Raw genomic sequence first — 51690 nt, 5'->3', positions numbered from 1 at the left:
CTTTCAGGGTGCGCGGGGAACTGCGCGATCAGCCCCCACCGGGCCGCACCCACAGGAACACCTTCATGAACGGCCCATGAGAACCCTCCTCGACCTGCGAGAAGGTTCCTTATATCGGGCAAACGAGCTTCTCGCGGCGTTCTCAGCGGGCACTCAGGCAGCTCTCATGGTCGCGGGACAAGCTTCTTGTCATGACCGAGAGCTTCCGCCGCAGCGGCGAGTACGAGAACCCGCAGGGTCCCCAGGGTGACGCCTACCAGGGCGCGTACCCCCAGCAGCAGCACGCCTCCGCTCCCACTCCCGTGAACCCGGAGTGGCCGCCCCCGCCCACCCACCAGCCGGCCCAGCCCGCGGAGCCGGTCACCGCGGAGCCGGTCACCGCGGCGTTCCCGGCGCAGCCGGACGGCGGCGAGCACTCGGTCCACGCCAAGAAGAAGCGCGCCCGGGGCCCGATGGCCCTGCTCGCCGCGGTCGCGATCGTCGCGGCGGCGGTCGGCGGCGCCACGGCGTACGGTTTCCAGGAGCTGACCGGCAAGAACGAGGTCGTCTCCAGCAGCACCACCACCAACGTGGTCCCCTCCAGCAAGAAGGGCGACGTCGCCGCGATCGCCGCCGCCGTCAGCCCGAGCGTCGTGGAGATCACCGCGACCCTCAGCAACGGCACCTCCACCGGCTCCGGTGTGATCATCACCAGTGGCGGTGAGATCGTCACCAACAACCACGTGATCTCCGGCGCCCAGTCCATAAAGGTGACGACCAGCACCGGCAAGTCGTACACCGCGCAGGTGGTCGGCACCGACAGCGCCAAGGACCTCGCGCTCATCAAGGTGCAGGGCGCCTCCGGCCTCAGCCCCGCCACGCTCGGCAACTCCGACGGCGTCCAGGTCGGTGACACGGTGGTCGCGATCGGTTCCCCCGAGGGCCTCAGCGGCACGGTCACCAGCGGTATCGTCTCCGCGCTCGACCGGGACGTCACCGTCTCCACCGACGAGGGACAGGACCAGCAGAGCCAGGGCGGCGGCGACGGCCAGTGGCCGTTCTCCTTCGGCGGCCGCCAGTTCAACGGCGACACCGGTTCGTCCACCACGACCTACAAGGCCATCCAGACCGACGCGTCCCTCAACCCGGGCAACTCCGGCGGCGCGCTGATCGACGCCGGCGGCAACATCATCGGCATCAACTCGGCCATGTACTCGGCCAGTTCGGACTCCTCCTCGTCCTCCTCGGACGCGGGCAGCGTCGGCCTCGGCTTCGCCATCCCGATCAACACGGTGAAGTCCGACCTGGCCAAGCTGCGGGCCGGTTCCACCAGCTGAACCACCAGTACCAGCACGAGCACGAGCACGTAGGGAGTACGTCATGATCAAGCAGGTTTCGCACCAGGTGACCGGCGGCAACGACCCGGCCGGTATCGGTCTGGCCCTCGCGGTGGCGTACGAACTCCACGCCCCCACCGAGGCGACGGCGGCCCCGGCCCCGCGCGCCCCGGAGCTCGTGCCGGCCCCCCAGCTGATGGGGCTGCGCACCTCCGCCGCCCGGCCGCACCAGCGCAAGGTGCCGCTGAGCCGCATGACCCTGGTCCGCGGCTGAGCTGCCGCGCACCGGCGCGCATACCCGACAGCCCGGAAACATGCGAGGCTGAGAGGCGTCCCACCGCGAACCACCGCATCCCGAACCATCACACCCCGAGGAAACGCGAGCGATGAGCCCCGCCGAAGGCGACCGTGACCCCCAGCGCATCCTGATCGTCGACGACGAGCCGGCCGTACGCGAAGCGCTCCAGCGCAGCCTCGCCTTCGAGGGGTACGAGACCGAGGTCGCGGTCGACGGCGCGGACGCCCTGGAGAAGGCCACGGCCTACAAGCCGGACCTGATCGTCCTCGACATCCAGATGCCGCGGATGGACGGCATGACCGCGGCCCGCCGGATCCGCGGGGCGGGCGACACCACCCCGATCCTGATGCTGACGGCCCGCGACACGGTCGGCGACCGGGTCACCGGGCTCGACGCGGGGGCCGACGACTACCTGGTCAAGCCGTTCGAACTCGACGAGCTCTTCGCCCGCATCCGGGCGCTCCTGCGCCGCAGCTCCTACGCGGCGTCCCTGGTCGAAGGAGCCGACGAGGACGAGGCGCTCACCTTCGGCGACCTGCGCATGGACCTCGCCACCCGGGAGGTGACACGGGGCGGGCGCCAGGTGGAGCTGACCCGGACCGAGTTCACCCTCCTGGAGATGTTCATGGCACACCCGCGCCAGGTCCTCACCCGTGAGCAGATCCTCAAGGCCGTCTGGGGCTTCGACTTCGAGCCGTCGTCGAACTCGCTGGACGTCTACGTGATGTACCTCCGCCGCAAGACCGAGGCGGGCAGCGAACCGCGCCTCGTCCACACCGTGCGTGGCGTCGGGTACGTCCTGCGCCAGGGCGGCGCCGAGTGACCAGGCTCGCCCGCCGCTTCCGCACCCTCCCGATCCGCGCCCGCCTGTCGATGCTGGTCGCGGCGGCGGTCGCGTTCGCGGTGGCAGCGGTCTCGGTGACGTGCTGGTTCATCGTGCAGGGGAAGCTGTACGACCAGCTTCGGAACGACCTCCAGCGGGAACAGCGCGGTCCGGCGATCTACGGGATCATCAGCGGCGCCATCGCCGACTGCTCCGAGACGCCCCAGGACGCCAACAGCTACCGGACCAACTACGGCCAGGCTGTCACGCTGGACAACAGGATCTGTCTGCTGCCCGGCTCCACGGGCGAGGTCAAGATCACCCAGGACGACAAGAACAAGATCAAGGCCGGGAACACCGACACCCTCTACTTCCGCAACGGCACCGACAAGGACGGCAACGCGCTGCGCGTGATGACCCAGGTGTTCCCCACCGACACCGGCTCCTACGTCGGGCTGGTCACCGCCGTCCCCCTGAAGAACACCCAGGACACCCTCAAGGACCTCGCCCTGATCCTCCTGCTCGTCTCGGGCGTCGGGGTCCTCGGTGCCGGGGCCGCCGGGCTCGCCGTCGCGCGGGCCGGGCTGCGGCCCGTCGACAAGCTCACCGAAGCCGTCGAGCACGTCGCGCGGACCGAGGATCTGAGTGTGCGGATCCCGGTGGAGGAGGAGTCCGACGACGAGATCGCGCGGTTGTCCCGCTCCTTCAACAGCATGACCACCTCCCTGGCCAGCTCCCGTGAGCTCCAGCAGCAGCTGATCGCGGACGCCGGCCACGAACTGCGCACCCCCCTCACCTCGCTCCGCACGAACGTCGAACTCCTCACCCGCAGCGAGGAGACCGGCCGCCCCATCCCCGCCGCCGACCGCAAGGCGCTGCTCACCTCGGTGAAGGCGCAGATGACGGAGCTGGCGACGCTGATCGGCGATCTCCAGGAGCTGTCCCGGTCGGAGGGCCAGCGCGGTGAGCGGGTCCAGGTGGTGGCGCTCCAGGACACGGTCGAGGCGGCGCTGAGCCGCGCCCGGCTGCGCGGCCCGGAGCTGAAGATCACGGCGGACGTCCGGCCGTGGTTCGTCCGCGCGGAGCCCTCCGCGCTGGAGCGGGCGATCGTCAACATCCTCGACAACGCGGTGAAGTTCAGCCCCGAGGGCGGCACGATCGACGTGGCCCTGGACCACGGCGTCCTCACGGTCCGCGACCACGGCCCCGGCATCCCGGAGGACGAACTCCCGCACGTCTTCGACCGCTTCTGGCGCTCCCCGTCGGCCCGCGCCCTCCCCGGCTCCGGCCTCGGCCTCTCCATCGTGGCCCGCACGGTCCAGCAGGCGGGCGGCGAGGTCACCCTGACCCGCGCACCCGGCGGCGGCACCGTGGCGACGGTCCGCCTGCCGGGAGCCGCCACCCCTCCCCCGGACGCCCAGTGAACCCGCTGCCGTAGAGGAGGCGGGACTACGCTCTCCTCAGTCGCGCACCCGTTCGGTGCGTCTGGGGGAGGGCGTGGGGTGTGGGCGACGACGGCGTGGAGCGGGTGTACCGGAAGCGGCGGAGGGTGCCGCGGGCGTATCTCGGACTGCTGGGGCTGGTGTTGGGGAACGCCTTCGTCCAGCTCGTCCGGTTCTCCGGTGAGCGTCCCGGCGACGGGGCCGGGCCCCGGTGGGGGGCGCCGGTCTTCGCCGTGCTGATACTCGTGACGCTGGTGCGGGTCGCCCTGGAGCAGTACCGGGCGTACACCAGGGTCACGTCCGCCGGGATCACCGCGCGGGGACCGCTGCGGGCCCGTACCTGGGCCTGGCCTGACGTGTACGACATCCGGGTCGAGCAGGCCCCGCGCGGCTCCGGCCGGGCGGCGCCCCAGTGGCTCACCTACCTGTACGACCACCGGGGCCGCCGCTTCCTGCTCCCCCACCTCAACGACTGGCAGCTGGACGACCCGTACGCGGAGGTCGCGGAGCTGTGTCTGGCCGCCGCCCCGCACCGCAGCCTCACCTGGGAACGGCGCCCGGACGTGGAGGAACGGATCCGCCGGGGCGCCGTGCGCCGCAAGGCGTGGCTGTGGGGAGTGCACGGCGCCGTGGCGACGCTCGTCGTGATGATCGTGGTCGCCGTCGCGCTGGTGATCGCGGAACGGGGGGACCACCCGTTCCTGCTGATCGTGTGCGTGCCGCCGGCCGCGGGCGTCGTCCTGGCCGCCGTACTCCAGTGGTACTGGGGGGTCCGGCCGCCGCGCTCCCTGGCCCGGCAGCCGTAGCCCACGCACATCCCCACCCCAGCTCTCTCACAGGCCCTCGTCACACTTTTGTCAGATGGCGAGTCAGATGGCGCGGAGGATTTTGCTGGCCGACGACGACGCGGCCGTGCGGGACGGCATCGGCCGGCTGCTCAGGTTCGAGGGGTACGAGACGCTGCTCGCCGGGGACGGCAGAGTGGCCCTCGATCTCGTCGGGGCTCCGGAGAGCGAGCCGGACCTGGTGCTGATGGACGTCGAGATGCCGGGCCTCGACGGCCTGGCGGCCACCCGGCGGATCCGGGCGTCCGGGTCCACCGTGCCGATTCTCATGATCACCGGCCGGAATGCCGTGGGGGACCGCATCGTCGCCCTCGACAACGGCGCCGACGGGTACCTGGCGAAGCCCTTCGCCACCGAGGAACTGCTCGCCCGGGTGCGGGCGTTGCTGCGGCGCAGCCCGCGGCCCGAGCCGGCGGCGGAGCGCCCCGGGGAACGGTGCCTCGTCTTCGACGACATCGCGATGGACCCGCGGACCCGGGCCGTGCACCGGGCCGGCCGGGCCCTGGACCTGACCAAGACCGAGTACGCGCTGCTGGAGTTCCTGCTGCGGAACCCTGGGCGGGTGCTCGGCCGGGAGCGGATCCTGCGGGACGTGTGGGGGTTCGAGTTCGCGCCCGCGTCCAACACGCTGGACGTCTACATCATGTACCTGCGGCGGAAACTGGAGAGCCGCGGCGAACCGCGGCTCATCCACACCGTGCGCGGGCTGGGGTACACGCTCAGGAGCGGTGCTACCACCTGAGGATCATCGTCTCGTCCGGGGCCGGTGCCGCCGACTCCGCCGCGATCGTCTCCGGGAGGGGGTGGGCGAGGCCGGCGTACGCGCCGTCGCGGGCGAGGAGTTCGGCGTGGGTACCCGCCTCCACCAGGCGGCCGCGGTCGACGACCAGGATGCGGTCGGCGTCGGGGGCGAGGGTCAGGTCGTGCGTGATCATGATGGTCGTACGGCCCGCCATGAGCCTGCGCAGCGGGGCCACCACCTGGCGGGCGGCGATCGCGTCCAGGCCCGCCGTGGGCTCGTCGAGGACGAGGACCGGGGCGGCGCGGAGCATCGCGCGGGCGATGGCGACGCGCTGGAGCTGACCGCCGGAGAGCGCGGCCGTGCCGGGGGCGATGTGGGTGTCGTAGCCCTGGGGCAGGGCGGTGATGAAGTCGTGGGCCGCCGCGTCCCGTGCCGCCTGCTCGATCTCGGTGTCCGTCGCGCCCGGGCGGCCGCAGCCGATGTTCTCGCGGACCGTGCCGTTGAGGATCAGCGTCTGCTGCGGGAGCAGCGCGACGTTCTCCCGGAGGAACTCCAGGGGTACGTCGGTGAGCGGGACGCCGTCCAGGCAGATCACGCCGGCCGAGGGGTCGTAGAAGCGGGTGAGGAGCTTGGAGAGGGTGGACTTGCCCGCGCCGCTCTTGCCGGTGACCAGGACCAGTTCGCCGGGGCCCGCGGTGAGGTCGACGTCGCGGAGGGAGGCGCGGGGGGACTCCGGGTAGCGGAAGGAGACGTTGTGGAAGCTGACCCAGCCTCGGACCGGCCAGGGGCCGACCGGCCGGGCGGGGTCGGTGACGGCGGGTTCGGCGTCCAGGATCTCGCCGATGCGCTCGGCGCCCGCGGTGGCCGCGGTGAGGGTGAGGCCGAGCTGGCCGAGGTTGCGGACCGGCGGGTAGAGGTAGCCGAGGAAGGCGGCGAAGGCGAGCAGCTGACCGAGGGTCATCCGGTCGGCGGAGATCTCCCAGACGCCCAGGCCGATGACGGCGAGGACGCAGAGGGTCTCGACGACCTCGACGAACTGGGCGTACATCTCGCTGAGGCGGGCGCCCCGCACGCTCGCCCGCATCCAGGCGCGGGCCTCGGCGTCGAGGCGCTTCTCCTCGTCCCGGCGGCGGTTGTACGCCTGGGTGAGGACGACGTTGCCGAGGGACTCCTCGACCACGGAGGTGATCGCGCCGTCGGCGACCCGCTCGTCCTGGGAGGCGGTCCGGATCCGGCCGGAGAAGCGGCGGGCGGCGAACAGGAACAGGGGAGCGAGGACGAAGGTGGCCAGCGCCAGGTCCCAGCGCAGCCAGAAGGCGGCGGCCGCGTAGAAGACGGCGGAGAAGGCCGCGGCGACGGTGCCGACGACACCGGAGACGACCATCTGCTCGATGGCCTCGACGTCACCGGTGAGGCGTTCCACCAGGTCGCCCTGGCGGTGCCGCTGGAAGAAGTGCGGGGGCAGGTCCTGGACGTGCCGGAAGACCTTGGCGCGCAGGCGCAGGACGAATCTCTCGGCGGTCCAGGTGGCCAGTGAGTTGCCGAGGTACCCGACGAACGCGCCCACCGCGGCGACCAGCAGCCAGGCGCCGGCCGGGCCCCAGAAGGCGGACAGCGAACCGGCCTCCAGGGCGTTGTCGGTGAGGTTCGCGAAGAGCAGGATCGCGGCGGTCTCGGCGAGCGCGGACACCACCACGCACGCGATGATCACCCACAGCCACTTGCGGTCGCCGCGGGTCAGCGGCCAGAAGCGGCGGAAGGCGGCACGGGCTTCTCTCATGGTCGACAACTCCCTTCAGAGGCATCGGTGGGGCGGGCAGGGCTGCCCATGGGCGGACATGGCCGAGGCGGGGCCACCGGTCGCGACCACGCTTAACCGGTGACCCCGCCTCGCTGTGTGCGTCAGCCGTTGTCGACGGGACGGCGCTTCGGGGCCGGCTTCTTCGCGACCGGCTTCTTCGGGGCCGGAGCGGGCTTGTGGTGCTTCTTGACCGGGGCGATCTTGCGGAAGCTCATGGTGACGTACCTCTCTGTCGTGGGGTCTGTCGTGATCCTGCAACAGCTTTTCTACCGTTCTGCTGCAACGACCTGTGAATAGATTTGAATTACTTCTGTGAATTCTTTGTCAGCGCTCGTCGCCGACGGGGCGACGCTTCGCGGCCGGCTTCTTCGCGACCGGCTTCTTCGGGGCCGGAGCGGGCTTGTGGTGCTTCTTGACCGGGGCGATCTTGCGGAAGCTCATGGTCTTCTCCTTCGATTCGTTTGTTCTGTCGTCCGCGCCGTTCGCTTTCGACATGGAAAACATTACGTGATCCGCGAGCCGAGAAAAGCCATTTCCGCTAAGACATCGATGAATTACAGCTGAGACATATTTTCAGGAGCAACTGGGAACCAGAGGCCATCTCACACAGGTTTTACAGGGCAGGACGGCCAAGCAGAACGGGCCCGGTGCGCGCTGTCGCGCGCACCGGGCCCGTGGGGCGGGACGGGGGTGAGGAGGGGTGAGGAGGGGTTACTGCACGATCGCGATCCGGTTCGCGGCCGGCGGGGTGAGCGGGCTCGCCGCCGAGGAGTTGGCCGTCAGGTACTGGGCCAGGGCCGCGAGGTCGTCGGTGCCGACCAGGTCGTCCGTGCCGAGGCCTAGGGTGGTGAAGCCGTCGCCGCCGCCCGCGAGGAAGGAGTTGGTGGCGACGCGGTAGGTGGCGGCCGGGTCGACGGCCTTGCCGTCCAGACGGATCGAGTCGGTGACGACCCGGTCCGCGCCCGTCTTCGTGAGGTCCAGGGTGTACGTCAGGTTCGCCGACGGCTGGAGGATCTTCGGGGCCGCCGCGTTGCTGCCGCTCACCTGCTCCTTGAGCACCTGGACCAGCTGGGCGCCGGTGAAGTTCTGGAGGTTGACCGTGTTGGCGAACGGCTGGACGGTGAAGCCCTCCGCGTAGGTGACGACCCCGTCGCCCTCACCGGCCTTGGCCGCGTAGGTCAGCCCCGCCCGGACACCGCCCGGGTTCATCAGCGCGAGGTCGGTCTCCGGGTCCAGCTCCTTGCCGTAGGCGAACTGGGCGTCGGCGATCAGGTCACCCATCGGGGACTCGGTGCCGGTGCTGCTGACGTCGGCGGAGATCCAGCCGACGGGACGGTTGCCGATCGGGGCGGCGAGGGTGTTCCACTCGCTGATCAGCCGGGTCATGTCGGGCGCCTTGGCGACGTCCCGGGTGACCACGTGGTTCGCGGACTTCACGGCCGTACGCGCGATGTCACCGGTACGGCGGTCGTAGGTCAGCGTGGTGTCCGTGTACAGGCGGCCGAAGGAGGCGGCCGAGGTGACCATGCGCGGGTTGCCCGCCGGGTCGTCGACCGTGCAGACGTACGCGGTGTGGGTGTGGCCGGTGACGAGGGCGTCCACCGCCGGGGTCACGTTCTTCGCGATGTCGACGATCGGCCCGGAGATGCCGTCACCGGCGCCCGGGGAGTCGCAGTCGTAGTTGTACGACGACGAACTCGGGAAGCCGCCCTCGTGGACCAGCGCCACGATCGACTGGACGCCCTGGCGCTGGAGCACCTTGGCGTACTTGTTGATCGTCTCGACCTCGTCCTTGAAGGCGAGGCCCTTGACGCCGTCGGCGGAGACGATGCCCGGTGTGCCCTCCAGGGTGACGCCGATGAACCCGATCCTCACGTCCTTCTTCTGCCAGACCCAGTACGGCTTCAGGATCGGCTTCCCCGTCTTATCGTCGAGGACGTTCGCGGCGAGGTAGGGGAAGTCGGCGCCCTTGAACCTCTTGTCCGTGTAGCAGCCGTCGGTGGGGTGGCAGCCGCCGTTCTGAAGGCGCGCGAGTTCCTTCGCGCCCTCGTCGAACTCGTGGTTGCCGACCGTCGTCACGTCCAGGTCGAGCTTGTTCAGCGCCTCGACGGTCGGCTCGTCGTGGAAGAGCCCGGAGATCAGCGGGGAGGCGCCGACCATGTCACCGCCGGCCGCCGTGACGGAGTACGGGTGGCCCTCGCGGGCCTCGCGCAGATGCGTGGCGAGGTACTCGACACCGCCCGCGTCGATCGTCCTCGTCGTCCCGTCGGCCTCGGTCTCGGTGACCCGGCCGGAGGAGCCCGACGGCGGTTCGAGGTTGCCGTGCAGGTCGTTGAAGGAGAGCAGCTGGACGTCCTGGAAGCGGCTCGGGTGCTGGTGCCCGTGCCCGCTGCCGGAGTGCGCGTCGGCGGGCAGCGCGCTCGCGAGCGCGGCGGCGGTGGCGAGTCCGGCGGCGGACGCGAGCAGTGCGAAGGTACGGCGTCCGGACGGGCGGGACGTGGCCGGCATGGAACCCCCCTGTGGGTCTGCTGAGAAGTGGCCCGGTCCGGCGCAGCCTAGGGTCAACGCGCGTAGCGCAACAGGGGGTTCATGGTTACATCCTGGTTGCCTTTTGCCCTGCCCTTTACCTTCGCCCGTGCCCCCACTTTGTCCGTCCGGCCCCGTACCCTCGTACGCATGACCAGCGACGACACCGCACGGCCGCCCCTGTACTCCCGCTCCATCGATACCTACTCCGCGCTCGCCCCGGACCAGGCCGAGGCCGTACTGGGACTGCTCGCGGAGGCCGCCCGCGCGGACGGCCAGCAGCCGGTGTCCGAGCAGGGCCGCCTCCAGATCGGCGGCGGCGCCCGGGACGGCGTCTCCCACCTGCTCCTCACCGCCGGCGGCGAACTCGTGGGCTACGCCCAGCTGGAGGACACCGACCCGGTGGAGGCGCCGGCCGCCGAACTGGTCGTCCACCCCTCCCACCGGGGCCACGGCCACGGCCGCGCCCTGGGCAGCGCGCTGCTGGCCGCGACCGGCAAGCGGCTGCGGGTGTGGGCGCACGGCGGGCACCCGGCGGCCCGTCACCTCGCGCAGGTCCTCGGCCTCACGCTGTTCCGCGAACTGCGCCAGCTGCGCCGTCCGTTGACGGACCTGGACCTGCCCGACCCGAAGCTCCCGGAGGGCGTGACGGTCCGCGCCTTCGTGCCCGGCAAGGACGACGCGGCCTGGCTCGCGCTGAACGCGGCCGCCTTCGCCCACCACCCCGAACAGGGCTCGCTCACCCAGCGCGACCTCGACGACCGCAAGGCGCAGCCCTGGTTCGACCCGGCCGGCTTCTTCCTGGCGGAGCGCGGGGTCGAACTGCTCGGCTTCCACTGGACGAAGGTGCATGAGGAGGAGCGCCTCGGCGAGGTGTACGTCCTCGGTGTCTCCCCGGCCGCCCAGGGCGGCGGCCTCGGCAAGTCCCTGACCACCGTGGGCCTGCGCCACCTGGCGGACCGGGGGCTGCCGACGGCGATGCTGTACGTCGACGCGGACAACAAGTCGGCGGTGGCGGTCTACGAACGCCTGGGCTTCACGACCCACGAGACGGACCTGATGTACCGCACGGAGACCTGAGGACGGGAGCTCGGCCGCCGGCAGGTCTCCCGCGCGGCCGTCACCCGGCAGGTCTGCCGCGCGGCCGTCACCCGGCAGGTCTGCCGCGCGGCCCTCACCCGGCAGGTCTGCCGCGCGGCCCTCACCCGCTCGCGCAGTCGTCCGCGCCCTTCGGCACCTTCACCCCGAGGAGCCGGGCCGCCTCGGCCGTCGTGGTGCCGGGCGACGTGAGGTCCGCCCAGCCGGCCCTGACCCGGGACGTGATCACGGCACGCGGGGCGTGCAGGAGTTCGCGTACGACCTGGGTCTGCTGGGCCGTGACGCCCATGCTGCCGCCGTCCGGGGTGAGGACGGCGGCGCCGCCGCTGAGGCTGTCGTCGATACGCAGGTGGCGGAAGGTGTCCTCGGGGGCCGGATCGGTGGCCAGGGCCAGCCAGAGCGTCGTGATCGTCCGGGCGTCGCACATGCTCTCCGCGGTGCGTTCGCTGCCCGCCACCAGGACCCTGGCGACGCCGACCGCGAACTCGGGGACCCGGTTGCCGCCCCACTGGGTGCCGACGGTGACGGTGCCGTGGACGGGACTGGTGGGGAGGGTGGCGTCCGTGGTGAGGTCGGTGACCGCCTCGATGCGCTGGCGGACGGTCAGCCGGGCGGTGGCCGCCTCGCCGCCCGCCCCGGCGCGCACCCGGCGCACCACCCTCGCCCAGTCGGCCGTCCAGCCCGTCCAGTCGGGGTACGCGCAGTAGCGGGAACCGTCCCGGTCCACGCAGGTCTGGAACCGCTGCGGGTGCTCCGCCTCCGCCTTCCGCGCGGCCTGGAGCGCGGCCGACGGGCCCGGTGTCTGACCGGCCACCCCGGCGACCGTCGCGGCCAGCGCCACGGCCGTCACCGCCTTCAGCGCCCGGGTCCGGCCGCCGGCCACCAGCACCGCGACGCCCGCCACCAGCACGGTCAGCCCGGTCAGGTACAGCGCGTGCCAGGCCGCGGGGCGGCCCAGCAGGTCGCCCGGGACGGGGGTGCCGCCGTTCTCCTGCACCGTCGGCCAGAGCCACTCGACACCGTGCGCGCCGCCGGTGACACCACCGAGGAGGGTGACGACGACGGCCAGGGCGATCACGAAGAGCACCGGCGTCGCCGCGTGCGGCAGGGCCCGGGCCAGCAGGACGCCGACCGCCCCGGAGAGCAGGACCGTCAGCGGGGCGACCGCGAGTTCGGCGAGCGATCCGTGCCCGACCGCGCCCGGCCGCGACGCCGCCCAGCCGAACTGGACGCCCACCACCAGGCCCACACCGACGGCGAACGGCACCACCGACAGGGCGTGCGCCAGGGTGCGCCGCGGCGCCGACATGACCAGCACCGAGAACTGCTCCTCGACGCCGCGCCGCCGGTTCAGCAGGGCGGCCCGGTGCACGCACGCCAGCAGGGCGACGCAGAGCAGCATCGGACCGCCCTGGGTGGCCCGGTCGGTGTCGTGCAGGACCGGGTAGGCGGCCATCCCCTCGTCCCGTCCGGCCAGCTGGTAGCCGACATAGGCGAGATAGAGCAGGCCGAGCACCACCATCGGTATCTGCAAGGCCAGTTGGCGCGCCTCGAACGCCGCGAGGGCCAGCACGGACGCGGTACGCCGGCCGGAGTCGGGTGTCACCTGTGTCTCCGGCGTCTCGAGTGCCGTCGTCATGCCGCAGCCTCCGCGGTCTCCTCGTCGAGGACCAGCAGGTAGCCGTCCTCCAGGGTCGGTTCGAGCAGGTCGGCGCCGGGCGGCGGGTCGCCGACGTTGCGGAAGGCGCCGGTGCCGGTGCGCCAGCCCGCGCGGGCGCCCGGGGCGCGTTCCGCACTGCTCCACACCCGGCCCGCGGCCCGCGCGGTCAGCTCGGCCGGTGTGCCGTCGAAGCGGACCCGGCCGCCCGCCAGCACGATCACGTGGTGGCAGAGCATCGCCACGTCCTCGGTCTGGTGGGTGGAGAGCAGGACCGTCCGGCTCTCCCCCGCCTGTGCGATCAACTCGCGGAACCGCATCCGCTGTTCGGGGTCCAGGTGGACGGTCGGCTCGTCCAGGACCAGGAAGGCGGGGTCGCCGACCAGGGCCGCCGCGAGGGCGACCCGCTGGCGCATCCCGCCGGACAGCCGCTTGAGGCGCCGGCCGCGGACGTCCGCGAGACCGACCTGGTCCAGCACGCGCCGAACCTCGCGGTGCCGCTCGGCACGGCCGGTCAGCTCCTTGAGGACGGCCACGTAGTCGACGAACTCGAAGGCCGTGAAGTCCGGGTGGAAACCGGGGGTCTGCGGGAGGTAGCCGAGTGTCCGCCGCAGGGCCAGCCGGCCGGCTGGGGTCGCGGGGTCCTCGCCGTGCGCCGTGAAGCTTCCGCTGTCCGGCGGTACGGCCGTGGCCAGCACCTTCAACAGGGTGGTCTTCCCGGCGCCGTTCGGGCCGAGCAGGCCGGTCACGCCGTCCGTCAGCCGCAGGGCGACCCCGTCCAGGGCCCGGGTGGAGCCGTGGCGCACGGTGAGACCGGCGGCGGCGACAGTGGTGGTCAACTCGATCTCCAGAAAAGGTCGGTGAAGGTCAGAAGGGCTCGGTGTCGAAGCGGTCGCGGGCCTGGTGCAGCAGGAAGGTCGCCAGCGCGGCCAGCGCCGCGGCCACCGACTGCCCGGCCGCCGTGAAGGCCGCGGGGGTGCCGGCGGGGTGCGTGGCGGCCACCGCCATCAGCAGCGTCCAGGCGCCGCCCACCAGGCCGGGGCCGAGCAGCGGGCCCAGCCGGGCGGCGAGCGCGAGCCCGGCCGCGGTGAGCGCGAGGGCGGGCAGCAGCCAGCCGAAGGCCAGCAGGCCGTAGCCCGGAAGGGCCAGCGCGGCGAGGGTGTTGAGAACCAGGGAGGCGGTCAGCGCGGCCACCGTGCGGATCATCAGCAGCCGGAACCCGTGGGTCGGGGCGACCGCGGCGATCTCGTGGGTGGGGTCGAGCGCCGGTCCGTACGACAGTGCCACCGCGGCGAGCGGGAGGAGCGGGGCGAGCGCCAGGAACAGGGCCGGGGCGTCCACCGCGTGCACCACCAGGACGGTCGCCGCCAGCACGCAGGCCACCGACGCCAGCCAGGAGCGGCGCAGTACCGGGGTCGCGGTGAGCAGCCGCGCGGTGTGCTCGGCGACGCCGGCGCGGATCAGCAGCCGCTCCCCGAGCCGGGGCCGGGGTGCGTCCAGCTCGGCGTCCAGGCGGTCCCAGCCCGCGTCCAGCGCGGTCTGGTCGGACACCGCGGCGAGCACCGCACGGCACCGCGCGCAGGAGCCGACGTGGGTGTCGGCCGACCACAGCAGCGGCGGCGCCAGCTCGCCGAGCGCGTAGGCCCGCAGATCCTCCTCCGTGACGTGCCAGCCGCTCTTCGGAGCTCCGGTGTCCGTCATGCCAACTCCTCCCGCAGCTGCTTGCGCGCCCGCATCGCCCGTGTCTTGACCGTGCCCGGCGGTATGCCGAGCAGGACCGCCGCCTCCCGGGTGGTCAGCCCGTCGATCACCGTCGCCTGGAGGACCGCCCGCAGTTCGGGCGAGAGCCGGACCAGGGCCCCGGCGAGGTCCCCGTGCTCCACCCCCGCGAGCACGCGTTCCTCCGCCGAGGCCTCGTCCCGGTGACGCAGCCGGGCCAGCGCCTGCCGCAGCCGGCCCCTGGCCCCGTCGCCGCGCAACGCGTCGACCAGCCGCCGCGACCCGATCCGCCACAGCCATCCGGCCGCGTCGCCTTCCTCGTGGTAGCGGGCGGACCCCCGCCACACCGCGAGGAAGGTCTCCTGCACCACGTCGTCGACGACCGACGGATCCGCGCACCGGCCGCGCAGCCGCGCGGTCAGCCACGGCGCGTACCGCCGGTACAGCTCCTCGAAGGCGCGCCGGTCGGCGTCGGCCGCGATCGCCCGCAGCAGCTCCCCGTCGCTTCTCGTTCCGCTCACGTCTCCTCATCGCACGAGCCCTGCCGACCGGTTCACGGATTCCGCCTTGACTTTCCGGGCGGCCTTCCACCACCCTTTCACTACTCAATTAGTGAAAGGGTGGTTGTACGAGTGGTCGAGTACCGCATCGACCGGCGCTCCGGCGTCGCCACCTACGTCCAGATCGTCCAGCAGACCAAGCAGGCCCTGCGCCTGGGGCAGCTACGGCCGGGAGACAAGCTGCCCACCGCCCGCGAGGTGGTCGAGGCCACCGCCATCAACCCCAACACCGTGCTCAAGGCCTACCGGGAGCTGGAACGCGAGGGGCTGGTGGAGGCCCGGCGCGGCCTCGGCACGTTCGTGAAACGCGCTCTCGGCACCGCCCCGGCCGCCGAGTCACCCCTGCACGGGGAGCTGGCCGACTGGGCCGCCCGGGCCCGCGAGGCCGGCCTGGACCGCGACGACGTGGCCGCACTCTTCACCGCCGTACTGGAAAAGCACTTTCAGGGAGACAACTGATGACCGACACCGCGATAGCGGCCTCGGCGCTGGGCAAGCGGTTCGGCCGGCGCGGGGGATGGGCACTGCGGGACTGCACGGTCCGGCTGCCCGCCGGGCGCGTCTGCGCCGTCGTCGGCCCCAACGGAGCGGGCAAGTCCACGCTCCTCGCCCTCGCCGCCGGCCTGCTGGGCGCCACCGAGGGCGAGCTGACCGTCCTCGGCACCACCCCGGCCGAGGCCCGCACCCGGATCGGCTACGTCGCCCAGGACAAGCCGCTGTACCCGCAGCTCACGGTCGCCGAGACGCTCCGGATGGGCGCCGACCTCAACCCCGGACGCTGGGACGCGGCCGCCGCCGAGCGGATCGTCTCCGCCGGCGACCTGAACCCCGGGTCCCGGGTCCGCGCCCTCTCCGGCGGCCAGCGCACCCGTGTCGCGCTCGCCCTCGCCCTCGGCAAGCGGCCCGAACTGCTCCTCCTCGACGAGCCGATGGCCGACCTCGACCCGCTGGCCCGGCACGAGCTGATGGGCGTGCTGATGGTGCAGGCCGCCCAGCACGGCACCACCATCGCGATGTCCTCGCACGTGGTCGCCGAACTGGAGGACTCCTGCGACCACCTGCTGCTGATCGGCGGCGGGCGGGTCCGGCTGGCCGGCGAGATCGACGACCTGCTGGCCGCCCACACCCGGGTCGCCGCCGACGCCGACGCCGACCTCGCGCCGCACACCGTCGTCGAGTCGCGGACCACCGGCCGTCAGCTCAGCGCCCTGATCCGCCCGGCGGGGCCGCTGCCCGCCGACTGGCGCACCGCCACCCCCTCCCTGGAGGAGCTGGTCCTCGGCCACCTCCGCAACCCCGGGGCACCGGCCCTTACCCCGGACTCGGCCTCGGCCTCGGCGCCGGACTCGGCCTCAGCCTCGACCGAGGAGACCGTCGCGTGACCGCCCTGCCCGCACCCCTCCCCTCGGCCGGCCCGCCGCACCTGACCCGCTGGCTGCTCCGCCTGCACCGCCCCGCGCTGTACGCCTGGACGGCCCTCGTCCTGCTCACCGCCGTCCTGCTGATCCTGCTCCAGGGCCCGTTCGCCGACGCGGCGGCCGAGGGCTGGCGGCAGTACAACAGCTGCGGGTTCAACGCCAGGTGCGTGTACGACCAGAGCGCGATCCTGCGCTACAAGGACTGGTACAACTACGCCACCCTGGCCACGGCCGCGGTGCCCTTCCTGGCCGGTGCCTGGGCGGGCGGCGCGCTGCTCGGCAAGGAGCTGGAGTCCGGCACCGCCCGGCTGTCCTGGACCCAGTCCAGCACCCCGGTCCGCTGGCTCGCCGTGCGGCTGGCCACCCCGGCCGCCGTCGTCACGGCGGGGACGGCGCCGCTGGCCTGGCTGCACCACCTGGCCTGGGCCGCGGGCCGGGGCCGTATCCACAGCGCCAAGGAGTGGTACGACGTCGGGACCTTCCACACCGGCGGCCCCGTCCTCGTCGGCCTGTCCCTGGCCGGGCTCGCGGCGGGCGCGCTGGCCGGGCTGCTGGTGCGGCGGACGCTGCCCGCGCTGGGCCTGGGCGTGCTGCTGACGGGCGCGATCTGGGGCACGGTCCTGGTGCTGCTGCCGCATCTGTGGCCGACGCTGGGCCGCAGCGGGCGCGGCTACCTCGCGGCGCCCTCCGGCTCCTGGACGGTGAGCCAGGGCGGGACCGCGGCCCACTACCACGTGACCTACCACCCCTACGCCCACTACTGGCCGCTCCAGCTGACCGCCACGGCCGTCCTCCTCGCCCTCACCGCCCTGCTCACCCTCGCCTGCTTCCTGGTGCTGCGCCGGCTCACCGGACGGGCGGCGGCCCGATGAGCGCCGCGAGCCCGGCCGCCGGCCGGGGCCTGCCCCGGACCGTGCTGCGGCTGCACCGCCCGGCCCTGCTGACCTGGGCCCTGTTCGTGACGGGGACGTGCGGCTGGCTGGTGTGGCTGACGGAGGTCGGCGCGAAGGACCCGGCCATGCAGGGCCTGCCCTGCATGGACGCCTGCGACCGGCCCTACCTCCTGGTCGACTACCCGACCCAGATGAACTGGGCCGTCATCCTGATCAACTACGCCTTCGTCGGCGTCGCCGCGTTCGCCGGGGGCGCCCTGATCGGCCGTGAACTGGAGTCCGGGACCGCGCAGTTGGCGTGGACCCAGGGGGTCACCCCGGTCCGCTGGCTGGCCGCCAAGCTGGCGCTGCCCGCGGCGGCGCTCACGGTGGGGGCCACCGCCCTCGTCCTGGTCTTCCGCTGGGCCTTCGCCGCCCACCCCGAGCTGCTCTGGACGCAGCACTGGGCCTCCGCCGACGTGTTCGCCGCGCGGGGCCCACTGATCGCGGCGTACGCCCTGTGCGCGCTCGCCGTCGGCACCCTCACCGCGCTGCTGCTGGGCCGCACGCTGGCCGCCCTGGGGGTCGCGGCCGGGGCGATGTGGCTGTTCGCCGCCGTGCTGACGTACTACCGGGCGTACCTGTGGCCCACCGTGCGGCGCACCGGCCCCCGCTCCCTCGACCTCCCGGACGACGTGTGGCAGGTGACCGGCGGCCGGAACACCCACGGCTACTTCGCCACCTACCACCCACCCGCCCACTACTGGCCGCTGCACCTCACCGAGACCGCGATCGTGCTCACCGTGGCCGCCCTCGCCACCCTGCTCTCCTTCCGTCTCCTCAGGCACCGCACGGAGTCCCCCGCATGACCGCGGCGGCCGTCATCGGCGGGTTCTGCCCCTTGCGCCGCCGGGCCCGCTGAGGGACCGTCGGTCCCGGACGTCCCTCCGTCGGCGCAAGCGCCCGCGGGATCCGCGCGGAGGGACGCGCGGGGGCCGTGGGAGGCTCGTACGGGATCGTCGCTTTCGTGATCCCCGAGGCCCCCGCGGGCCGGTCACGGACGCCCGCGGGCCTCTCCCCGCTATCCCGCACGCCATGTCTTCGTAACCATTGGTTCAGACGGACTTGCGACGCTCAGCCAATGAAGCCCGCCGTGCCAGAGCCTTCGCCGCCCCCCGAGGGGTTCGCGGGAAACGGGGTCGTCCACCTCCCACCCGCACGTTCCGACGCGCCTGTCACGCCCCGGGCGCGGAAGAATGGGGTCATGAGTCAGCAGAACGCCCAGGCAGCCGAGGTCCAGCACGCCCAGCCCTCCGTGGGCTCCATAGCCGCGCACCGCCCGCACACGGTGGCCGCCGCGGTCTCCGACCTGGAACCCGACATCGACGCCGACCTCGACGCCTACGAGGAGTCGCAGGGTGACGGGGACCGGCTGCCCCAGGGGCGCTTCCTGGACCGCGAGCGCAGCTGGCTGGCGTTCAACGAGCGGGTGCTCGAACTCGCCGAGGACCCGAACACCCCGCTGCTGGAGCGCGCGAACTTCCTGGCGATCTTCGCGAGCAACCTGGACGAGTTCTTCATGGTCCGGGTGGCCGGCCTGAAGCGCCGCATCGCCACCGGCGTGGCCACCCGGTCCGCCTCCGGCCTCCAGCCGCGCGAGGTGCTGGAGATGATCTGGGCCCGCTCGCGCGAGCTCATGGCCCGGCACGCCGCCTGCTACCACGAGGACGTCGCCCCCGCGCTCGCGGAGGAGGGCGTCCACCTGGTCCGCTGGGCCGAGCTGACCGAGAAGGAACAGGCCCGGCTCTTCACGCTCTTCCGGCACCAGATCTTCCCGGTGCTGACCCCGCTGGCGGTCGACCCGGCGCACCCGTTCCCGTACATCTCCGGTCTCTCCCTGAACCTGGCCGTCGTCGTGCGCAACCCGGTCAGCGGCCACAAGCACTTCGCCCGCGTGAAGGTGCCGCCGTCGCTGGCCCGGTTCCTGGAGAGCTCCCCCGGCCGGTACGTCCCCATCGAGGACGTCATCGGCGCCCACCTGGAGGAGCTGTTCCCGGGCATGGAGGTCGTCGAGCACCACGCCTTCCGGCTCACCCGCAACGAGGACCTGGAGGTCGAGGAGGACGACGCCGAGAACCTCCTCAAGGCCCTGGAGAAGGAGCTCATGCGGCGCCGCTTCGGGCCGCCGGTGCGCCTGGAGGTCGAGGAGTCCATCGACCGCGACGTCCTCGACCTGCTGGTGCGGGAGCTGAAGATCGGCGAGGCCGAGGTCTACCCGCTGCCCGGCCCGCTCGACCTGACCGGCCTGTTCCGGATCGCCGGCCTGGACCGGCCGGAGCTGAAGTACCGCAAGTTCATCGCGGGCACCCACCGCGACCTCGCCGAGGTCGAGTCCGCGTCCGCGCCCGACATCTTCGCGGCGCTGCGCGAGCGGGACGTGCTGCTGCACCACCCGTACGACAGCTTCTCCACCTCCGTACAGGCCTTCGTCGAGCAGGCCGCCGAGGACCCGGACGTCCTCGCGATCAAGCAGACCCTGTACCGGACCTCCGGCGACTCCCCGATCGTCAACGCGCTCATCGACGCCGCCGAGGCCGGCAAGCAGGTCCTCGTCCTGGTCGAGATCAAGGCCCGCTTCGACGAGCACGCCAACATCAAGTGGGCCAAGCGCCTGGAAGAGGCCGGCTGCCACGTCGTGTACGGCCTCGTCGGCCTGAAGACCCACTGCAAGCTGTCCCTGGTCGTCCGCCAGGAGGGCGACACGCTACGGCGCTACAGCCACGTCGGCACCGGCAACTACCACCCGAAGACGGCGCGCCTGTACGAGGACCTCGGCCTGCTCACCGCCGACCCCCAGGTGGGCGCCGACCTGTCCGACCTGTTCAACCGCCTCTCCGGCTACTCCCGCCGGGAGACGTACCGCCGCCTGCTGGTGGCACCGAAGTCGCTGCGCGACGGACTGATCGCGCGGATCGACAAGGAGGTCCAGCACCACCGTGCGGGCCGCCCCGCCTTCGTCCGCATCAAGGCCAACTCGATGGTCGACGAAGCACTCATCGACGCGCTCTACCGAGCGTCCATGGCGGGCGTGCCGGTCGACATCTGGGTCCGCGGCATCTGCGCCATCCGCCCCGGTGTCACGGGCCTCTCGGAGAACATCCGGGTCCGCTCGATCCTCGGCCGCTTCCTCGAACACTCCCGGGTCTTCACCTTCGGCAACGGCGGTGAACCCGAGGTGTGGATAGGCAGCGCCGACATGATGCACCGCAACCTCGACCGCCGGATAGAGGCCCTGGTCCGGGTCACCGACCCGGCCCACCGAGCAGCCCTCAACCGGCTCCTCGAAACCGGCATGTCCGACTCCACCTCCTCCTGGCACCTGGGCCCGGACGGCGAATGGACCCGGCACGCGACCGACGCCGACGGACAGCCGCTGCGCAACATCCAGGAGATGCTCATAGACGCCCGGAGGCGCCGGCGTGGCACAGCAACACCTTGAACCGACGGACCCCACGGCCCGGGCCGTCACCGGGGACGCCCTCGCGGGCTACCTGCGCGCCCAGGCCACGGAGTTCCTCCGCGCGCTGCGCCTGCACCGGGAGACCGGGACGGCGGCCGGCGCGACGGGGTCCGTCGAAGCGGCCCGCGCGCTGCGCCGCTCGGCCCGGCGCATCAGCGGCAGCCTGCACACCTTCCGGCCGCTCCTGGAGGCCGACTGGTCGGAGGAGATCCGCCCGGAACTGGCCTGGCTGTCGGGCACGCTGGGCCTCGAGCACGCCTACGAAGCCCGGCTGGAGCGTCTGTTGCTGGCGCTGCACCGGCTCTCCGGCTCGACGGCCCTGCCCAGCCAGGCCACTTCGGACGGCACGGCCGACCGCGGCAACCTCACCGTGGGCGCGGCCAAGGCGGGCGCCCTGCTGGACCGCCAGCTGACCCTCGCCCGCACCCGGGCCCACTCCACGGCCCTCCAGGCGCTCGGCTCCTCCCGCTTCCACGCGGTCGCCGACAAGGTGGCGGTGCTGGCCAGCGAGGTCCCGCTGACGGCCGCGGCCCCCACGACCGACCTGCGCCCGCCGGCGGCCGCCGCCGAGGAACGCCTCACCGACGCGATCACGGCCCTTCCCCTGGTCACCGCGGGCCACCCGTACAACGCGGAGGCCCTCGTCCACGGCCTGTCCCCGGACCCGTCCCCGCACCCCCAGGACGGCCCCTGGCACCAGGTCCGCCTGCTGCTGCGCCTGCACCGCTACGCCCGCGAGGTGCTGTGCGGCCAGGGCGCCCCGGTGGACATCCGGCTGCTCACGGCCGGCCAGGCCCTGAACCGGCACCGGGACGCCTCGGAGGCGGCCGCCGCGGCGGCGGCCGCCGCCCGCACCCCGCGCATCGCCCCGGCGACCGCCTACGCCCTCGGAGTCCTCCACGCCGACCAGCGGCACGAGGTGGAGGCGGCCCGCTTCGCCTTCCAGCAGGCGTGGCAGAACCAGTCGTTGGAGGCCGTGTGAACGACACCCCGGTACTGGCCGCGGGCTGCGTCCTGTGGCGCCGCTCGCCGGTCGACGGCGACCTCGAGGTCTGCCTCGTCCACCGCCCCAAGTACGACGACTGGTCCCACCCGAAGGGCAAGCTCAAGCGCGACGAGGACGCGGCGGACGGCGCGTTGCGCGAGGTGGAGGAGGAGACCGGCTACCCGGCGTCCCTCGGCGGCGAGCTGTCCACCGCCCACTACTACGCCAACGGCCGCCCCAAGGAGGTCCGTTACTGGGCGGGCGAGGCGGGCGAGGGCCACTTCACCCCGAACCACGAGGTGGACCGCATCCTGTGGCTGCCCCCGGCGCGGGCACGCGAGCGCCTGACGCAGCCACGGGACGCGGAACTGGTGGACGAACTGCTGGCGTCACTTCACAACGCCCCGTAGGGCAGGAAACCCAGGGCGCCGGGGGTACCCCCGGCCGAAGGCGGGGGGAGGAACCGGGCGACCAGCCCCCACCGCCCCGCACCCGACCGCCCCACCACACCTGAACCTCAGGGCCGCTCCCCCGCCTTGTCCACCACACCTGAACCTCAGGGCCGCTCCCCCGCCTTGTCCACCACGGCGATCTCCAGCTCCGCCTCGCTGGACAGCAACATCCCCGCCTTCCCGTACGACCGGTCCTTGATCAGATAGCTGCGGGACCCGAGGAACGAGTAGTCCTCCTTGTCGAAGACCCACTCGGTCCGCACCCCGTAGCGCGTGTCGTCACGGGCGATCCCGAGCCCCCGGCGCCCGATCGCGTCGTGAGCCTGCGGGGCCGCGGTGACACCGGGGATCTTCGCGGCGGCCTGGTAGAGCGCCGCGGCCGTGGCGGGCGGCATCATCCCGCCGAGCAGGGACCCGATCTGCTCGAACACGGCCTGGTCCCGTCCCCGGCCCTCGGCGAACGGGGTGTGCGCGTAGAGGTAGGTCAGCAGCTTGTCGGGGTCGGTGGGCAGCGTGCCGAACCAGCTGTAGGTGGGCCGGCCGAGGCCGGCCGGGGTGCCGTCGCTGTCACCGAGCTGGGCGTTGACCGGCAGGGTCTCGCCGTTCTCCCGGACCAGCCCGAGCCTGCGCAGCGGCCCCGGTTCCTGGGCGGACCACGACTCCCGTTCCCGCAGGGGGTCGAGGACGGCCTTCCCGCTGGTCAGGTCGGCCCCCTGGGTCTTCTCCCGGGTGTAGACGAACTGGTCGTCCCGCACCCGGGGCGTGCTGCGTCCCCCGGCGGCGTCGGAGATCCGGCCCAGCAGGGCCGCGGCGGGCCGCATGTCCGTGGCCACCCCGGGCGCGGAGGTGCCGGAGTGCTCCCGGGCGCCGCCGTTCAGGGCGACCCCCGCGGCCAGCGCGGCGGCCAGGGTCAGGGCGGTCGCCGGAGCCAGCAGCGCGGGCCGCAGCAGCCGGCGGGCCGGGCGGGTACCGGTGGCCCGCTCCCGGCCGGCCTCCCGGCCGGTCTCGCGGCCGGTCTCCAGGGCGGTGTCCCGGGCGATGTCCTGGTCGATGCGATGCATCAGCAGTTCCTTGTGACGAAGGTGCTGCTCGCGCGGAAGGTCCTGGTCGGCCGGGGCCGGCAGCAGGCGGGCGATCTCCTCGCGGTCGCCGTCGTTCATGTGAGCTCCTCCCGTACGGGCAGGGCCGCGATCGCGGCCGCACTTGTCATCTCTCCGCGACCGGCGGGCAGTTCCGGGTTCTCCTCGGCGAGCCTGGCGAGTTTCCGGCGGGCCCGCGAGAGACGGGACCGCACGGTGCCGACGGCGATGCCCAGGGCCTCGGCCGTCTCCCGGTAGTCCAGGCCGGACCACACGCACAGGGCCAGCACCTCGCGTTCCTGGCGCCGCAGCCGGCCCAGGGCGGCCTGCACGGCCCGCAGGCGCCGTGCGTCGTCGATGCGCCCGACCGTCCGGGGCGCGAAGTCCTCCTCCGCCGGCGGCTGCGGCTGGCGCGCCAGGAACAGCTGGCGTCTGCGCTGCCCGCGGCGGGCGTTGTCCGCCTTGTGGGTGGCGATGCCCAGCAGCCACGGCAGCAGCGAGCCGCCTTCCTCCAGCACCCGGTCGCGGGTCCGCCACGCGGTCAGGAAGGTCTCGGACATGACCTCTTCGGCTGTCGACCAGTCGCCGGTCAGCCGCAGCCCGTGGTTGTAGACGGCGCGGGCGAACTCCTCGTACAGCTGGGCGAACGCCTCGCGGTCCCCCTCGCGCACACGGCGGCGCACCTCGTTCTCTGAGTCCCTCACGACCACTTCTCTCCGCGACACCCGAGGAGTTCCTGTGGCCTGTGTCACCCACCGGGCCGGGTGGGACCCGTCTCAACCGGCGGTCAGGTGTCCTTCCACGTCCGCCCGCGCGAGGCTTCTCGCCCGCCGGGCCGGCCCCCGCCAGCCGCACGTGCAGCGGGCGAAACAGAACCGCCCCTGCTCAACCGTGCCCGCCTCGTGTCCCGCCCGCTCCAGGGCCCGTCCGGAACCGTTCTCCTGTGCCACCCCGACAACGTTACCCACGGCCGGTAAAGCCCAAGTATGCGTGACGGCCCCTCGCACCCCTCGTTAACCGGAAGGACAGGCGGCCCGCGACGGACGTACCGGTGGGGGTAGGCAGCGATGGATCGGCGGCAGCACAGGCGCACCGGGAGGACGGCCGTCACCGTGGGCCTCATGGTCGGGCTCGGCGCGTGCGCCACCGGCTGCGGCGGTGCCACGGCCGAGGGCGTGAGCGGCCCGCCCGGCGACCCGGTCACCGTCCTGGAGCACTCGGCGGACCTCCTGCTGAACGCCCGTACCTCCAGGGCGACGACGTCGATGGAGATGGCGACCGGCGGCACCCGGGTCACCATCCGCGGCAAGGGCGTCTACGACTTCGGCCGCCGGCTCGGCAGGCTCACGGTCGTGCTCCCGCAGGACCCCGCCGGCACCCCCGAACACCGCCCGATCACCGAACTCCTCGCACCGGGCGCGCTGTTCATGAAGAACCGGGGGGCCGGGGTGCCCGCCGACAAGTGGGTGCGGGTGGAGACCGCGACCCTCTCCGACGGCAACCTGGTGACCGGCGGCGCCACCGACCCGTTCGCGGCGGCCGAGCTGCTGCGTGGCACCCGGACGGCGACCTATGTCGGGCGGACCGAGGTCGCGGGCACCGAGGTCCGGCACTACCGGGGCACCGCCGACCTGGCCACGGCGGCCGCGGCCGCCTCCGCCGGGAACCGGCCGGCCCTCGCCGCCGCAGCGAAGGGGTTCGCCACCGCCGACGTCCCGTTCGACGTGTACCTCGACGACCAGGGCCGGATCCGAAAGCTCAGGCAGCGGTTCAGTTTCGTCAACGACAGCGGCAAGGGCACGGTGGCGGTCGCCTCGACGACCCTGCTGTACGACTTCGGCACACCCGTGGACGTGAAGCTGCCGCGTTCCCGGGACATCTACGCGGGCCGGATCGCCGAGAACCAGCCGTCGCACTAGTCCGGGACCGGCTCCGTACAACCTGTGAACTAGCCCGTCCGTGCCATGCGCGGTGTGTAGACCGCTGCCTACTCTAGGAAGTCGGTGACGGCAGAGAAGAGGTGATGCACGTGGCTCCGGTCGGCGGTACGGCAGTTCAGGACCACGTGGCCCTCGCCGAGATCGAGCTGTGCGGAGAGCTGATCATCGCGGCGTCGGCCGCCGAGGACCGCCTCAGTCTGGCCAGCATCGACGAGGTGCTGAGAGTGGCGGAGGAACGCGAGGCCGACTAGGACCCTCGGGACCGGGTCGGATCAGGCCAGGCCGGATCAGGTCCGCAGCAGGCGGCCGATGGCCTTCGTGGCCTCCTCCACCTTCGCGTCGATCTCGTCCCCGCCCTTGACGGCCGCGTCGGCCACGCAGTGCCGCAGGTGCTCCTCCAGGAGTTGCAGGGCGAAGGACTGGAGGGCCTTCGTGGAGGCGGAGACCTGGGTGAGTATGTCGATGCAGTAGGTGTCCTCGTCGACCATGCGTTGCAGGCCCCGGATCTGGCCCTCGATCCGGCGCAGCCGCTTGAGGTGCTCGTCCTTCTGCTTGTGGTAGCCGTGCGTGACCGCCGGCGCTCCGCTTCCGGAGGGCGTCACGGCGCCGGCCTCGGTGGTCGTCATCGCGTCCTCCGCATCGTCGAGACACATACCCCTGGTGGGTATATGGTAACGAACTTTGCTGGGTATAGGGCCCTGGGGACGCCCCCGTGCTGATCAGAATGCCCGATGGGCGAAACTGGACAGCGGCCCATTAGCCGTGGCCGGATGATGCGCTTAGCATCAGCCTGACCGAAACCCATGCATACCGAGGACCCCAAGTGCGCTTTCGTCTGACCCCCAGGGAGACGAGCTTCTACGACATGTTCGCCGCCTCCGCGGACAACATCGTCACGGGCTCGAAACTCCTGATGGAACTGCTCGGGGCGGACACGTCTGCCCGGGCCGAGATCGCAGAGCGTATGCGGGCAGCGGAACACGCAGGTGACGACGCCACGCACGCGATCTTCCACCAGCTGAACTCCTCGTTCATCACGCCGTTCGACCGCGAGGACATCTACACTCTCGCGTCCTCCCTCGACGACATCATGGACTTCATGGAGGAGGCCGTCGACCTGGTCGTCCTCTACAACGTCGAGGAGCTGCCGAAGGGCGTCGAGCAGCAGATCGAGGTGCTGGCGCGGGCCGCCGACCTGACGGCGGAGGCGATGCCCAACCTGCGCACGCTGGACAACCTCACCGAGTACTGGATCGAGGTCAACCGGCTCGAGAACCAGGCCGACCAGATCCACCGCAAACTCCTCGCACACCTCTTCAACGGCAAGTACGACGCGATCGAGGTGCTGAAGCTCAAGCAGATCGTGGACGTCCTGGAAGAGGCGGCGGACGCGTTCGAGCACGTGGCGAACACGGTGGAGACCATCGCCGTCAAGGAGTCCTGAGCCGTAGATGGACACCTTCGCGCTCATCGTGACCGTCCTGGTCGCGCTCTTCTTCACGTACACGAACGGCTTCCACGACTCGGCGAACGCGATCGCCACGTCGGTCTCGACCCGGGCCCTGACCCCGCGGGCGGCGCTCGCCATGGCCGCCGTCATGAACCTCGCGGGCGCGTTCCTCGGTTCCGGGGTCGCCAAGACGGTCAGCGAGGGCCTGATCGAGACCCCGCAGGGCTCGCACGGCATGGCCATCCTCTTCGCGGCTCTGGTCGGTGCGATCGTCTGGAACCTCGTCACCTGGTACTTCGGCCTGCCGTCCTCCTCCTCGCACGCCCTGTTCGGCGGTCTCGTCGGCGCGGCGCTGGCCGGGGGCACGGAGGTGCTCTGGAACGGCGTCGTCGACAAGGTCATCATCCCGATGTTCCTGTCGCCGGTGGTCGGCCTGATCCTCGGCTACCTGGTCATGACGGCCATCATGTGGCTGTTCCGCCGCTCCAACCCGCACAAGGCCAAGCGGGGCTTCCGTATCGCCCAGACCGTCTCCGCGGCGGGCATGGCACTCGGCCACGGCCTCCAGGACGCCCAGAAGACCATGGGTGTCGTGGTCATGGCCCTGGTGATCTCCGGCCACGAGACGTACGGCGACCCGATCCCGGCCTGGGTGAAGATCGTCTGCGCCCTGATGCTCTCGCTCGGCACCTACGCCGGCGGCTGGCGCATCATGCGCACGCTGGGGCGCAAGATCATCGAACTCGACCCGCCGCAGGGGTTCGCCGCCGAGGCCACCGGCGCCTCGATCATGTTCACCACGGCGTACCTCTTCAAGGCGCCGATCTCCACGACCCACGTCATCACCTCGGCCATCATGGGCGTCGGCGCGACGAAGCGCGTGAACGCGGTCCGCTGGGGCGTGGCCAAGAACATCGTCCTGGGCTGGTTCATCACGATGCCGGCAGCGGCCCTGGTAGCAGCGGCGGCCTACGGCGTCGTACGCCTCACGGCCCTCTGACCCCCGCCTCCGCCCAGCCGGGCAGGGCCGTTTCCGACCACAGGCGACCGCCGTCCCCGACGGGGGGCAGGGCAGCGCCCTGTCAGGGGCGCGGGGAACCGCGCGAGCGGGCACGACGGACCGGCGGTCGCCCTACGGCCACGCCGCCCACCCCCTCCGCGCCGCCCACCCCACCCGGCCGCACACGAGGAGACGCAGACGGGCCCGCCCCCGGGAGCCAGGGGCGGGCCCTCTTGCGTCCTCGCGGTGGCACCGCCATGCAGCACCGCGAGGGGTCAGGGTCGGCTCAGCCGAAGCGGCCGGAGATGTAGTCCTCCGTGGCCTGGACCGACGGGTTGGAGAAGATCCGCTCCGTGTCGTCGATCTCGATCAGCTTGCCGGGCTGGCCCACGGCCGCGAGGTTGAAGAACGCCGTACGGTCGGAGACCCGCGCCGCCTGCTGCATGTTGTGCGTCACGATGACGATCGTGAAGCGCTCCTTCAGCTCACCGATCAGGTCCTCGATGGCGAGGGTGGAGATCGGGTCGAGGGCGGAGCAGGGCTCGTCCATGAGCAGCACCTTCGGCTCGACCGCGATCGCACGGGCGATGCACAGCCGCTGCTGCTGACCACCGGAGAGACCGGAGCCCGGCTTGTTCAGGCGGTCCTTGACCTCGTTCCAGAGGTTCGCGCCCTTGAGCGACTTCTCGACGACGTCGCCCAGCTCGCTCTTCTTGAAGTTGCCGTTCAGCTTCAGCCCCGCGGCCACGTTGTCGAAGATCGACATCGTGGGGAACGGGTTCGGACGCTGGAACACCATGCCGACCTCACGGCGCACCGACACGGGGTCGATACCGGCGCCGTACAGGTTCTCGTCGTCGAGGAGGACCTTGCCCTCGACCCGGCCACCGGGGGTGACCTCGTGCATCCGGTTCAGCGTGCGCAGGAACGTCGACTTGCCGCAGCCGGAGGGGCCGATGAACGCCGTGACGGTCCGCGGCTCGATGTTCATCGAGATGTCGTCGATGGCCTTGTGGGAGCCGTAGTAGGCGGTGAGCCCGCTTACGTCGATTCGCTTGGACATTACTTCTTCACTTCCAGACGGTCGGTCGCTGTGAGGCCGGTCAGCGACCGGTCTTCGGGGCCTTCCAGCGGGCGATGCCGCGGGCCACCAGGTTCAGGATCATCACGAAGGCGATCAGCGTGAGCGAGGCCGCCCAGGCACGGTCGTAGGCCGCGTTGGCACCGGCGCTGTTCGCGTACTGCTGGTAGATGAACAGCGGCAGCGACGACTGCGCACCCTCGAAGGGGTTGTTGTTGATGAACGGGTTGCCGAACACCAGCAGCAGGACCGGAGCGGTCTCGCCCGCGATACGGGCCACGGCCAGCATGACGCCGGTCGTGATACCGCCGATGGAGGTCGGCAGGACCACCTTCAGGATGGTGCGCCACTTGGGCACGCCGAGCGCCAGGGACGCCTCGCGCAGCTCGTTCGGGACGAGCTTGAGCATCTCCTCGGTGGAGCGCACGACCACCGGCATCATCAGGATGGCCAGGGCGAGCGATCCGGCGAAGCCGAACGGCTCCATGTTGAAGATCAGCATGATGCTGAGGATGAACAGACCCGCGACGATCGACGGGATGCCCGTCATCACGTCCACGAAGAAGGTGACCGACTTGGCCAGCCGGCCGCGCCCGTACTCGACGAGGTAGACCGCGGTGAGGATGCCGATCGGGGCGCCGATCAGGGTGGCGAGGCCGACCTGCTCCAGGGAGCCGATGATGGCCGCGTAGGCGCCACCGCCGGGCTGGGAGTCGGCGACGACGCCCATGGAGTGGGTGAGGAAGTAGACGTCCAGGACCTTCACGCCGCGCGAGATGGTCACCCAGATCAGGGAGACCAGCGGGACCACGGCGATGACGAAGGCGACCCAGACCAGGGAGGTCGCGACGCGGTCCTTGGCCTGGCGGCTGCCCTCGACCCGGGCGGCGATGCCGTAGGTGCCGAAGACGTAGAGGAGGCCGGCGATCAGGCCCCACTGGACCTTGCTGTCCAGGCCGGCGGCCAGTCCGATGGCCACGCCCAGGACGATGGACCCGCCGACGATCGCGTACGGGGACCACTTGGGGAGGCTGGCGCCCTGGAGCGTGCTGGTGCGCTTGCCGGCGACTGCTGCGGTGCTCATGCGTTGGCCCCCGAGTACTCCGCACGGCGCTGGATGATGATCCGGGCCGCGCCGTTGACCAGCAGCGTGATGACGAACAGGACCAGACCGGAGGCGATGAGCGCGTCACGGCCGTCGGCGGTCGCCTCGCTGAACTTGCTGGCGATGTTCTGGGCGAAGGTGCCGCCGCCCGGGTTGAGCAGGCTGGCGTGGATGTCGAAGTCCGGGGAGAGCACGGTGGCGACGGCCATCGTCTCGCCGAGCGCGCGGCCGAGGCCGAGCATCGAGGCGGAGATCACACCGGAGCGCCCGAAGGGCAGCACCGCCATGCGGACGACCTCCCAGCGCGTGGCGCCGAGGGCCAGCGCGGCCTCCTCGTGCATCTGCGGGACCTGGCGGAAGACCTCGCGGCTCACGTTGGTGATGACCGGCAGGATCATGATGGCGAGCAGGATGCCGACGGTGAGCATCGAGCGCGGCGCCCCGCCGTCCCAGGAGAAGATCCCGGTCCAGCCGAAGAAGTCGTCGAGCCAGCCGAACAGGCCGGTCATGTGCGGTACGAGGACCAGCGCGCCCCACAGGCCGTACACGATGGACGGCACGGCGGCGAGCAGGTCGATCACGTAGGCGACCGGGCCGGCCATCCGGCGCGGCGCGTAGTGCGTGATGAACAGCGCGATCGCGACGGCGATCGGGACGGCGATGGCCATGGCGATGATCGAGGAGACGATCGTGCCGAAGGCCAGGACCGCGACACCGAAGGTCGGCGGGATGACGTTGGTGTTCCACTCGAAGGTGGTGAGGAAGTTGCCGTGGTCGCGGCTGATCGCGAGGGCGGCGCGGTAGGTGAGGAAGACCGCGATCGCGGCCATGATCACCAGGAGCAGGATGCCGGAACCGCGGGAGAGACCGAGGAAGACCCGGTCACCGGCGCGGGTGGCGCCGCGGGCGTTGCGCTTCTGCTCGGCGATGCCAGGCTGTGGGGTGGGAGGCGGTGCGTCTGTCGTCTGCGTGGATATGTCCATCGGGTTCTCCGGTCTGCGGAGCCGCGCTCGCGGGCGGCTCGGAGGAGCCGTACGTCCCGGCTTGTGAGGGCGTACGGCTCCGGGCGGCGGTGCACCGGACGGTGCGGCCGGGCCCCTGGGGGACTCGGCCGCACTCGCGGATCTTTAGCTCAGGCCCTCGATGGTGGTGCGGACCTTGGCGATGATCTCGTCGGGGATCGGCGCGTAGTCGATCGTGGAGAGGACCTTCTGGCCGTCCTCGGAGGCGATGTAGCGCAGGAACGCCTTGGTCGCCGGGAGGGTGTCGGCCTTGTTGCCCTTGTCGCAGGCGATCTCGTAGGTGACCAGGCTGATCGGGTACGCGCCCTCGGCCTTGGTCTTGTAGTCGAGTTGCAGCGACAGGTCCTTGCCGGTGCCGACGACCTTGGCGGCCGCGATGTCGGCGGTGGCGGACTCGGTGGACGGGGCGACCGGCTTGCTGGCGCCCGTGTCGATGTTGGCGGCCTTGATGCCGTCCGAGACGTAGGAGAGCTCGAAGTAGCCGATGGCGCCGGAGGTCTGCTTGACCTGCTGGGCGACACCCGCGGACTGCGGAGCGGACTGGCCGCCCTTGGCCTGCCAGGCCTTGCCGCCGGAGTACTTCCAGTTGTCCGGGGTGGTGGCGATCAGGTACTTGGTCAGGTTGTCCGTCGTACCCGACTCGTCCGAGCGGTGGAACGCCTGGATCTTCAGGTTCGGGAGCTTCGCGTCGGGGTTCAGCTTCTTGATCGCCGCGTCGTTCCAGTTGGTGATCTTGCTGTCGAAGATCTTCGCGAGGGTCGGCGCGTCCAGGACCAGGTTGTCGACACCCGGGACGTTGTAACCGATCGCGATCGCGCCGCCGACCATCGGGAGGTCGATGCCCTGGCCGCCGGAGCAGATCTTCTTGGAGGCGGTGACCTCTTCGGGCTTCAGCGCGGAGTCCGAACCGGCGAAGGCGACCTGGCCCTGCGTGAAGGCGGTCACGCCGGCGCCGGAGCCGGAGCCCTTGTAGTTGATCTGCACACCACAGGCCTGGGAGAAGTTCTTGACCCAGGCGTCGATCGCGTTCTTCTGCGCGGAGGAGCCGTCGGCGAGCAGCTGGCCCTTGGCGTTGTCGCACTTGATGGAGCTGGCGTTGGCGGAGGCCGAGGACGTGCTCGAACCGCTGCCGCCACCGTTGTCGTCGGAGCCGCACGCCGTAAGGGCCAGGGCGCCGGAGACGGCGACAGCACCGAGAGACAGGGCGCGCAGCCGGTTCTTGCGCTGAAGCTTCACTTTCGGGAGTTCCTTCCAGAGGCGCCACCTTCGGCGGCGTGCGAAGTAGTGGTGACGTGGTGAGGGGCGCCGCCCCGACCGGGCGTTCACGACCGCTCACCGCATCGCGTACGGCCGAAAGTAGGCAGATCAGGTGAAGCCGCCGATGGGCACAAGTGAACGGAGGGTGAACCCCTGCCATCGGCCTGGTTAGGTCACGGAACGCTCACGGTGAGGGCACGTGAAGGTTCCGACCAACGGGTTACGCGAACATTTCTTCGCCGTTCGTCATCACAGCCGTTACGACGTCACAGCGTTCGTTGCACAGGCATGGGAACCCGTGTGCGACGGGCGCCGTCTCGTCCCAGGACAGCCGACGAAAGGCACGGGCATGGAACGGCGTACCTTCATATCGGGCGGGGCAGCCGCCATCGCGGCGACCGCACTGACGGGGTGCAGCTCAGGGGGCGCGGCCGCGTCACGGACGACCGCGCCGACGTCGTCTCGATCCTCTCGTACGGCCCTGAAGACCACCAGTGCAGCGGCGGCGGCCAACTGGACCGCCCTCGCACACGCCCTCGACGGCACCCTGGTGCGCCCCGGCGAGGCGAACTGGACGACCGCGCACCAGCTCTACAACACCCGCTTCGACAGCCTGAAGCCGTCGGCGGTCGCGTACGTCGCCCACGCCGACGACATCCGCACGACCCTCTCCTACGCCCAGGCCCACGGCCTGAAGATCGCCATCCGTAACGGCGGCCACTCCTACGCGGGCTACTCCTCCGGCGACGGCCGGCTGATCCTCGACGTGTCCAAGCTCAACCGCATCCGCGTCGGCGGCGGTACGGCGGTCGTCGGCGCCGGCTCCAAGCTGATCGACGTCTACCGGGGTCTCGCCGCCAAGGGCGTCACCATCCCGGCGGGCTCCTGCCCCACGGTCGGCGTCTCCGGCCTGGTGCTCGGCGGCGGCCACGGGGTCGCGTCCCGGGCGTACGGCCTGACCTGCGACAGCCTGACCCAGGCGACGCTCGTCACCGCCGACGGCACGCAGGTGGTCGCCAACGCGAGCACCAACAAGGACCTGTACTGGGCGCTGCGCGGCGCGGGCAACGGGAACTTCGGCGTCGTCACGGAGCTCCAGTTCAGGACCCACCCGACCCCGCAGGGTGTGACGGCGTACCTGACCTGGCCGTGGTCGAGGGCCGCGCAGGTGCTGAAGGCCTGGCAGGAGTGGGGCCCGTCGCAGCCGGACGAGATCTGGTCCTCGCTGCACCTGGAGAACTCGGGCAGCGGCCCACGCGTCTCGGTGGCCTGCTTCTCGATGGGAACGTACGGCGAGCTGCAAAACGCGGTCGACGCCCTCGCCCACAGGGCGGGTGCCGACGCCTCCTCGGTGTCGCTGCGCCGCCACGCCTACGAGGAGGTGATGGAGATCTACGCCGGCTGCTCCTCCTTCGCCACCGAGCCCCAGTGCCACCTGCCCGGTGCCACGCCGGGCCGCTCGCCCCAGGGCAGGCTCGGCCGCGAGACGTACACGGCCCGCTCCGACTTCTTCGACCGCTCGCTGTCGGCGGCCGGCATCCAGACGGCGCTGCGCCAGATCGGCTCGGTGCGGGGCGGTGCGGGGAGCATCGCGTTCACGGCGCTCGGCGGGGCGGTGAACCGGGTCGCGCCGACGGCGACGGCGTTCGTGCACCGGCGGTCGCGGATGCTGGCGCAGTACATCGTGTCGTGGGGTGCGGGGGCCTCCGGCAGCACGGGCCAGTCATGGCTGAACGCGGCGCACACCGCGATGAAGCCGTACGCCTCCGGCGCGGCGTACCAGAACTACACGGACCCGACGCTGACGGGCTGGAAGAAGGCGTACTACGGGGACGCGGTGACGAAGCTCGGCAAGGTGAAGCAGCAGTACGACCCGAACCGGTTCTTCTCTTACCCGCAGGGGCTGTAGGACCCAGCAGGGGTGTAGGACTTCGCGGTCCGGCTGCGGCTGCGCGGGGGCTGATCGCGCAGTTCCCCGCGGCCCTTACGGGGCGCTGCGCTCACGCCGCCAGATCGCGGTCCGTCGGCTCCATCGTCGTGCGCGCTCCCGGTACCAGGTCCACCGTCGCTGATCGGCGCCGTACGATCCAGCCCGCCCTCGGCGAGGACTCGACCGCCTTCAGGACCGGTGTCAGCAGGGCGGTGGCCAGGGGGGAGAGGAGAAGGACGACCGCCGTGCCCAGGGCGAAGCCGCCGACCACGTCGGTCGGGTAGTGCACGCCCATGTAGACCCGGCAGAAGCCCTCGGCCAGCGCCAGCCCTATGCCGGCCAGGCCGAAGCGGCGGTTGGCGACGAACAGGCCGACGCCCAGCGCCATGGTGATCGTCGCGTGGTCGCTCACGAAGGAGTAGTCGGTCTTGCCGGAGACCAGGACGTCGAGACCCTGGTGGGTGCGGAACGGCCGGGGGCGCTCCACGAAACCGCGGATGGGAACGTTCACGAGCACGGCGACGGCGGCGGCGAGCGGCGCCCAGACCAGCGCGGCGAGGGTGGCCGGCGCGTCCTCGTCACCCCGGCGCCGTACCGACCACCAGCACCACACCACCAGCAGCACCATCGCGACCAGCAGCCCGTACTCCCCGACGAACTCCATGCCGCGGTCGAACCAGCGCGGCGCGTCCTTGGCCAGGCCGTTGATGTCGTAGAGCAGGTCGACATCGGGGTTGGATCCGGATTCGGCGAGTACAGCCATCGTGCTGCGGCCCCTTCGTCGTCGTTCCGGGACGCACCTGGTGTGCGTCGCTCGCTGCCACCCCCGTGGTCGGCTACGTCAACAGGAACGCACGGCCTACGCCCCTACGTTCCACCCTCCACCGAATGATCACGCAGACGTTATCGAAGAGAGACACAAAGCCGCAGCTCAGGGGTGTGTTTCACGCTCGGTTCACACCGTTGTGGGGAGCGCTTTCGCGCCATCTTCGGTGACGCGGGTGGCCCCGAAGTAGTCTGCCGAGTCGATGGGGTCGAAGCGGATGACGGCCCCGGTGTACGGCGCGTCGATCATGTACCCGCCTCCGACGTAGATACCCACGTGGTGGATGGCCCGGGAGTTGGAGAGATCGGTGGAGAAGAACACCAGGTCGCCCGGGAGCAGTTCGTTGCGGGAGGGGTGCGGACCGGCGTTGTACTGGTCGTTGGCGACCCGCGGCAGGGTGATCCCGACGCTCGCGTACGCCGCCTTCGTCAGCCCCGAGCAGTCGAAGCGGCCACCGTCCTGAGCTGTGCCGTTGCCGCCCCAGAGGTAGGGGGTGCCCAGCTTGTTCTGGGCGTAGGTGATGGCCCCGGCGGCCTGCTTGGTGGGCGAGAGCCGGCTGACCGGCGCGGCGAAGCTGTCCTCCAGCGTGGTGATCGTCTTGACGTAGTTCTGGGTCTCCGCGTACGGCGGCACACCCTTGTACTTGATGACCGCGTACGCCCCCGCGTTGTACGCGGCGAGCATGTTGTCGGAGATGTCGCCGGGGACGTCCTTGACGTACGAGGCGAGCTGGCAGTCGTAGGAGGCGGCCGACGGAATCGCGTCATTCGGGTCCCAGACGTCCCGCACTCCGTCGCCGTTGCCGTCGATGCCGTGGGTGGCCCAGGTCCCCGGGATGAACTGAGCTATCCCCTGCGCGGCCGCCGCGCTCTGCGCCCTCGGGTTGAAGCCGCTCTCCTGGTACAGCTGGGCGGCGAGCAGGGCGGGGTTGATCGCGGGGCAGAGGTTGCCCCACTTCTGCACGAGGGCCGAGTACGCGGCCGGCACCGAGCCCTTCGCCAGGTTCTTGGTGGCGCCCTCGACCCCGTTGAGGAGGTTCCCGGCGACGACGTACACCCCGACGACGAGCAGCATGACGAAGCTCAGCCCGAGGCCGACCGCCGCGCCACCGATCACCCATACTTTCCGCACGCCCCAACCCTCCCCCATGGCAGGGCTGTTCAACGCCATTTCGGCCGAGAGTGGCGCTATTTCACAGCAGGAAGGCGCACATGACGCCGTCTCACCGGGCGGTGGCGTCCCTGAACAGCTCGGCGGCCCCGCCGCCGAGCACCACGCTGTACGAGATGTCGGGCGTGGACCCGCCCTGCTCGTGCCCGCCCAGCACGCCGACCACCTCGTGGTCACCGTTCACCCAGGGGCTCCCGCTGGTGCCCCCGGTGAACTCCGGGCAGTCGATCCGCTGTTGGGTGGCGCTGTGGGCGACGGGCCGGTTGGTGCAGTCGACCGGCACCTCACGGGAGTCGGGATACCCGGTGACGGTCACCGGGGTGGCGCCGGTGGCGACACCGGTGACGAACCGGTTGGCCCCGGTGACGTCCTCGACCCGCTTGCCGGCCCGGTCCTGCACGGCGGCGAAGGCGACGTCGCTGTCCTCGTCCTGCCCGTGCGACCAGCCGTCGGGCAGGTACCGCCGGCCGACCTTCCACACCCCGTACGGCGCCAGCCCGTCCCGGTACCCGGGCACGAACACGAGCCCCGTGCCGTCGTCCCCGTCGACGCAGTGCGCGGCGGTGACGATGAGGTCGCGCTGCGGGCTGTGCACCACGGAGGCGGTGCAGAAGTGGTTCCCGGAGAGGCTGCCGGCCTTGTCGGCGCTGAACAGCGCCCCGACCCGGGCGCTGTCGGTGGTGGTCCCCACCACGGCGGTCACCCCGAACGGTCCCGCCGCCTCTTCGGCCGCCGCGACGGAGGCCGAGGTGGCGGCCAGGACGACCACGGCACAGAGCGCGACGCGGCGCGAGGTGACATAGATGCGTGAGGTGCGCTTCATCAGGCTCCACTGTGTCCCACGAAGGTGAGAATCGGTTCCCGACTTCCCTGATTTTTCGCTGTGAACCGCCCTTGCGGCCGTCCCGCCGGGCGGTTCTTGGCGGCCGTGTGCTCAGAACGTGGTCGTCATCCCGCCGTCCACCGCGATCGTCTGACCCGTGATGAAGGACGCCGCGTCGCTCGCCAGGAAGACGACGATGCCCGCGATCTCCGGCGGCCGTCCCCAGCGGCCCAGCGCCGTCCGGGTGCGCAGCCAGGTGGCCCACTCCGGGTCCTCGGCCAGGGCGGCGTCGACGTCCGTGGCGAACGTGCCCGGGGCCACCGAGTTGACCGTCGTGCCGCTCGGGCCGAGGTCGGCCGCCAGCGCCCGGGTCAGGCCGTCGAGGCCCGCCTTCGCCGTGGCGTAGGCGACGTCACCGGTGCGGCCCAACTGGCCGACCACGGAGGAGACGTTGATGATGCGCCCCGGTGTGTCACGGGCCGCCAGGCTCCGGGCGACCGTCTGACTGAGCGCGTACGCCGAGGTCAGATGGGTGTCGAGCATCGTTGACAGCTCGTCCGGGGGCATCTCGTGGACGCCCCTGCGGTCCCGGTGGCCCACGTTGTTGACCAGGATGTCGAGGGCGCCGACGGCGCTCACCGCGTCCTGGGCCGCCGCCCGGTCCGTCACGTCGAAGGCCGCACCGGTCACGTCCAGGCCCTCGTCACGCAGCCGGGCCGCCGCCGCTTCCAGCGCCACCGTGTCCCGCCCGTTGAGGACCACCCGCGCGCCGGCGCCCGCCAGGCCCCGCGCCATCTCCAGCCCCAGCCCCCGGACGGACCCGGTCACCAGGGCCGTTCGTCCGGTGAGGGTGAAGTCCACGGCGCCGGCGGTCATACCGCCACCTCCCGGAGAGCCGTCGTGCACATCGTGTCGGCTCACCGTATCCAGGTCCGTCGGCGGGACCGTCCGCCGTCCACCACCTGGGCGTTCACTCCGGCCGGCCGTTCACGCGGTCCGCGCGCCGAGCGCCCACCTCACCCCCGTCATCTCCTCCGACAGCGTCCACAGCCGGCGCGCCGCCTCCGGGTCGCTCGCCGCCCGGCTGCGGCCCACCAGCGTCGGCGCGCCCCGCATCTCCCCCAGGCCGTCCGGACCGACGTAGCTCGCGCCCGGCAGGTCGCGGGTCGCCGCGTACAGCGTGGGCAGCGTGCCCGCCCGGTCGTCCTGGGCGAGCAGCCGGTTGCCGAGGCCCAGTCCGAGGCGGGCGAGCGGGTTGGCGTGGTGGCTCTGGAGGTTGGTCGCCGCGTAGCCGGGGTGTGCGGACAGGGCGCGCACCCGGGAGCCGGCCTCGGTGAGGCGACGCTGGAGCTCCAGGGTGAAGAGGAGGTTCGCCAGCTTGGACTGGGCGTAGGCGCGAGTGGGGCTGTAGTTGGCGCGCAGGTTGACGTCGTCGAAGTGGATCACGCCGTCGCCGCCCCGGTGCAGGCCCGAGGAGACGGTCACCACCCGGTCGGTGACGTGCGGCAGCAGCAGGTTGGTCAGCGCGAAGTGGCCCAGGTGGTTGGTGCCGAACTGCATCTCGAAGCCGTCGGCGGTGCGCAGCTCCGGCAGCATCATCACGCCCGCGTTGTTGATCAGCAGGTCCAGCGGGCGGTCCCAGCCGGCCGCGAACTCCCGTACCGAGGACAGGTCCGCCAGGTCCAGGCGGCGCACCTCGGTACTGCCGGGCACCTTCGCCGCGGCGGCCCGGCCGCGTTCCGGATCGCGCACCGCGAGCACCACATGGGCGCCCGCCCGCGCCAGCGCGTCCGTGGCCGCCAGGCCCAGGCCGCTGTTGGCGCCGGTGACCACGGCCGTACGGCCGGTGAGGTCGGGGAGATCGCTCGCGTTCCACTTGTGGTTCTTCTCAGCCATGGCGCCAATGTAGGCGTCGACAACAATGATGTCAACGACAACAAAGATGGCGATGCCAACAAAGCTGACGGTGCCAACAAAGCTGACAGTGACCACAAAGCTGACGGCGGCTACATCGGGCTACGATGGCGCCCATGCCGCCAAGCCGCCCCTACCACCACGGAGACCTGCGCGCCGCCCTGCTCACCAGCGCCGAGCGCACCCTGCGCGAGAAGGGCGCCACCGCCCTGTCCCTGCGCGAGCTGGCCCGCGACATCGGGGTGAGCCATGCCGCCCCCGGCCGGCATTTCAAGGACAAGCAGGCCCTCCTGGACGCGCTCGCGCTCGCCGGATACGACCGCCTGAACGGCGCGCTGGCCGCCGCGGACCTGCCCGACGCCCCCCTGGAACCGCGCCTCACCTCGCTCGCCCGCGCCTACCTCACCTTCGCCATCGACAACCCCGAGCTGCTGGAGCTGATGTTCGCCCGCAAGCACGACCCGGACATCGACGCGCAACTGGCCGACGCCGTCGACATGTCCATGGGCTCCTTCGTGCGGCTGACCGCGGAGGCGCAGCGGCGCGGCGAGATCATCGAGGGCGATCCGGAGCGGCTCACCCTCGCCGCCGCGGCGGGCGTGCACGGCCTCGCCAGCCTGATCGCCGCCTGCGCACTGCCCCCGGACGAGGCCCTGGTCGGCCTGGAGGGTTACATCCACCTCCTGCTGCACGGCCTCAAGCCCCGCTGACACCGGGGCACGCCCCGCCGGCGGCGGACCGCACCCCACGACCGCACCCCCCGGCACCCGATCCATACGACCCCTGATGCGTCGTCAACGCGCATTGCGTAGCGGGCACTTCGGCCTGCCGGGTCAACCGAACCCCAACCTCCGGCCATCCGGCCCCCAATGATCAGTAAGCCCTTCCCGCGCTTCAGTAACGCGGAAGTCAGGATTCCGAAACCCATCTTGTTGTCGCGTACCCAACAACGCGATGGTTCGTCGCGGGCCGCCGCCGCCCCCACCGGCAACCACGCCGGTGGCCCCCCACCCGCAGGCCTCTGTCCCCTCTCCCAGGAGGCTGTACGTTGCGTACGACCACCCCCGACACCCCCCACAGCAGCGGTAGACGGCGCCGGATCGGCACCGCCCTCGCGGCCACCGCGGCGCTCGCCGCCGCCGGCCTCGGCACCGCTGCGCACGCCACCGCGGCCACCGCGGACGTCACCCACAAGGTGAGCGCCAGGACCGTCGCCGCCCAGGTCGCGAAGGCCCACGTCCAGTACGAGAAGGCCGGCTGCGGTGCCACCCCGAAGAAGGGCTTCGCCGCCTGCGACGCCCTCCGGGTCACCGGCGGCACCACCGCCTTCATGGAGAAGCAGGCCGCCCTCAAGGGCATCGCGCCGAGGACCGTCAAGCCGAACGCCGCGTCCGACTCCCCCACCGGATACGGCCCCTCGGACATCCAGTCGGCCTACGGCCTGACCGACGCCGCCGCCGCGAACGGCTCGGGCGAGACCGTCGCGATCGTCGACGCGTACGACGACCCGAACGCCGAGGCGGACCTCGCCACCTACCGCTCGTACTACGGCCTGTCGGACTGCACCACCGACAACGGCTGCTTCGAGAAGGTCTCCCAGACCGGCTCCACCACCTCGCTCCCGTCCGCCGACAGCGGCTGGGCCGGCGAGGAGTCCCTCGACCTCGACATGGTCAGCGCGACCTGCCCCAACTGCAACATCCTGCTGGTCGAGGCGAAGTCGGCCTCCGACGCCAACCTGGGCACCGCGGTGAACGAGGCCGTCAAGCTGGGCGCCAAGTTCATCTCCAACAGCTACGGCGGCTCCGAGTCGTCGTCGGACACGTCGTACGACACCTCGTACTACAAGCACGCGGGCGTGGCCATCACCGCGAGCGCCGGTGACGAGGCGTACGGCGCCGAGTACCCCGCCGCCTCCCGGTACGTGACCGCCGTCGGCGGCACCAAGCTCTCCACCTCCTCCAACAGCCGCGGCTGGACCGAGTCGGTGTGGAAGACGTCTAGCACCGAGGGCACCGGCTCGGGCTGCTCCTCCTACGACGCCAAGCCCAGCTGGCAGACCGACACCGGCTGCTCGAAGCGCATGATCGCGGACGTCTCCGCGGTCGCCGACCCCGCCACCGGCGTCTCCGTCTACGACTCCTACGGCGACGACGGCACGGGCTGGAACACCTACGGCGGCACCAGCGCCTCCTCGCCGCTCATCGCCTCGGTGTACGCCCTGGCCGGCACCCCGGGCAGCAGCGACTACCCGGCCCAGTACCCGTACAACGCGGCCGGCACCTCGGCCCTGAACGACGTGACGAGCGGCAACAACGGCTCCTGCTCGACCGCGTACTTCTGCACCGCCGAGTCGGGCTACGACGGTCCGACCGGCTGGGGCACCCCCGAGGGGACCGACGCCTTCACCGGCTGAGCCCTTCGGAGACCGACCTCCCCGTCGGGTCACGGGGAGCCGCCACCGTGAGGGGGACGTGGGGTCCCCTCGGCGGCAGCGCAAGAGAGACGGGCCACGGCATCCGGCCGTGGCCCGTCTTTCGCGACCTGCCGTTTCCACCGGCTTTGCAACTCCAGTGAACCAGCTGTGAGTCGAGTCAAGCAGCCGTCACCCGCAGGACAACGGGCAGCCATCACCGGGTCACGCGAAGGCCGCGTTCGGCAATGCGGAAGTAAGGATTCCCTAAGCCCCTTGTTGTCGCGTACTCAACAAAGGATTCTCTTCGCGGACCGCCTCACCAGATCGCACCCGCACCGCCCCTGTTCGAACTGTTCCACCCCATCAGGAACATCAGGAGGCTGCACGCATGCGTTCCACTCCCCCCAACAGATCCTCGCTGCGCAGCGGTTGGCGCCGACTGGGCACCGCCGCGACGGCCACCGCCGCGCTGATGTTCGTCGGCCTCGGAACCGCCGTCCAGGCCGACGCGACTCCCACCGCGGCCGGCAAGGTGACCTACGTCGCCACCCCCTGTGCCACCCCCAGACACACGGGCGACCTCACCTGCAAGTCCTACCGCGTCACCGGCGGCCTCACCGCCTTCCAGAAGCAGCAGGCCGCGCGGACCGGCGTCACCCCCAAGGCCGCCGACGCCTCCACCCCGTCCGGCTACAGCCCCACCAACCTGCGGTCGGCCTACGGCCTGACCTCCGCCGCCGCCTCCAACGGCTCCGGTGAGACGATCGCGATCGTCGACGCCTACAACGACCCGAACGCCGAGGCGGACCTCGCCACCTACCGCTCGTACTACGGCCTGTCCGCCTGCACCACGGCCAACGGCTGCTTCAAGAAGGTCTCCCAGACCGGCTCCACCACCTCGCTGCCCTCCTCCGACGCCGGCTGGTCCGAGGAGATCTCCCTCGACCTCGACATGGCCTCCGCGATCTGCCCGCTGTGCAACATCACCCTCGTCGAGGCCACCAGCGCCAGCTACGCCAACCTCGGCACCGCGGAGAACGAGGCCGTCGCCCTCGGCGCCAAGTTCGTCTCCAACAGCTACGGCGGCTCCGAGTCCTCCTCCCAGACGTCGTACGACACCTCGTACTACAAGCACGCGGGCGTCGCGATCACCGTCTCCGCCGGTGACAGCGGCTACGGCGCCGAGTACCCGGCGACCTCCCAGTACGTCACCGCCGTCGGCGGCACCAAGCTCTCCACCGCCTCCACCACCCGCGGCTGGACCGAGTCCGTCTGGCGCACCTCCAGCTCCGAGGGCACCGGCTCCGGCTGCTCCGCCTACGACGCCAAGCCCAGCTGGCAGACCGACACCGGCTGCACCAAGCGCATGGAGTCCGACGTCTCCGCGGTCGCCGACCCCGCAACCGGCGTCTCCGTCTACGACTCCTACGGCGTCACCGCCGGCTGGTACACCTTCGGCGGCACCAGCGTCTCCGCCCCGATCATCGCCGGCGTCTACGCCCTCGCCGGCACCCCGGCCAGCGGCACCTACCCGGCGCAGTACCCCTACGACTACGCGGGCACCTCGTCCCTCAACGACGTGACGAGCGGCTACAACGGCTCCTGCTCCACCGCGTACTTCTGCACCGCCGAGACCGGCTACGACGGCCCGACCGGCTGGGGCACCCCCGAGGGCGTCAGCGCCTTCGCCAACTAGCACCAGCCCCTCTCCCCCACGGGTCGCGGCAACCAGCCGCGGCCCGTTCGTCATGAGAACATCGGATCGGTGGCGTTCACCCGACTGGCCGTCAAAAAGCGTGCCAGGGCGTGAAAGGGGTCAACGACGGAACCACACCACAGGTTCCGCTCAGGCCTCATTGCCCGGCGTGACCTGCCGTGATACACAGAGTGACCGTACGAGCCTTTCGTACGAAACCCGCCAATCAATGACGTCAAGTCGACATACTCCGGCGGCGTTGTCAGCGAGAATAGAGCGTGACCTCTGCACCGGGCAGGGGCGGCCAGAACTACCCACCAGGGGCGGTGACTTACATGTTCTACGCGGCCGACAAGGGAGACATCAACACCATCATCGGCGGAATCGCTCCGGACTGGGGGCCTTTCGGCAGCCTGGGCAACGAGGCGAAGACGATGATCCAGGTGGTCATGGCCGTGGCCATCCTCATCTGCCTCGGCATCGCCGTCTGGGGTGCCGCCAAACAGCGCATCGGCGCCACGGCTCTCCGTGACACCTTCAGTGCCGAACAGGGCAAGGGCCTCATCATCGCCGGACTGACCGGAGTCTTCATCATCGGCTCACTCGGCACCCTGTTCACCATCGTGTACGGCATGGCCGTCTAGGCGCCTGGACCTCTTCCCTCCCCGCTCCGAGGTTGCGTTTCCCTGATGTCGAGTCACCACACCGCGCCCGCGCGGGAACCAGCACGGCTACCGTCGTACTGCTACGCGTTCCGGTACGACGTGGAGGGGGAGTACGCGGCATGAGCCTCGGAGACGAGCCCGGCTACCCGGAGTCCGGCCACACCCGCACCCGGCTGCCCGACGACCCGTACGGCGGCGCGGCCCGCCGCGGCGGCCGCTCCTCCTCACGGAGCCTGGTCACGGTCGTCGGCGTCGTCGTCCTCCTCATCGCGGCGATCGCCTTCGCGAACAGAGGCGACGGCGACAGCAACGACTCGTCGTCGTCCACGACGACCAACGGAAGCGGCAACGCCGACCAGCCGGCCACGTCCTCCACGGCCGCCAGCGGCACCAAGCCGGTAGAAACAAAGTCCGGCAACATCCCCACCGGCTTCGCCCACACCACCCAGGGCGCCCAGAGCGCGGCGGCGAACTACGCGGTGACGCTGGGTTCGACAGGGATGTTCAACAAGGACAGCCGGCACAGAATCGTCAACGGCCTCTACACGCCCGCCGCGGCCGGCAAGCTCCAGAACGCCATGGACGCGGCCTACTCGGCGGGCTTCCTCGGCAAACTCGGCCTCGACGCCAACGGCAACGCCCCGCAGGGCAGCACCTTCGTCTCCCGCACGGTCCCGGTGGGCACCACGGCCGAGCAGTACAGCGACACCGACGCCAAGGTCTCGGTCTGGTACGTGGGTCTCATCGGCATGTCGGGCACGGCCTCGACCAATCCCGTCACCACCACTTGGAAGACCTGGACCTTCAACCTGCACTGGGCCGACGACGACTGGAAGATCAGCGCGGACACCCAGAAGGACGGACCGGCGCCGGTCCCCGGTGACGACCAGGCCGCCACCTCCGACGAGATCAGCAAGGCCGTCGAGCAGTACGGAGGGTTCACTTATGCCCGGTAGCCCGCGTCGCGTACTCGAACTGACCGGCCTCCTGGCCGCCGTACAGACCACGGTGATCCTGCTGGCGACCCGTGCCCTTGCAGACCCGACGCCGTCGCCCACCCCCAGTCTCTCGGCCTCGCCCGCCCCGTCCGCGTCGGCCAGCAGCGACTCGTGCGGCCTGCTGATCGGTCCCGCCAAGGACTACTGCGAGAAGGGGAGCGGCAGTGGCTCCTCCGGGTCCACCACCGACCCCCTCAGTTCCACCCTCGACCCCCTGTCCTCTCTCGCTCAGGGGTGTGCCAAGGCTGCTTCCTGGACCGTCGACAAGCTCAGTGGGGCCGTCAAGGAGACCGCCAACGTCGACTTCACCAACGAGAAGTTCCTCCAGCAGTACGCCGTCGTCTTCGCCGCGTCGACGATCCTGACCCTGCTGCTGTGGCTGCTGGCCGTCGCCAAGCGGGCGGTACGCGGCGTCCCCCTCACCACCGCCATCTCGGAGGCCGTCGGCTTCCTCTGGCTGACCGTGCTGGCCTCCGCCTTCACCCCGCTGATCCTCTACACCGTCGTATCGGCCACCGACGGCGTCACCGACGTCCTCGCGAAGACCACCGGCAACCAGACCGACACCTTCTTCGGCACCTTCTCCGACGCCCTCAACAAGGGCGACGACATCGGCGGCGGCCCCATCATGCTGATCGTCGTCTCCCTGGTGAGCATCCTCGCCGCCGGCGTGCTCTGGCTGGAGCTGGTCATCAGGGCCGCCCTCCTCTACGTCGGCGCCCTCCTCGGCACCGTCGTCTACGCCGGCCTCGTCGACAAGAACCTGTGGGGCCACGTCCGCCGCTGGGCCGGCATCATGATCGCCGTCATCCTGGTGAAGCCGGTCATCGTGATAGTGCTGGGCCTCGCCGGCGCGCTCTCCTCCGACGGCGGCCCCGACGCCTTCTCCGCCGTCGTCTCCGGCCTCGCCATCATCCTGCTCGCCATCTTCGCCAGCGCGATGATCTACCGCTTCGTCCCCGGCTTCGGCGACGAGATCGCGAACGGCCGCAACAACCGCATCATGCAGGGCGCCGAGGGCAAGGCCGCCGCGGTCATCAGCAGCCCCGCCAACCTGGTCGCCCAGGGCATCCGCACCCACAGCGCGCGCGCCGACAACAACGGCGGCGGCTCGTCCGGCGGCTCCTCCGCCGCCCGCCCGTCCAACCCGGCCTCGGGCGGCGTCGCCGCCCACAGCACCCGCGGCTCCACCGGCGGCGGCGGAGCCGTCCCCTCCGCCGCGCCCGCGCCCCGCGCGCCCAGCCCGGCGAACACCCCGCACGCCAGCAACACCCGCAACAACAGCTCGGGAGGTGAGGGGCGTTGACGACCGAGTCCCATCTGTCCCATCCGATGGCGCCCCGCCGTACGTATCTCATCGGCCGCGCCCGGCCGAACGCGATCGTCGGCCGCAACCGCGAGTCCGGCGAGATCGGCCTGATCATCGTCGGCGCGTTCCTCGGCATGATGTGCGGACTCCTCGTCCCGGTCCTCTCCCTGCGCATCGTGCTGCTCATGGGCTTCCCGCTGCTCGCGCTGGCCGCGGTCTACGTGCCGTACAAGCGCCGTACGTTCTACAAGTGGTTCGAGATCAACCGCAGTTACAAGCGCACCCTGCGCACCGGCACCGTGTACCGCTCCACCGCCAGCGAGGCCGGCACCCGCATCGACGGCCGCGAGGTCGAGATCGGCCCGCCGCCCGGCATCGGCCGGATCAGCTGGCTCGCCGCTCCCTTCGGCCCCGACGAGATCGCCGTGCTCCTGCACGCCGACCGCAAGACGGTCACCGCGGCCATCGAGATCGAAGGGCCCGGCGTCGGCCTGCGCGACTCCGAGGACCAGGAAGCCCTCGTCGACCGCTTCGGCACCCTCCTCAAGCACGTGGCGAACGGCGACGGCTTCGTCACCCGCCTCCAGATGCTCGCCCGCACCCTCCCCGCCGACCCCGACGCGCACGCCAAGGACGTCGCCCAGCGCGGCGACGACAGGGCACCGGGCTGGCTGGCGCAGTCGTACGACCAGTTGCAGTCCATGGTCTCCACCAGCAGCGAGCAGCACCGCGCCTATCTCGTCGCCTGCATGCACTACTCCCGCGAACTGGCCGCCGAGGCCCATGCGATGGCCCGCGCCGCCCGCCCCCAGGCCGGCCGCAAGCTGGACCGTGACTCCGGGCTCGCCGTCGTCATGGCCCGCGAGCTCACGGACATCTGCTCCCGCCTCCAGGAGGCGGACATCCGTGTCCGGCAGCCCCTCGGCCAGGGCCGCCTCGCCTCCCTGATCCACTCCATGTACGACCCGGACCACCCCATCGACCACATCCAGGCGATGACCAAGCGCAACGCCTGGCCGGCCGAACTCGACGCCATGGAGCCGACCTACCTCCAGGCCAAGACCCGCGAGTCGTCCACCCGAGAGCCCTGGTGCCACGCCACGGCCTGGGTGAAGGAGTGGCCGATGACCCCGGTCGGCGTGAACTTCCTGGCCCCGCTCCTGGTCCACACCCCGGACGTCATCCGCACGGTCGCGGTCACCATGGACCTCGAACCCACCGAGGTCGCCATCGAGCGCATGCTGACGGAGAAGACCAACGACGAGGCGGAGGCGTCCCGCGCCGCCAAGATGAACCGGACCGTCGACCCCCGCGACATCGCCGCCCACAACCGCCTAGACCAGCGCGGCGAAGACCTGGCCAGCGGCGCCGCCGGCGTCAACCTGGTCGGCTACATCACGGTGTCCTCCCGCTCCCCGGAGGCCCTCAACCGCGACAAGCGCACCATAAGGGCGTCCGCCGGAAAGTCGTACCTGAAACTGGAGTGGTGCGACCGCGAGCACCACCGCGCCTTCGTGAACACACTGCCCTTCGCCACCGGAATCCGAAGGTAGAGGCTGATGCGCTGATGAGGGACCCGCTGTCCGTCCTCACCGAAGCCTTCACGTCCTTCCTGTTCGGGAAGGTCGAGACGACCCGCTCCCCGGTCCGCACCTCCACCGGCCAGGCCCAGGCCGTCTACCTCCCCACGGCCGCCCCCGGCCTGGGCGACTCGGGCGTGATCATCGGCCGGGAGGTGTACTCCGGCAAGGGCTACATCTACGACCCCTTCCAGCTCTACGGCCAGCAACTGCCCGCCCCGCACTGGCTGGTCCTCGGTGAGTCCGGCAACGGCAAGTCGGCCCTGGAGAAGACCTACGTCCTACGGCAGCTGCGCTTCCGCGACCGCCAGGTCGTCGTCCTGGACGCGCAGGGCGAGGACGGCGTCGGCGAGTGGAACCTCATCGCGGAGGAGCTGGGGATAACCCCCATCAGGCTCGACCCGACGGCGGCCCTCAACCACGGCATCCGCCTCAACCCGCTGGACCCGTCGATCACCACGACGGGCCAGCTCGCGCTGTTGCGCACCATCATCGAGGTGGCGATGGGCCACGGCCTCGACGAACGCTCCGGCTTCGCCCTGAAGGTCGCCCACTCCTACGTCAACGAGACCATCCTCGACCGCCAGCCCGTCCTGACGGACATCGTCGAGCAGCTACGGCACCCCGAACCGGAGTCCGCCGAGGCGATGAACGTCGCCATAGACGACGTACGGGCGTGGGGCCTGGACGTCGCTCTGGTCCTGGACCGCCTGGTCGACGGTGACCTGCGCGGCATGTTCGACGGCCCCACCACGGTCGGCATCGACCTCGACGCCCCCCTCATCGTCTTCGACCTGTCCCACATCGACCGCAACTCCATCGCCATGCCGATCCTGATGGCGATCGTCGGCGTGTGGCTGGAGCACACCTGGATCCGCCCGGACCGCAAGAAGCGCATCTTCCTGGTCGAAGAGGCCTGGCACATCATCAACAGCCCCTTCGTGGCGCAGCTGTTCCAGCGTCTGCTGAAGTTCGGCCGGCGCCTGGGTCTCTCCTTCGTCGCGGTGGTCCACCACCTGTCCGACGTCGTGGACGGGGCGGCGGCCAAGGAGGCCGCGGCGATCCTGAAGATGGCGTCGACCCGGACGATCTACGCCCAGAAGGCGGACGAGGCGCGGGCGACGGGCCGGGTCCTCGGTCTGCCCCGCTGGGCCGTGGAGATCATCCCCACCCTCACCCCGGGCATCGCGGTCTGGGACGTCAACGGCAATGTCCAGGTGGTCAAACACCTGGTCACCGAGACGGAACGGCCGCTCGTCTTCACCGACCGCGCGATGACCGAGTCCTCCAGCGACCTGGCCGACGCCGACGACGCGCTGCGCGCCGCCGAGCTGGAGGCGGAACAGCGGGCGGCGGCCTTCGTGGAGCAGCACCTCGGCGACTCCGAGTCGACGGTGGCATAGGGAGGCCGTTCGTGAGACCGGACCCTCGGGAGGAGCGGGAACACCGCGGCGGTGGCGGTGTTCCCGACGGCCTGCTGATCGGCATACTCGGGTCCCTGCTCGGGGTCACCCTGCTGGTGTGGACGGCGACGGGACTGGCCGCCTGGTTCGCCCACGGCAGCTGGCCGTCGACCGTCACCCTCACCCACACCCCGCCGGCGATGCGCCACCTCATCGGCGAACCGCACGACGTGACGGGCGCCTGGCCGGACACCCCGGCGGCCCGGCTGTCCGGGTGGGGACTGTTCTGGGGCCTGCTCCTCGGCCAGCTGATGATCCTGCTCGTTCTCGGCGTGTTCGTGATGGGCACGGTCGCCCGCTGGCGCGCGGGCCGAAGAAACCGGAAGGCGACAGCCGGGCAGGCGACCACGCCCGACGCGCCCCCGGGTCCGGCACCAGCGACCGTCCAGGCCCCGAGCCCGGCCGTCCTGGCGTCAGGCACCGAGCAGGTCCCCACGGGCCCCGCCGTCCTCGCGACAGACACCGAGCAGGTCCCCTCGGGCCCCGCCGTCCCCGCGCCCGCCACCGAACAGGTCCCTCCGAGCCTCGTCGGAGGCCTCTCGGCCCCCGTGCCGGGCCCGGACGGCACAGTGCTCCCCCCACCGGCCCACGGCACCCAGCCGGCCCCCGCCTTCGACGGACTCGACGCTCACTCCTCCGTCAACGGTGAACGCCTGGGCGGCTGGACGAAGATCCACCTCGCGCCCGCCGAATCCCGCCGGACGACCGCGATCCAGGCCATCCGCGACGCGGCCGGACCCGCCCTCGTCGTCACCTCGAACCCCGCCGTCTGGTACGAGACCAAGGACGCCCGAGCCAAACTCGGTCCGGCCCTCCTCTACGACCCGAACCACCTCTGCGACACCCCCGCCCGCTTCCACTGGTCCCCCACGACCGGCTGCGCGGACAAGCAGACCGCCGCCCTGCGCGCCCAGGCCCTGCTCACCCCCGTGAAACCCACCGCGAAGATCGACCAGGCGGTCACGGACACGGCGGAGACCCTGCTCCGCAGCTACCTGCACGCCGCCGCCCTGGAGAACCGCACGATCCGCCATGTCCACCGCTGGGCGCAGGGCACGGGCGTCCAGGACGCCGTACGGACGCTCCGCACCCACCCGAAGGCGGCCCCCGGCGCCGCGGGCGAGCTGGAGGCCGCGCTCACCGCACACCCGGAACGCCGCGACATCGCCCAGGAACTGACGGCGCGTGCGCTGGCCGCACTCTTCACGGTCAACATCCGCGAGGCCTGCAATCCCAACCGATCCGATGCCCTCGCTTTGGATTCCTTCGTGGACGAAGGGGGCACGCTTTATGTGGTCGGTGAATCCATCGAGGACCCCAGGACCAACCCCGGCGCGATGCCCCTCCTGACGGCCCTCGTCTCAAGCGTGGTCGAGCAGGGCCGGCGCATGGCCGAACGGTCATCCTCCGGTCGGCTCGACCCACCACTCACCCTGGTCCTGGACGACGTGGCGGCCGTGGCTCCCCTCCCCCAGCTGCCCGACCTGCTCACCACCGGTCCGGGCCAGGGCCTGCCGACCCTCGCCCTGCTCCGCTCCCACGAGCAGGCCCGGTCCCGCTGGCCGCACCGGGAACTGCCGGTCTAGGACGGCCACTCCAGCACGAGCTCAAGCTCGGTCTCCGTGTCGTCCTTGTCGAACGGCACGAGCACCCCGCTCGGCACGAAGCCGGCCTTGCGGTACGCGCCCTGCGCCCGCGGATTCCTCTCGTGCACCAACAGCCGCACCCGTTCCGCGCCCTGTTCCCGCGCCCAGGCCACACCGACGTCGAACAGCGCCTTGATCAGCCCGTTCCCCCGGTGCTCGGGCCGGACGAACACCCCCACGACGTGCCCCTGCCGTCGCTCGACCGGCTGCCCGGCCCAGTCCGTCGTCCCGGCCTCCTCGATGAGCACGGTCAGCGTTCCGGCCCACTCCCCGTCCGGCGTCTCGGCGATGAACTGCCGCGCGCCACTGGGCTCCTCCGCCGACCGGGCGGCCCGGTCCTGGTAGAAGGAGTCCGGCCGGCCCACGGCGTCCTCGTGGCTCTCCAGGAACGCGATGTCGGCCACCGGGTCCCGCAGGGCGACGAGCCGAAGCCGCTTGACGGCCTGCCACTCGTCGGCCCGTATCGCGCGGACGCCGTAATCACCGCTGGTCATAGTACTCATGCGGCCACGTTAGCCCGCGCGTCCCACCCTGCTCATCCCCTTTACGCAGCTCACTCGGACCCCGTTGTCAGTGCCCCGCTCTACGGTGGACGCCATGACGACTCTGCCGAACCGACCGAACACCGCCCTGCTGATCGTGGACGTGCAGAACGGGGTGGTGGACAGCTCCCACAACCGCGACGAGGTGATCACGAACATCAACACCCTGATCACCAAGGCCCGTTCCGAGGCGGTCCCGGTGATCTGGATCCAGCACTCCAGCGACGAACTGAAGCCGGACAGCGCCCCCTGGCAGTACGTCCCCGAGCTGATCCGCGAGGCCGACGAGCCGCTCGTCCACAAGCGCTACGGCGACTCGTTCGAGGCCACCGAGCTGGAGTCCGTGCTGGCCGAGCGTGCCGTGGGCCGTCTGGTCGTCACCGGCGCCCAGACCGACGCCTGCATCCGCTCCACTCTGCACGGCGCCATCGTCCGCGGGTACGACGCGACGCTGGTCTCCGACGCCCACACCACGGAGGACCTCACGCAGTACGGGGCGCCGGCGCCGCAGCAGGTCATCTCCCACACGAATCTCTACTGGGAGTGGCAGGAGGCTCCGGGCCGAAAGGGCGGCACGGCCACCACGGCGGACGTGACGTTCTGAGGTCTCCGGCTGAGGTCTCCAGAACCCAGAACGCAGAAAACCCCCGCATCGAAGATGCGGGGGTTTTCCCAATATTTGTTCGGCGGCGTCCTACTCTCCC

The 51690-nt window shown here is 71.3% G+C and carries 48 protein-coding genes; 29 read left to right on the top strand and 19 right to left on the bottom strand.

The window, feature by feature from the left end:
• Positions 1 to 191: 191 nt before the first annotated feature.
• The 6 genes from AAW13_RS42065 (at position 192) to AAW13_RS42040 (ending at position 5466) form a co-directional block, all read left to right on the top strand.
• Positions 192 to 1316 (top strand): S1C family serine protease, encoded by a 1125-nt coding sequence (locus tag AAW13_RS42065; protein WP_046732833.1) that lies wholly within the window; start codon positions 192 to 194, stop codon positions 1314 to 1316.
• A gap of 43 nt (positions 1317 to 1359) precedes the next feature.
• The gene (locus AAW13_RS42060) at positions 1360 to 1590 is read left to right on the top strand and encodes a hypothetical protein (RefSeq protein ID WP_046732834.1); all 231 of its coding nucleotides are present in this window, start codon (positions 1360 to 1362) and stop codon (positions 1588 to 1590) included.
• 112 nt (positions 1591 to 1702) lie between these two features.
• Positions 1703 to 2437, top strand: a complete 735-nt coding sequence (locus AAW13_RS42055) for a response regulator transcription factor (protein ID WP_046732835.1) — start codon at positions 1703 to 1705, stop codon at positions 2435 to 2437.
• Positions 2434 to 3861 carry a HAMP domain-containing sensor histidine kinase gene (locus AAW13_RS42050; RefSeq protein WP_046732836.1) on the top strand — a complete coding sequence of 476 codons (1428 nt, stop codon included), beginning with the start codon at positions 2434 to 2436 and terminating at the stop codon, positions 3859 to 3861. The genes AAW13_RS42055 and AAW13_RS42050 overlap by 4 nt, the downstream gene beginning before the upstream one ends.
• A gap of 80 nt (positions 3862 to 3941) precedes the next feature.
• The gene (locus AAW13_RS42045; protein WP_052768705.1) at positions 3942 to 4685 is read left to right on the top strand and encodes a PH domain-containing protein; all 744 of its coding nucleotides are present in this window, start codon (positions 3942 to 3944) and stop codon (positions 4683 to 4685) included.
• A 55-nt stretch (positions 4686 to 4740) separates the two neighbouring features.
• A complete protein-coding gene (locus AAW13_RS42040; protein ID WP_046732837.1) occupies positions 4741 to 5466 on the top strand; it encodes a response regulator transcription factor in 726 nt (241 codons plus the stop codon).
• On the opposite strand, the gene AAW13_RS42035 is transcribed toward AAW13_RS42040, so the two are convergent.
• Together AAW13_RS42035 and AAW13_RS42030 are read right to left on the bottom strand one after the other, a co-directional pair.
• Complete coding sequence (locus tag AAW13_RS42035; protein ID WP_046732838.1) at positions 5456 to 7246, bottom strand: ABC transporter ATP-binding protein; 1791 nt, start codon at positions 7244 to 7246, stop codon at positions 5456 to 5458. The genes AAW13_RS42040 and AAW13_RS42035 overlap by 11 nt on opposite strands.
• Positions 7247 to 7978: 732 nt before the next feature.
• Positions 7979 to 9775: a bifunctional metallophosphatase/5'-nucleotidase gene (locus AAW13_RS42030; RefSeq protein ID WP_046732839.1), complete on the bottom strand. Its 1797-nt coding sequence runs from the start codon at positions 9773 to 9775 to the stop codon at positions 7979 to 7981.
• 168 nt (positions 9776 to 9943) lie between these two features.
• Between AAW13_RS42030 and mshD the strand changes: the two genes are divergently transcribed.
• A complete protein-coding gene (mshD, locus tag AAW13_RS42025) occupies positions 9944 to 10873 on the top strand; it encodes a mycothiol synthase (RefSeq protein ID WP_046732840.1) in 930 nt (309 codons plus the stop codon).
• A gap of 121 nt (positions 10874 to 10994) precedes the next feature.
• Here the strand turns inward: mshD and AAW13_RS42020 are convergent, their stop codons facing one another.
• Genes AAW13_RS42020 through AAW13_RS42005 form a run of 4 tightly spaced genes read right to left on the bottom strand, consistent with a single transcriptional unit; the run spans position 10995 to position 14788 of the window.
• The gene (locus AAW13_RS42020; protein ID WP_046732841.1) at positions 10995 to 12530 is read right to left on the bottom strand and encodes a hypothetical protein; all 1536 of its coding nucleotides are present in this window, start codon (positions 12528 to 12530) and stop codon (positions 10995 to 10997) included.
• Positions 12527 to 13387: an ABC transporter ATP-binding protein gene (locus AAW13_RS42015; protein ID WP_046732842.1), complete on the bottom strand. Its 861-nt coding sequence runs from the start codon at positions 13385 to 13387 to the stop codon at positions 12527 to 12529. Before AAW13_RS42015 ends, AAW13_RS42020 begins: the two co-directional genes overlap by 4 nt.
• A 28-nt stretch (positions 13388 to 13415) precedes the next feature.
• Positions 13416 to 14249: a hypothetical protein gene (locus AAW13_RS42010; protein ID WP_046732843.1), complete on the bottom strand. Its 834-nt coding sequence runs from the start codon at positions 14247 to 14249 to the stop codon at positions 13416 to 13418.
• Positions 14246 to 14788: an RNA polymerase sigma factor gene (locus AAW13_RS42005; protein ID WP_046732844.1), complete on the bottom strand. Its 543-nt coding sequence runs from the start codon at positions 14786 to 14788 to the stop codon at positions 14246 to 14248. Before AAW13_RS42005 ends, AAW13_RS42010 begins: the two co-directional genes overlap by 4 nt.
• 111 nt (positions 14789 to 14899) lie before the next feature.
• On the opposite strand from AAW13_RS42005, the gene AAW13_RS42000 reads away from it, so the two are divergent.
• From AAW13_RS42000 to AAW13_RS41970, 7 genes are all read left to right on the top strand, one after another.
• Positions 14900 to 15286: a GntR family transcriptional regulator gene (locus AAW13_RS42000; protein WP_046732845.1), complete on the top strand. Its 387-nt coding sequence runs from the start codon at positions 14900 to 14902 to the stop codon at positions 15284 to 15286.
• On the top strand, positions 15286 to 16209 hold the full coding sequence (locus tag AAW13_RS41995) for an ABC transporter ATP-binding protein (protein ID WP_046732846.1): 924 nt from the start codon (positions 15286 to 15288) through the stop codon (positions 16207 to 16209). The genes AAW13_RS42000 and AAW13_RS41995 overlap by 1 nt, the downstream gene beginning before the upstream one ends.
• On the top strand, positions 16206 to 17117 hold the full coding sequence (locus AAW13_RS41990; RefSeq protein WP_046732847.1) for a hypothetical protein: 912 nt from the start codon (positions 16206 to 16208) through the stop codon (positions 17115 to 17117). Before AAW13_RS41995 ends, AAW13_RS41990 begins: the two co-directional genes overlap by 4 nt.
• A complete protein-coding gene (locus AAW13_RS41985; RefSeq protein ID WP_046732848.1) occupies positions 17114 to 17986 on the top strand; it encodes a hypothetical protein in 873 nt (290 codons plus the stop codon). The genes AAW13_RS41990 and AAW13_RS41985 overlap by 4 nt, the downstream gene beginning before the upstream one ends.
• Positions 17987 to 18258: 272 nt before the next feature.
• On the top strand, positions 18259 to 20616 hold the full coding sequence (locus AAW13_RS41980) for an RNA degradosome polyphosphate kinase (RefSeq protein WP_107483538.1): 2358 nt from the start codon (positions 18259 to 18261) through the stop codon (positions 20614 to 20616).
• A complete protein-coding gene (locus AAW13_RS41975) occupies positions 20597 to 21619 on the top strand; it encodes a CHAD domain-containing protein (RefSeq protein ID WP_046732850.1) in 1023 nt (340 codons plus the stop codon). Before AAW13_RS41980 ends, AAW13_RS41975 begins: the two co-directional genes overlap by 20 nt.
• Entirely contained in the window at positions 21616 to 22032 is a 417-nt protein-coding gene (locus AAW13_RS41970) for an NUDIX hydrolase (RefSeq protein WP_046732851.1), read from the top strand. The genes AAW13_RS41975 and AAW13_RS41970 overlap by 4 nt, the downstream gene beginning before the upstream one ends.
• A 146-nt stretch (positions 22033 to 22178) precedes the next feature.
• On the opposite strand, the gene AAW13_RS41965 is transcribed toward AAW13_RS41970, so the two are convergent.
• Together AAW13_RS41965 and AAW13_RS41960 are read right to left on the bottom strand one after the other, a co-directional pair.
• On the bottom strand, positions 22179 to 23234 hold the full coding sequence (locus tag AAW13_RS41965) for a CU044_5270 family protein (protein ID WP_046732852.1): 1056 nt from the start codon (positions 23232 to 23234) through the stop codon (positions 22179 to 22181).
• Complete coding sequence (locus AAW13_RS41960; RefSeq protein WP_046732879.1) at positions 23231 to 23836, bottom strand: RNA polymerase sigma factor; 606 nt, start codon at positions 23834 to 23836, stop codon at positions 23231 to 23233. The genes AAW13_RS41965 and AAW13_RS41960 overlap by 4 nt, the downstream gene beginning before the upstream one ends.
• Positions 23837 to 24220: 384 nt before the next feature.
• On the opposite strand from AAW13_RS41960, the gene AAW13_RS41955 reads away from it, so the two are divergent.
• Positions 24221 to 25072 (top strand): SCO4651 family lipoprotein, encoded by an 852-nt coding sequence (locus AAW13_RS41955; RefSeq protein ID WP_046732853.1) that lies wholly within the window; start codon positions 24221 to 24223, stop codon positions 25070 to 25072.
• A gap of 104 nt (positions 25073 to 25176) precedes the next feature.
• A complete protein-coding gene (locus AAW13_RS46255) occupies positions 25177 to 25344 on the top strand; it encodes a hypothetical protein (RefSeq protein ID WP_167391796.1) in 168 nt (55 codons plus the stop codon).
• A gap of 36 nt (positions 25345 to 25380) precedes the next feature.
• On the opposite strand, the gene AAW13_RS41950 is transcribed toward AAW13_RS46255, so the two are convergent.
• Entirely contained in the window at positions 25381 to 25719 is a 339-nt protein-coding gene (locus tag AAW13_RS41950) for a metal-sensitive transcriptional regulator (RefSeq protein ID WP_046732854.1), read from the bottom strand.
• A gap of 197 nt (positions 25720 to 25916) precedes the next feature.
• On the opposite strand from AAW13_RS41950, the gene AAW13_RS41945 reads away from it, so the two are divergent.
• Both AAW13_RS41945 and AAW13_RS41940 read left to right on the top strand, forming a co-directional pair.
• On the top strand, positions 25917 to 26537 hold the full coding sequence (locus AAW13_RS41945; protein ID WP_046732855.1) for a DUF47 domain-containing protein: 621 nt from the start codon (positions 25917 to 25919) through the stop codon (positions 26535 to 26537).
• Positions 26538 to 26544: 7 nt separating this feature from the next.
• On the top strand, positions 26545 to 27543 hold the full coding sequence (locus AAW13_RS41940) for an inorganic phosphate transporter (protein ID WP_046732856.1): 999 nt from the start codon (positions 26545 to 26547) through the stop codon (positions 27541 to 27543).
• A gap of 286 nt (positions 27544 to 27829) precedes the next feature.
• On the opposite strand, the gene pstB is transcribed toward AAW13_RS41940, so the two are convergent.
• The 4 genes from pstB to pstS all read right to left on the bottom strand — a co-directional run bounded on the left by pstB (position 27830) and on the right by pstS (position 31987).
• Entirely contained in the window at positions 27830 to 28606 is a 777-nt protein-coding gene (pstB, locus tag AAW13_RS41935; RefSeq protein WP_046732857.1) for a phosphate ABC transporter ATP-binding protein PstB, read from the bottom strand.
• Between the two features lie 40 nt (positions 28607 to 28646).
• Positions 28647 to 29708 carry a phosphate ABC transporter permease PstA gene (pstA, locus tag AAW13_RS41930; protein ID WP_046732858.1) on the bottom strand — a complete coding sequence of 354 codons (1062 nt, stop codon included), beginning with the start codon at positions 29706 to 29708 and terminating at the stop codon, positions 28647 to 28649.
• Complete coding sequence (pstC, locus tag AAW13_RS41925; RefSeq protein WP_046732859.1) at positions 29705 to 30712, bottom strand: phosphate ABC transporter permease subunit PstC; 1008 nt, start codon at positions 30710 to 30712, stop codon at positions 29705 to 29707. Before pstC ends, pstA begins: the two co-directional genes overlap by 4 nt.
• Positions 30713 to 30856: 144 nt before the next feature.
• Positions 30857 to 31987 carry a phosphate ABC transporter substrate-binding protein PstS gene (pstS, locus tag AAW13_RS41920; protein WP_046732860.1) on the bottom strand — a complete coding sequence of 377 codons (1131 nt, stop codon included), beginning with the start codon at positions 31985 to 31987 and terminating at the stop codon, positions 30857 to 30859.
• Between the two features lie 370 nt (positions 31988 to 32357).
• Between pstS and AAW13_RS41915 the strand changes: the two genes are divergently transcribed.
• Entirely contained in the window at positions 32358 to 33917 is a 1560-nt protein-coding gene (locus tag AAW13_RS41915) for an FAD-binding oxidoreductase (protein ID WP_046732861.1), read from the top strand.
• A 91-nt stretch (positions 33918 to 34008) separates the two neighbouring features.
• On the opposite strand, the gene AAW13_RS41910 is transcribed toward AAW13_RS41915, so the two are convergent.
• The 5 genes from AAW13_RS41910 to AAW13_RS41890 form a co-directional block, all read right to left on the bottom strand.
• Positions 34009 to 34701: a phosphatase PAP2 family protein gene (locus AAW13_RS41910; RefSeq protein ID WP_046732862.1), complete on the bottom strand. Its 693-nt coding sequence runs from the start codon at positions 34699 to 34701 to the stop codon at positions 34009 to 34011.
• 192 nt (positions 34702 to 34893) lie between these two features.
• Positions 34894 to 35913, bottom strand: coding sequence for a C40 family peptidase (locus tag AAW13_RS41905; protein ID WP_046732863.1), 1020 nt, complete (start codon positions 35911 to 35913; stop codon positions 34894 to 34896).
• Positions 35914 to 35986: 73 nt separating this feature from the next.
• Positions 35987 to 36757, bottom strand: coding sequence for a trypsin-like serine peptidase (locus AAW13_RS41900; protein WP_046732864.1), 771 nt, complete (start codon positions 36755 to 36757; stop codon positions 35987 to 35989).
• Positions 36758 to 36868: 111 nt separating this feature from the next.
• Positions 36869 to 37633 (bottom strand): SDR family oxidoreductase, encoded by a 765-nt coding sequence (locus tag AAW13_RS41895; RefSeq protein ID WP_046732865.1) that lies wholly within the window; start codon positions 37631 to 37633, stop codon positions 36869 to 36871.
• A gap of 111 nt (positions 37634 to 37744) precedes the next feature.
• The gene (locus AAW13_RS41890; protein WP_046732866.1) at positions 37745 to 38653 is read right to left on the bottom strand and encodes an oxidoreductase; all 909 of its coding nucleotides are present in this window, start codon (positions 38651 to 38653) and stop codon (positions 37745 to 37747) included.
• 125 nt (positions 38654 to 38778) lie between these two features.
• Here AAW13_RS41890 and AAW13_RS41885 point away from each other — a divergent pair, with 125 nt between their 5' ends.
• From AAW13_RS41885 to AAW13_RS41845, 9 genes are all read left to right on the top strand, one after another.
• On the top strand, positions 38779 to 39381 hold the full coding sequence (locus AAW13_RS41885) for a TetR/AcrR family transcriptional regulator (protein ID WP_046732867.1): 603 nt from the start codon (positions 38779 to 38781) through the stop codon (positions 39379 to 39381).
• Between the two features lie 338 nt (positions 39382 to 39719).
• Positions 39720 to 41087 carry a S53 family peptidase gene (locus AAW13_RS41880; protein WP_046732868.1) on the top strand — a complete coding sequence of 456 codons (1368 nt, stop codon included), beginning with the start codon at positions 39720 to 39722 and terminating at the stop codon, positions 41085 to 41087.
• Positions 41088 to 41475: 388 nt separating this feature from the next.
• Positions 41476 to 42783 (top strand): S53 family peptidase, encoded by a 1308-nt coding sequence (locus AAW13_RS41875; RefSeq protein ID WP_046732869.1) that lies wholly within the window; start codon positions 41476 to 41478, stop codon positions 42781 to 42783.
• Positions 42784 to 43118: 335 nt separating this feature from the next.
• Entirely contained in the window at positions 43119 to 43427 is a 309-nt protein-coding gene (locus AAW13_RS41870; RefSeq protein ID WP_046732870.1) for a hypothetical protein, read from the top strand.
• Positions 43428 to 43567: 140 nt separating this feature from the next.
• Positions 43568 to 44404 carry a DUF8175 domain-containg protein gene (locus AAW13_RS41865; protein ID WP_046732871.1) on the top strand — a complete coding sequence of 279 codons (837 nt, stop codon included), beginning with the start codon at positions 43568 to 43570 and terminating at the stop codon, positions 44402 to 44404.
• On the top strand, positions 44394 to 45752 hold the full coding sequence (locus AAW13_RS41860; protein WP_046732872.1) for a hypothetical protein: 1359 nt from the start codon (positions 44394 to 44396) through the stop codon (positions 45750 to 45752). The genes AAW13_RS41865 and AAW13_RS41860 overlap by 11 nt, the downstream gene beginning before the upstream one ends.
• Positions 45749 to 47308 carry an SCO6880 family protein gene (locus tag AAW13_RS41855; protein ID WP_046732873.1) on the top strand — a complete coding sequence of 520 codons (1560 nt, stop codon included), beginning with the start codon at positions 45749 to 45751 and terminating at the stop codon, positions 47306 to 47308. The genes AAW13_RS41860 and AAW13_RS41855 overlap by 4 nt, the downstream gene beginning before the upstream one ends.
• A gap of 14 nt (positions 47309 to 47322) precedes the next feature.
• On the top strand, positions 47323 to 48738 hold the full coding sequence (locus AAW13_RS41850) for an ATP-binding protein (protein ID WP_046732874.1): 1416 nt from the start codon (positions 47323 to 47325) through the stop codon (positions 48736 to 48738).
• 11 nt (positions 48739 to 48749) lie between these two features.
• A complete protein-coding gene (locus AAW13_RS41845; protein WP_046732875.1) occupies positions 48750 to 50384 on the top strand; it encodes a type IV secretory system conjugative DNA transfer family protein in 1635 nt (544 codons plus the stop codon).
• Here AAW13_RS41845 and AAW13_RS41840 read toward each other — a convergent pair.
• Positions 50381 to 50938 (bottom strand): GNAT family N-acetyltransferase, encoded by a 558-nt coding sequence (locus AAW13_RS41840; RefSeq protein WP_046732876.1) that lies wholly within the window; start codon positions 50936 to 50938, stop codon positions 50381 to 50383. The two genes, AAW13_RS41845 and AAW13_RS41840, sit on opposite strands and share 4 nt — an antisense overlap.
• Before the next feature lie 103 nt (positions 50939 to 51041).
• On the opposite strand from AAW13_RS41840, the gene AAW13_RS41835 reads away from it, so the two are divergent.
• The gene (locus AAW13_RS41835) at positions 51042 to 51590 is read left to right on the top strand and encodes an isochorismatase family protein (protein WP_046732877.1); all 549 of its coding nucleotides are present in this window, start codon (positions 51042 to 51044) and stop codon (positions 51588 to 51590) included.
• The last annotated feature ends 100 nt before the right edge of the window (positions 51591 to 51690 follow it).

The organism is Streptomyces humi, assembly GCF_001005085.2.
Taxonomy (GTDB): domain Bacteria; phylum Actinomycetota; class Actinomycetes; order Streptomycetales; family Streptomycetaceae; genus Streptomyces; species Streptomyces humi.
The sequence above is the reverse complement of the archived record's forward strand: the minus strand, read 5'-3'. Positions and strand labels throughout refer to the sequence as shown.

What these genes read in the sequence shown, in the direction of transcription:
- AAW13_RS41850 (WP_046732874.1), top strand. Translation starts at nt 47,323, where the DNA reads ATGAGGGACCCGCTGTCCGTCCTCACCGAAGCCTTCACGTCCTTCCTG.
- AAW13_RS42055 (WP_046732835.1), top strand. Translation starts at nt 1,703, where the DNA reads ATGAGCCCCGCCGAAGGCGACCGTGACCCCCAGCGCATCCTGATCGTC.
- AAW13_RS41915 (WP_046732861.1), top strand. Translation starts at nt 32,358, where the DNA reads ATGGAACGGCGTACCTTCATATCGGGCGGGGCAGCCGCCATCGCGGCG.
- pstC (WP_046732859.1), bottom strand. Translation starts at nt 30,712, where the DNA reads ATGGACATATCCACGCAGACGACAGACGCACCGCCTCCCACCCCACAG.
- AAW13_RS41905 (WP_046732863.1), bottom strand. Translation starts at nt 35,913, where the DNA reads ATGGGGGAGGGTTGGGGCGTGCGGAAAGTATGGGTGATCGGTGGCGCG.
- AAW13_RS41860 (WP_046732872.1), top strand. Translation starts at nt 44,394, where the DNA reads ATGCCCGGTAGCCCGCGTCGCGTACTCGAACTGACCGGCCTCCTGGCC.
- AAW13_RS41995 (WP_046732846.1), top strand. Translation starts at nt 15,286, where the DNA reads ATGACCGACACCGCGATAGCGGCCTCGGCGCTGGGCAAGCGGTTCGGC.
- AAW13_RS42060 (WP_046732834.1), top strand. Translation starts at nt 1,360, where the DNA reads ATGATCAAGCAGGTTTCGCACCAGGTGACCGGCGGCAACGACCCGGCC.
- AAW13_RS41885 (WP_046732867.1), top strand. Translation starts at nt 38,779, where the DNA reads ATGGCGCCCATGCCGCCAAGCCGCCCCTACCACCACGGAGACCTGCGC.
- AAW13_RS41955 (WP_046732853.1), top strand. Translation starts at nt 24,221, where the DNA reads ATGGATCGGCGGCAGCACAGGCGCACCGGGAGGACGGCCGTCACCGTG.
- AAW13_RS42065 (WP_046732833.1), top strand. Translation starts at nt 192, where the DNA reads ATGACCGAGAGCTTCCGCCGCAGCGGCGAGTACGAGAACCCGCAGGGT.
- AAW13_RS41950 (WP_046732854.1), bottom strand. Translation starts at nt 25,719, where the DNA reads ATGACGACCACCGAGGCCGGCGCCGTGACGCCCTCCGGAAGCGGAGCG.
- AAW13_RS41840 (WP_046732876.1), bottom strand. Translation starts at nt 50,938, where the DNA reads ATGACCAGCGGTGATTACGGCGTCCGCGCGATACGGGCCGACGAGTGG.
- mshD (WP_046732840.1), top strand. Translation starts at nt 9,944, where the DNA reads ATGACCAGCGACGACACCGCACGGCCGCCCCTGTACTCCCGCTCCATC.
- pstA (WP_046732858.1), bottom strand. Translation starts at nt 29,708, where the DNA reads ATGAGCACCGCAGCAGTCGCCGGCAAGCGCACCAGCACGCTCCAGGGC.
- AAW13_RS41875 (WP_046732869.1), top strand. Translation starts at nt 41,476, where the DNA reads ATGCGTTCCACTCCCCCCAACAGATCCTCGCTGCGCAGCGGTTGGCGC.
- AAW13_RS41900 (WP_046732864.1), bottom strand. Translation starts at nt 36,757, where the DNA reads ATGAAGCGCACCTCACGCATCTATGTCACCTCGCGCCGCGTCGCGCTC.
- AAW13_RS41980 (WP_107483538.1), top strand. Translation starts at nt 18,259, where the DNA reads ATGAAGCCCGCCGTGCCAGAGCCTTCGCCGCCCCCCGAGGGGTTCGCG.
- AAW13_RS41965 (WP_046732852.1), bottom strand. Translation starts at nt 23,234, where the DNA reads ATGAACGACGGCGACCGCGAGGAGATCGCCCGCCTGCTGCCGGCCCCG.
- AAW13_RS41835 (WP_046732877.1), top strand. Translation starts at nt 51,042, where the DNA reads ATGACGACTCTGCCGAACCGACCGAACACCGCCCTGCTGATCGTGGAC.
- AAW13_RS46255 (WP_167391796.1), top strand. Translation starts at nt 25,177, where the DNA reads ATGCACGTGGCTCCGGTCGGCGGTACGGCAGTTCAGGACCACGTGGCC.
- AAW13_RS41865 (WP_046732871.1), top strand. Translation starts at nt 43,568, where the DNA reads ATGAGCCTCGGAGACGAGCCCGGCTACCCGGAGTCCGGCCACACCCGC.
- AAW13_RS42040 (WP_046732837.1), top strand. Translation starts at nt 4,741, where the DNA reads ATGGCGAGTCAGATGGCGCGGAGGATTTTGCTGGCCGACGACGACGCG.
- AAW13_RS42035 (WP_046732838.1), bottom strand. Translation starts at nt 7,246, where the DNA reads ATGAGAGAAGCCCGTGCCGCCTTCCGCCGCTTCTGGCCGCTGACCCGC.
- AAW13_RS41890 (WP_046732866.1), bottom strand. Translation starts at nt 38,653, where the DNA reads ATGGCTGAGAAGAACCACAAGTGGAACGCGAGCGATCTCCCCGACCTC.
- pstB (WP_046732857.1), bottom strand. Translation starts at nt 28,606, where the DNA reads ATGTCCAAGCGAATCGACGTAAGCGGGCTCACCGCCTACTACGGCTCC.
- AAW13_RS41895 (WP_046732865.1), bottom strand. Translation starts at nt 37,633, where the DNA reads ATGACCGCCGGCGCCGTGGACTTCACCCTCACCGGACGAACGGCCCTG.
- AAW13_RS41870 (WP_046732870.1), top strand. Translation starts at nt 43,119, where the DNA reads ATGTTCTACGCGGCCGACAAGGGAGACATCAACACCATCATCGGCGGA.
- AAW13_RS42010 (WP_046732843.1), bottom strand. Translation starts at nt 14,249, where the DNA reads ATGACGGACACCGGAGCTCCGAAGAGCGGCTGGCACGTCACGGAGGAG.
- AAW13_RS41985 (WP_046732848.1), top strand. Translation starts at nt 17,114, where the DNA reads ATGAGCGCCGCGAGCCCGGCCGCCGGCCGGGGCCTGCCCCGGACCGTG.
- AAW13_RS41910 (WP_046732862.1), bottom strand. Translation starts at nt 34,701, where the DNA reads ATGGCTGTACTCGCCGAATCCGGATCCAACCCCGATGTCGACCTGCTC.
- AAW13_RS42030 (WP_046732839.1), bottom strand. Translation starts at nt 9,775, where the DNA reads ATGCCGGCCACGTCCCGCCCGTCCGGACGCCGTACCTTCGCACTGCTC.
- AAW13_RS41940 (WP_046732856.1), top strand. Translation starts at nt 26,545, where the DNA reads ATGGACACCTTCGCGCTCATCGTGACCGTCCTGGTCGCGCTCTTCTTC.
- AAW13_RS42020 (WP_046732841.1), bottom strand. Translation starts at nt 12,530, where the DNA reads ATGACGACGGCACTCGAGACGCCGGAGACACAGGTGACACCCGACTCC.